The organism is Nostoc sp. DedSLP04 (assembly GCF_034530775.1).
Classification (GTDB): Bacteria; Cyanobacteriota; Cyanobacteriia; order Cyanobacteriales; family Nostocaceae; genus Nostoc.
The window spans coordinates 1-57671 of record NZ_JAVRCL010000043.1; the positions used below are offsets into that span (position 1 = coordinate 1).

The 57671-nt window shown below is 42.5% G+C and carries 47 protein-coding genes and 1 pseudogene (1 of these 48 running past the window's edge); 25 read left to right on the top strand and 23 right to left on the bottom strand.

The features are described 5' to 3' along the window. Positions 1 to 261 precede the first annotated feature (261 nt). The 6 genes from RMX89_RS22630 to RMX89_RS22655 form a co-directional block, all read right to left on the bottom strand. A complete protein-coding gene (locus RMX89_RS22630; protein ID WP_322671154.1) occupies positions 262 to 1164 on the bottom strand; it encodes an MBL fold metallo-hydrolase in 903 nt (300 codons plus the stop codon). An 11-nt stretch (positions 1165 to 1175) separates the two neighbouring features. Then, positions 1176 to 1559 (bottom strand): aspartate 1-decarboxylase, encoded by a 384-nt coding sequence (gene panD / locus RMX89_RS22635; protein WP_094349223.1) that lies wholly within the window; start codon positions 1557 to 1559, stop codon positions 1176 to 1178. A 146-nt stretch (positions 1560 to 1705) separates the two neighbouring features. After that, entirely contained in the window at positions 1706 to 2218 is a 513-nt protein-coding gene (locus tag RMX89_RS22640) for an inorganic diphosphatase (RefSeq protein WP_322690521.1), read from the bottom strand. 419 nt (positions 2219 to 2637) lie between these two features. Next, entirely contained in the window at positions 2638 to 2823 is a 186-nt protein-coding gene (locus RMX89_RS22645) for a hypothetical protein (protein WP_104905165.1), read from the bottom strand. Between the two features lie 1342 nt (positions 2824 to 4165). Continuing rightward, the gene (locus tag RMX89_RS22650; RefSeq protein WP_322690522.1) at positions 4166 to 5137 is read right to left on the bottom strand and encodes a DUF362 domain-containing protein; all 972 of its coding nucleotides are present in this window, start codon (positions 5135 to 5137) and stop codon (positions 4166 to 4168) included. A gap of 170 nt (positions 5138 to 5307) precedes the next feature. Further along, the gene (locus RMX89_RS22655; RefSeq protein WP_322690523.1) at positions 5308 to 6729 is read right to left on the bottom strand and encodes an aspartate ammonia-lyase; all 1422 of its coding nucleotides are present in this window, start codon (positions 6727 to 6729) and stop codon (positions 5308 to 5310) included. A gap of 137 nt (positions 6730 to 6866) precedes the next feature. On the opposite strand from RMX89_RS22655, the gene pgsA reads away from it, so the two are divergent. Next, positions 6867 to 7403, top strand: a complete 537-nt coding sequence (gene pgsA / locus RMX89_RS22660; protein ID WP_322671158.1) for a CDP-diacylglycerol--glycerol-3-phosphate 3-phosphatidyltransferase — start codon at positions 6867 to 6869, stop codon at positions 7401 to 7403. A 395-nt stretch (positions 7404 to 7798) separates the two neighbouring features. Here pgsA and RMX89_RS22665 read toward each other — a convergent pair whose 3' ends face one another. Continuing rightward, positions 7799 to 8683 (bottom strand): SMP-30/gluconolactonase/LRE family protein, encoded by an 885-nt coding sequence (locus RMX89_RS22665; protein ID WP_322690524.1) that lies wholly within the window; start codon positions 8681 to 8683, stop codon positions 7799 to 7801. A 223-nt stretch (positions 8684 to 8906) separates the two neighbouring features. Between RMX89_RS22665 and RMX89_RS22670 the strand changes: the two genes are divergently transcribed. After that, positions 8907 to 9641, top strand: a complete 735-nt coding sequence (locus RMX89_RS22670) for a Uma2 family endonuclease (protein WP_322690525.1) — start codon at positions 8907 to 8909, stop codon at positions 9639 to 9641. A 43-nt stretch (positions 9642 to 9684) separates the two neighbouring features. Here the strand turns inward: RMX89_RS22670 and RMX89_RS22675 are convergent, their stop codons facing one another. Next, entirely contained in the window at positions 9685 to 10623 is a 939-nt protein-coding gene (locus RMX89_RS22675) for an NAD-dependent epimerase/dehydratase family protein (protein WP_322690526.1), read from the bottom strand. 278 nt (positions 10624 to 10901) lie between these two features. Here RMX89_RS22675 and RMX89_RS22680 point away from each other — a divergent pair, with 278 nt between their 5' ends. The 10 genes from RMX89_RS22680 (at position 10902) to RMX89_RS22725 (ending at position 19451) form a co-directional block, all read left to right on the top strand. Further along, entirely contained in the window at positions 10902 to 12044 is a 1143-nt protein-coding gene (locus RMX89_RS22680; protein ID WP_322690527.1) for a glycosyltransferase, read from the top strand. A gap of 111 nt (positions 12045 to 12155) precedes the next feature. Beyond that, on the top strand, positions 12156 to 12911 hold the full coding sequence (locus tag RMX89_RS22685) for a sugar transferase (protein WP_322671249.1): 756 nt from the start codon (positions 12156 to 12158) through the stop codon (positions 12909 to 12911). A gap of 462 nt (positions 12912 to 13373) precedes the next feature. After that, positions 13374 to 14453: a GDP-mannose 4,6-dehydratase gene (gmd, locus tag RMX89_RS22690; protein ID WP_322683489.1), complete on the top strand. Its 1080-nt coding sequence runs from the start codon at positions 13374 to 13376 to the stop codon at positions 14451 to 14453. A gap of 23 nt (positions 14454 to 14476) precedes the next feature. Continuing rightward, on the top strand, positions 14477 to 15421 hold the full coding sequence (locus tag RMX89_RS22695; RefSeq protein ID WP_322690528.1) for a GDP-L-fucose synthase: 945 nt from the start codon (positions 14477 to 14479) through the stop codon (positions 15419 to 15421). Positions 15422 to 15494: 73 nt separating this feature from the next. Next, complete coding sequence (locus RMX89_RS22700) at positions 15495 to 16112, top strand: 5-formyltetrahydrofolate cyclo-ligase (RefSeq protein WP_322671165.1); 618 nt, start codon at positions 15495 to 15497, stop codon at positions 16110 to 16112. Next, on the top strand, positions 16109 to 17119 hold the full coding sequence (locus RMX89_RS22705) for a catalase family protein (RefSeq protein ID WP_322690529.1): 1011 nt from the start codon (positions 16109 to 16111) through the stop codon (positions 17117 to 17119). The genes RMX89_RS22700 and RMX89_RS22705 overlap by 4 nt, the downstream gene beginning before the upstream one ends. A 260-nt stretch (positions 17120 to 17379) precedes the next feature. Next, positions 17380 to 17658 carry a hypothetical protein gene (locus RMX89_RS22710; RefSeq protein ID WP_322690530.1) on the top strand — a complete coding sequence of 93 codons (279 nt, stop codon included), beginning with the start codon at positions 17380 to 17382 and terminating at the stop codon, positions 17656 to 17658. Between the two features lie 106 nt (positions 17659 to 17764). Then, entirely contained in the window at positions 17765 to 18106 is a 342-nt protein-coding gene (locus RMX89_RS22715; protein ID WP_322690531.1) for a hypothetical protein, read from the top strand. Then, positions 18103 to 18528 carry an HNH endonuclease signature motif containing protein gene (locus tag RMX89_RS22720; protein WP_322690532.1) on the top strand — a complete coding sequence of 142 codons (426 nt, stop codon included), beginning with the start codon at positions 18103 to 18105 and terminating at the stop codon, positions 18526 to 18528. The genes RMX89_RS22715 and RMX89_RS22720 overlap by 4 nt, the downstream gene beginning before the upstream one ends. An 86-nt stretch (positions 18529 to 18614) precedes the next feature. After that, positions 18615 to 19451, top strand: coding sequence for a carbohydrate ABC transporter permease (locus RMX89_RS22725; protein WP_322690533.1), 837 nt, complete (start codon positions 18615 to 18617; stop codon positions 19449 to 19451). 176 nt (positions 19452 to 19627) lie between these two features. Here the strand turns inward: RMX89_RS22725 and RMX89_RS22730 are convergent, their stop codons facing one another. After that, complete coding sequence (locus tag RMX89_RS22730) at positions 19628 to 20281, bottom strand: sugar transferase (protein WP_322690534.1); 654 nt, start codon at positions 20279 to 20281, stop codon at positions 19628 to 19630. A gap of 367 nt (positions 20282 to 20648) precedes the next feature. Beyond that, entirely contained in the window at positions 20649 to 24731 is a 4083-nt protein-coding gene (locus RMX89_RS22735; RefSeq protein WP_322690535.1) for a hypothetical protein, read from the bottom strand. 643 nt (positions 24732 to 25374) lie between these two features. Between RMX89_RS22735 and RMX89_RS22740 the strand changes: the two genes are divergently transcribed. The 3 genes from RMX89_RS22740 to RMX89_RS22750 all read left to right on the top strand — a co-directional run bounded on the left by RMX89_RS22740 (position 25375) and on the right by RMX89_RS22750 (position 28159). Next, the gene (locus RMX89_RS22740; protein ID WP_094349203.1) at positions 25375 to 26076 is read left to right on the top strand and encodes a Crp/Fnr family transcriptional regulator; all 702 of its coding nucleotides are present in this window, start codon (positions 25375 to 25377) and stop codon (positions 26074 to 26076) included. A gap of 13 nt (positions 26077 to 26089) precedes the next feature. Beyond that, positions 26090 to 26830, top strand: coding sequence for a DUF2232 domain-containing protein (locus RMX89_RS22745; RefSeq protein WP_322690536.1), 741 nt, complete (start codon positions 26090 to 26092; stop codon positions 26828 to 26830). 84 nt (positions 26831 to 26914) lie between these two features. After that, on the top strand, positions 26915 to 28159 hold the full coding sequence (locus tag RMX89_RS22750; RefSeq protein WP_322690556.1) for a nicotinate-nucleotide--dimethylbenzimidazole phosphoribosyltransferase: 1245 nt from the start codon (positions 26915 to 26917) through the stop codon (positions 28157 to 28159). A 203-nt stretch (positions 28160 to 28362) separates the two neighbouring features. On the opposite strand, the gene RMX89_RS22755 is transcribed toward RMX89_RS22750, so the two are convergent. Continuing rightward, on the bottom strand, positions 28363 to 28734 hold the full coding sequence (locus RMX89_RS22755; protein ID WP_322690537.1) for a hypothetical protein: 372 nt from the start codon (positions 28732 to 28734) through the stop codon (positions 28363 to 28365). Between the two features lie 356 nt (positions 28735 to 29090). Here RMX89_RS22755 and RMX89_RS22760 point away from each other — a divergent pair, with 356 nt between their 5' ends. Further along, positions 29091 to 30248: an extracellular solute-binding protein gene (locus tag RMX89_RS22760; RefSeq protein WP_322671174.1), complete on the top strand. Its 1158-nt coding sequence runs from the start codon at positions 29091 to 29093 to the stop codon at positions 30246 to 30248. Between the two features lie 124 nt (positions 30249 to 30372). Here the strand turns inward: RMX89_RS22760 and RMX89_RS22765 are convergent, their stop codons facing one another. The 3 genes from RMX89_RS22765 to RMX89_RS22775 are packed head-to-tail and all read right to left on the bottom strand — an operon-like array spanning position 30373 to position 32075. After that, entirely contained in the window at positions 30373 to 30936 is a 564-nt protein-coding gene (locus tag RMX89_RS22765) for a hypothetical protein (protein WP_322690538.1), read from the bottom strand. Positions 30937 to 30988: 52 nt separating this feature from the next. Next, positions 30989 to 31765, bottom strand: a complete 777-nt coding sequence (locus RMX89_RS22770; RefSeq protein ID WP_322690539.1) for a class I SAM-dependent methyltransferase — start codon at positions 31763 to 31765, stop codon at positions 30989 to 30991. Further along, a complete protein-coding gene (locus tag RMX89_RS22775) occupies positions 31758 to 32075 on the bottom strand; it encodes a trypsin-like serine peptidase (RefSeq protein ID WP_322690540.1) in 318 nt (105 codons plus the stop codon). Before RMX89_RS22775 ends, RMX89_RS22770 begins: the two co-directional genes overlap by 8 nt. An 89-nt stretch (positions 32076 to 32164) precedes the next feature. Here RMX89_RS22775 and RMX89_RS22780 point away from each other — a divergent pair, with 89 nt between their 5' ends. After that, positions 32165 to 32296 (top strand): hypothetical protein, encoded by a 132-nt coding sequence (locus RMX89_RS22780; protein ID WP_322683478.1) that lies wholly within the window; start codon positions 32165 to 32167, stop codon positions 32294 to 32296. An 82-nt stretch (positions 32297 to 32378) separates the two neighbouring features. On the opposite strand, the gene RMX89_RS22785 is transcribed toward RMX89_RS22780, so the two are convergent. Continuing rightward, entirely contained in the window at positions 32379 to 32675 is a 297-nt protein-coding gene (locus RMX89_RS22785; protein ID WP_322671179.1) for a hypothetical protein, read from the bottom strand. A gap of 165 nt (positions 32676 to 32840) precedes the next feature. After that, positions 32841 to 34478: a hypothetical protein gene (locus RMX89_RS22790; RefSeq protein WP_322690541.1), complete on the bottom strand. Its 1638-nt coding sequence runs from the start codon at positions 34476 to 34478 to the stop codon at positions 32841 to 32843. An 87-nt stretch (positions 34479 to 34565) separates the two neighbouring features. Between RMX89_RS22790 and RMX89_RS22795 the strand changes: the two genes are divergently transcribed. After that, on the top strand, positions 34566 to 37841 hold the full coding sequence (locus RMX89_RS22795) for an alpha-mannosidase (protein ID WP_322690542.1): 3276 nt from the start codon (positions 34566 to 34568) through the stop codon (positions 37839 to 37841). A 336-nt stretch (positions 37842 to 38177) separates the two neighbouring features. On the opposite strand, the gene RMX89_RS22800 is transcribed toward RMX89_RS22795, so the two are convergent. The 3 genes from RMX89_RS22800 to RMX89_RS22810 form a co-directional block, all read right to left on the bottom strand. Continuing rightward, complete coding sequence (locus RMX89_RS22800; RefSeq protein ID WP_322690543.1) at positions 38178 to 38591, bottom strand: hypothetical protein; 414 nt, start codon at positions 38589 to 38591, stop codon at positions 38178 to 38180. A gap of 562 nt (positions 38592 to 39153) precedes the next feature. Further along, the gene (locus RMX89_RS22805) at positions 39154 to 39705 is read right to left on the bottom strand and encodes a DUF2231 domain-containing protein (protein ID WP_322671183.1); all 552 of its coding nucleotides are present in this window, start codon (positions 39703 to 39705) and stop codon (positions 39154 to 39156) included. A 38-nt stretch (positions 39706 to 39743) separates the two neighbouring features. After that, the gene (locus tag RMX89_RS22810; protein ID WP_322690544.1) at positions 39744 to 40484 is read right to left on the bottom strand and encodes a DUF2993 domain-containing protein; all 741 of its coding nucleotides are present in this window, start codon (positions 40482 to 40484) and stop codon (positions 39744 to 39746) included. Between the two features lie 248 nt (positions 40485 to 40732). Here RMX89_RS22810 and RMX89_RS22815 point away from each other — a divergent pair, with 248 nt between their 5' ends. The 4 genes from RMX89_RS22815 to RMX89_RS22830 all read left to right on the top strand — a co-directional run bounded on the left by RMX89_RS22815 (position 40733) and on the right by RMX89_RS22830 (position 43859). Then, positions 40733 to 41299 carry an HD domain-containing protein gene (locus RMX89_RS22815; RefSeq protein WP_322690545.1) on the top strand — a complete coding sequence of 189 codons (567 nt, stop codon included), beginning with the start codon at positions 40733 to 40735 and terminating at the stop codon, positions 41297 to 41299. A gap of 184 nt (positions 41300 to 41483) precedes the next feature. Next, positions 41484 to 42020, top strand: a complete 537-nt coding sequence (locus RMX89_RS22820) for a hypothetical protein (RefSeq protein WP_322671186.1) — start codon at positions 41484 to 41486, stop codon at positions 42018 to 42020. Between the two features lie 21 nt (positions 42021 to 42041). Beyond that, on the top strand, positions 42042 to 42878 hold the full coding sequence (locus RMX89_RS22825) for a protein-glutamate O-methyltransferase CheR (protein ID WP_322684009.1): 837 nt from the start codon (positions 42042 to 42044) through the stop codon (positions 42876 to 42878). A 201-nt stretch (positions 42879 to 43079) separates the two neighbouring features. Further along, entirely contained in the window at positions 43080 to 43859 is a 780-nt protein-coding gene (locus RMX89_RS22830) for a hypothetical protein (RefSeq protein WP_322690546.1), read from the top strand. 231 nt (positions 43860 to 44090) lie between these two features. On the opposite strand, the gene truB is transcribed toward RMX89_RS22830, so the two are convergent. Next, the gene (truB, locus tag RMX89_RS22835) at positions 44091 to 44975 is read right to left on the bottom strand and encodes a tRNA pseudouridine(55) synthase TruB (RefSeq protein WP_322690557.1); all 885 of its coding nucleotides are present in this window, start codon (positions 44973 to 44975) and stop codon (positions 44091 to 44093) included. Between the two features lie 178 nt (positions 44976 to 45153). Here truB and RMX89_RS34575 point away from each other — a divergent pair. The 3 genes and pseudogenes from RMX89_RS34575 to RMX89_RS22855 form a co-directional block, all read left to right on the top strand. Further along, a pseudogene (locus tag RMX89_RS34575) lies at positions 45154 to 46410 on the top strand (GAF domain-containing protein); the annotation flags it as partial. A gap of 6 nt (positions 46411 to 46416) precedes the next feature. Further along, entirely contained in the window at positions 46417 to 50139 is a 3723-nt protein-coding gene (locus RMX89_RS22850; RefSeq protein WP_322690558.1) for an ATP-binding protein, read from the top strand. Between the two features lie 162 nt (positions 50140 to 50301). Beyond that, positions 50302 to 53100 carry a response regulator gene (locus RMX89_RS22855; RefSeq protein WP_322690547.1) on the top strand — a complete coding sequence of 933 codons (2799 nt, stop codon included), beginning with the start codon at positions 50302 to 50304 and terminating at the stop codon, positions 53098 to 53100. A gap of 284 nt (positions 53101 to 53384) precedes the next feature. Here the strand turns inward: RMX89_RS22855 and RMX89_RS22860 are convergent, their stop codons facing one another. The 3 genes from RMX89_RS22860 to RMX89_RS22870 all read right to left on the bottom strand — a co-directional run. After that, entirely contained in the window at positions 53385 to 55127 is a 1743-nt protein-coding gene (locus RMX89_RS22860; protein WP_322690548.1) for an ATP-binding protein, read from the bottom strand. A 281-nt stretch (positions 55128 to 55408) separates the two neighbouring features. Further along, a complete protein-coding gene (locus RMX89_RS22865) occupies positions 55409 to 55882 on the bottom strand; it encodes a response regulator (RefSeq protein ID WP_322671192.1) in 474 nt (157 codons plus the stop codon). 52 nt (positions 55883 to 55934) lie between these two features. Further along, positions 55935 to 57671, bottom strand: partial view of an ATP-binding protein gene (locus RMX89_RS22870; protein ID WP_322690549.1) — the 3' portion only. The gene runs 594 nt beyond the window's last position; 1737 of the gene's 2331 nt are visible here — the last part of the coding sequence; the start codon falls outside the window, past its right edge; its stop codon occupies positions 55935 to 55937.

A 57671-nucleotide genomic window follows, 5' to 3' on the forward strand; every position in this document is an offset into this window, starting at 1 on the left:
TAATCGCTGAAATTCCTTTGCCGTATACATTTACCATTTTCGGATAAGTCTAATTTGGGTTTAGTTTGTACAGAGTAGAGCATATACTCTGAAAAAAAGCCTTCCTGCCCGATCTCAGAAAAACAGGTAAAACGGCTCTTTTATAAAAGCTGCCAATCACTTTTAGTAAAAGTTTAGGGCTACCAATGCTGCGAAACTTCCTTCCCCAGTCAGGGCTATGACCCTAAACATAACTTAGGAAATCGCTACAACGACTCTAAATCACTTACCAACAACTAATACCAGACCTTCATGGGCTAATAGGGCTTGAGGAAAAGCAGATTTAATATCGACTTGCACCCGATCGAGAAAATCATCATGGTCATCTGGGTGATGATGAGAAATGGCTAGCCGTTTGACGCCAGCATTCAGAGCTGCATTCACCGCAGCTTGCCAGAGTAAATCAGCAGAATCATGGTTGTGAGATGTCGGCGGAGTATAAGTGGCATTGGCAATCAGCAAGTCAACGCCTTTAATAAACTCTAAAATCCGCTCTCGCTCCACTTGATCGGCATTTTGGTGCAAATCCGTGATATAAGCAACACTATACTCCTGCCAACTAACTCGGTAGCCAACTGACCGCTGAGTTTGATTAATTAATGCAATTGTAATGGTGACATCATCTAACTTTACGTCACTTTCTGGGGTCAGATTGTAAAATTGCAATTCTGACTGCATTACCTGTAAAGGGTAAGGAAAGTGTGGCTGGAGCATCTGATCGTACAGACATTGTTTGATTGAGGCTCCATTTGAGGCCGCTGTGCCGTAAATATGGAAGCAATTTTCTCCAATAAATGCAGGAGCAAAAAAGGGAAATCCTTGAATTCGGTTTGATTGGCAGTTGGTAAAAAATAAATGGGCTTCTAGTGGCTGTTCCAGTTCTTGCCAAGTTTTACCCAATATGCGTAAGCCTGTACCGCCATCAAAAATCAAGCGTTTCCCAGCTACATGTATTTCTACACAAGCGGTATTACCACCATAACGACTGGTATTGCTACTAGGAGTAGGAATTAAACCTCTTACACCCCAGAATTGCACGATAAACTCACCTGCTGGGCTACTTGGCAGGGTAGATGACTTTTCTCTTATGTAGCTCTGGGAATCCGACAACTCAAAATTTGACATTTTCCTTGAAATTAGACCTTAGTGAGCAGGTCATCGTAGCGCCGCACTTCTAACAGCCTGTTTTTTTCGTCCACAATGACTACCGTAGGAGAGTAACTTTTTAACTCTTCTGGAGTGAACTGCCCGTAAGTCATTATAATCAAGCGATCGCCAATAATGCCTAGACGTGCCGCACCCCCATTTAGCTCAATGATTCCTGAATGAGCTAGAGCCGGGATCGCATAAGTAATAAAGCGCTGACCGTTGGCACTATTAACTACTTGCACCTGCTCATAAGGTAAGATACCAGCTTTTTCCAAAAGGATTTCATCAATACTGATACTACCTACGTAGTTGATATTTGCCCCTGTAAGGGTGCAGTTATGAATTTTTGCCAAAAGGAGAGTACGCTGCATTCTGGTTTAGGGTTGGTGGCAGATTTTAAAATCCGTAACAAGGGAAAGTTAGCAAAGTGAAGTGAGGAGTTAGGAGTGAGGAGTTAGGAATAAAAATTCATAACTCTTAACTCTTAACTCCTAACTCTTAACTCTTAACTCCTCTATTATCCTCTATAAGCTTTGACGGATTTTTCAACTAAAGCTGCAACCTTGTCTACATCTTGCCAACCGAGAATTTCAGTCACCTTTTTTTCCAAATTTTTATAACTACGGAAAAATTCAGCAATTTCATCTAAGCGGTGTGGTGATACGTCTTTCAGAGATTTTACCTGAGTGTAGCGCGGATCTTTGTCAGGAACACAAAGGATTTTTTCATCGCGATCGCCACCGTCAATCATCTCCAAAAAGCCAATTGGTCGCGCAGCAATAATACAGCCGGGAAAGGTCGGCTCATCAATTATGACCATACCATCTAGGGGATCGCCATCATCAGCCAAAGTATTGGGTACAAAGCCGTAGTCATAAGGATATTGTACTGAGGAATAAAGTACTCGGTCTAGAGCAAAAGCTTGTAGTTCCTTGTCGTATTCGTATTTATTTTTACTTTTGCCAGTAATTTCAATCAGAACGTTGATTAGACCAGGTTTCGGTTGGGCAGGAATACGAGATAAGTCCACAAAAAACTCCTCTGATAACTGTGAATCATGGGGGCACTCTGTCAGCTTCGCTCCCCGTGTAGAATTTTAGGGCAATATGGATCTCTTCCCAAGGTATTTGTTCTATGGCATAGCGCACTGGGGAAGAAACTTTCAGATGTAACCTATTCCCTTGAATTAGCCAAAAAATAGAAAAAGCGTTACGAGCAAACTTCGCAACGCTTTTTCCAAGAGGGTATGATGGATATCTTCCGTCCTTAATTACTGTTAGAGGGATTTCTGTCCTAACAATGTTTAAGACAACTGAAATCTATAGTCACACAATCCAGATTTAGCTTATTTTTGACTAACTACACCCATATTTTCAGAGATTGTCTACAAAATCAGTGTTTTGCTTTTTTGTAGATATCCTCATGAGGAAATGCAACTGGGAAGCTCGATCAATCTTGATTTCTTTGTATATTTTGAATCAGAGGTTGCTGGTTATTTTGAACATTAGTTGAAGAATAGTGGGCGATGACAAATACGGGTAGGGTAAGAGTCAACAGAGCGATCGCAGTTCCCACAATGTCTGCCAAACGTTGGGAATATGTATCGGCATTGGCAGACTGGCTATTTGAATTCATACAAAATTGAAGTTCTTCGCAACACTGTGTAGGTTTACTCTCTGAGTGAGAGTATTAATGCTATTTTAGCTATTTTTAAACTGTAAAATGTGTAGCATTCTACAATTTAAATCAGTTATACAACTGTCATAGTAGCCTTTTTATACATGGAATTTTTAATACAAAGTTACAAGTAAACAAATCATGTTTTATTTTGTAATTAATATTTTCAGGTGTTTCCTTGTATGGTGTAACGGGTTGCATACGCAAAGCAAACTTTGACAGCATCATAAGTTACATTTTTTCGCTGATTAAAGATTAATTAGCAAAACATATTTATCCGATACTTCATGATTATAACATTCTATAAAGCTTTTGATAAGGTCATTTTACTGGAATTGCTAATTTGTGATACAGGACACAAAACCGCAATTGCACTGATAGATATTCAGTGCTTTTGATTGTTATATGGTAGTTATACACAAAAATATTTGACACCAGAGAAAAAATAGGTAGTAATGATTTTTATAACCAATGATAACTACCGAATAAATACAGATACATCAACTGTATAAGACAGAATGGATTCAGTGATATCACTAAACAAATATTTAAGAATTTAAAGTTTGCAATCTATGTAATATTACAGCCGTTTTGTCAATCTACATAAAGATAGAGTAAACAAGTTTTAGAAGGTGGCCTAGAGGTGTAGTAAGTTATTACCAAATCTCCATATCTGAACAAAATACCCAATCCCAATTTCCAGATCCTAAATCCGTATAACTTTTTGAATAAATCAAAATCTCAGACGAAAAATTGTATAACAAATTAATCAGCTAAAAAAACCGCCACTAAATATAATAGGGCGGTTTAGTTAAGCAATCGGAGGGTAATTACAGATTACTCTGCTAATAAATGAAATTGCTGTAACGACGTTTGCACTAAATTGAGGATTGGGGATTGGACATTGGGCATGGGGCATGGGGCATGGGGCATTGGGCATTGGGCATTGGGCATGGGGCATGGGTTATTCTCCCCTTGTCTTTTTCTTCTCTACGTTCGCGCAGCGTGTCGCAGACAGACGCTGCGCGTAGCTTGCTTCCCTGTAAGGGTACAATTTTGAATTTTGAGTCGCACCTTTGGTGCGCTAGAAGCGCAAGTTGAATTTTGAATTGATTAGGACTTACGCATCGTACATAAGTACTAAACACAATTTGGGTATTTTAGCCATGTTTTGCATCCAGTGATCGCAAATGTCGGAATAAATCAGGGTTATCTGAAGCCTCTGAAAAGACTAAATACCGTAGTACACGTTTTGGTTGATTTGTATAGTGCGTAAGTCCTATTGATTTCTCCCCACCCCCTACTGCCTTCCATAAACACTGATTGGTTCCTTGATAAATCGGGTGTAAAGATGCTTAAAGGTAGACTTAATGACGCGGGGCATACCAAAATCAATAGGGATTAACTTGTCTGGTAGCCGCCAATCTTCTATTTTTAATAAGTCAGGATTTAAATGTGGAAACTCTATGGCAGCAAGTTCTGGACAAACTCCTAGCCTTTGAGAAGCTGCAACTGTGGGCACTTGTTCAGGAGAAACATTGAGGATTTCTACCATTGCCCGATCTAAGGCAAATATATCTGATGCAGCTGCTAAAATACCCAGTTGGCGAGGTTCCCCATTGCTGGGGCCATTTCCTTCGTGACCGATGATGCCATCTAATATGGTTAAGTTAGGGTTAATTGCCCTGGCAGTTTCTACTAACATTTCACCAAATCTATTCGCGTCTTTTCCCGCTTCCATGTGCCACCAAGCTTTCATTTTGCCGGGAACGCAACCAAACAAGTTTTTTACGCCTAGTGTTAATGTTAACTGGGCATGTGATTTAACTTTCGGTAGGTTAATCACTACGTCTGCTTCCATTGCTTCTTTAGACAGTCGCAGATGGTTAAAATTGTCACTAACGGTTTGGTAACGCTGACCGTGAAAATCGATGATGGGAAGATTGAGTTCTTCTAAAATAGGCAGATAGCCATTTGCTATTGCTACACCCTTGGCACTACCAAAAGCAGGACTATCGCCCAAAAATGGCTTACCGCCAACTTCAATTACCATTTGGGCAACTTCATAAACTAGTTCGGCACGGGTGATACACTCTTTACCAGGACGCGATCCGGTAAGTAGATTCGGTTTGAGTAAAACGCGATCGCCTTTTTTTACAAACGCTGCCATTCCTCCAAAAGGTTCCAGCAGCGTGACTAAGGATTCTCTTAAAGCCTCTTGTTCGTAAGATGTAGCCCGAATAAGACTAACAGCTGGTTTTTGAGTCTGCATGGTATAGGTAGGGGATAGAGGGAGCAGGGGGAGCAGGGGAAGCAGGGGAAGCAGGGGAAGTAGGGGAAGCAGGGGAAGTAGGGGAAGCAGGGGAAGCAGGGGAAGAAGAACTATTAATTATTGCCCAATGCCCAATGCCCCATGCCCAATGCCCAATGCCCCATAATCTATTATTCTGTTTTGAGTGGTACGATACCACTCATTTGTTCTAGATTTAACACTGTGGCTAAATCTGTTTCATTCATTAATCCGCGTTCTAAAACAATTTGCCGTAAAGATTTACCAGTTTCTAAAGATTCTTTGGCGACAGCTGCGGCATTTAAATAACCGATGTGGGTATTTAGGGCGGTTACTAAAGCTAAACTGCCTTCAGCATAAGCTAAACAACGTTCCTGATTGGCAGTAATTCCCTCAATGCAGCGTTCGGTGAGTGCAGCGATGGTATTGCCGAGAATTTCGATACTGTGAATCAAGTTATAGGCAATTAGCGGCATCATCACATTTAATTCTAATTGTCCGGCTTGGGCGGCTAAAGCGATCGCACTATCGTAACCCATCACCTGAAAACACACCATTGATGTCATCTCTGCCATCACTGGGTTATATTTCCCTGGCATAATCGAGGAACCGGGTTGCACTGGAGGCAGTTGAATTTCTTTGAAACCAGTTTTCGGCCCCGAATCCATCAACCGTAAATCATGAGATATTTTGGCTAAATCCTGGGCTAGGTTCCGCAAAGCACCGGAAACATTTACAAATGGCGCCATACTCTGCATAGCTGCCATGAGATGGGGTGCAGGTTCTAAAGGAGTTTCAATCAATTCTGAAAGAACTTCTACCACGCGGGCGCGATACAAAGGATGAGTATTTAATCCCGTTCCGGCTGCGCTACCTCCCAAACCCAGCACCATCAAATCTCCAGAGGCGGTATAAATCCGGTTTTGGTGTTCTGTAAGAATTTGCGCCCAAGCCCGAAAATTCTCACCCAAGCGCACTGGTACTGCGTCTTGTAAGTGGGTTCTGCCAGATTTGACGATATCTTGAAATTCTACAGCTTTATTTTCTAAAGATGCGATCGCACCATCTATTGCTGGGTGTAATGTTTTAGATAATGCCAATAATCCACCAATCCGAATTGCAGTCGGAATCACATCATTGGTAGACTGCCCATAATTAACGTGGTCATTAGGACTAACACGTTTGTAATTGCCCTTTTCTTCACCAAGTATTTCTAAGGCGCGATTTGCGAGAACTTCATTGACATTCATGTGATGGGATGTTCCAGCACCCGCTTGATAAACATCCACAACAAATTGATCTCGGAACTTCCCAGCTAAGATTTCATCAGTTGCTTGGACAATCGCCTGACTAATATCTTGGGGAATGCAATTTAGTTCTCCATTGACAATTGCTGTAGCTTTTTTAATGATTAATCCTGCATCTACGTAGGTAGCTAAAGGCTTAATGCCGCTAATGGGGAAGTTTTCTATGGCTCGTAGCGTTTGTATACCGTAATAAACGCTACTAGCAATTTGGCGATCGCCCATCGAATCGCGTTCGATGCGGAATTGAGAGTCTGTGTGTTCAGTCATAGTATTGTTTTAAGAGAGCTTCAGAAAACAGATTTTCCCACGCAGGCACACTCAGATACACTAATCTGCATATATTTTGCATATTTGCTTGCCAGGTTGTTGCTTTACACTTGTTAATTTTGAATTTTGAATTTTCAATGACGCTACCCAACTGGATTACCTTCTCTCGCCTTCTAGGTGTACCATTTCTGCTTTATGGCTTGTACAATCCCACACCACAAGCTAGGTGGATATGTTTGGCGATTTTTATCGTTGCGGCGTTAACTGATTGGTTAGATGGCTATTTGGCGCGGAAACTCAACCAAATTAGTGAGTTGGGTAAATTTCTCGACCCCTTAGTGGATAAATTTCTAGTACTTGCGCCATTGATGGTTTTGATTGAACTAGAAAAAATACCGGCTTGGGGAGTGTTTTTGATTTTAGCGCGGGAATTAGCGATCGCTGGTTGGCGGGTGAATCAAACGACGATTACCGGGGCGAATATTTGGGGTAAACTCAAAACTGTTAGTCAAATAGTTGCGATCGCACTTTTAATTGCACCCTTACCTGAAGTGTGGCAAACTCCCTCTCTGATTGCCTTTTGGGTTTCTGTTGCCCTAACTTTAATTTCTGGTGGTATTTATCTTTTGCCGCAAAATCCAATTAAGGAAAATACCATATTAGATGTAAAGTGAACCACGAATAAGCTACACAGGAATATTGGCAACAACCTCAAAACTCAGAATTTCAAGAGCAAAACTCGGAGTTTTGAGATCAAAACTCAAAACTTCGAGATCAAAACTGGAAACTTCGAGATCAGAACTCGAAACTTCAGGATCAGAACTCGAAACTTCAGGATCAGAACTCGAAACTTCGAGATCAAAACTCGGAATTTCGAGATCAGAACTCAGAATTTCGAGATCAGAACTCGAAACTTGAGATTCAAAACTCGAAACTTCAGGATCAGAACTGGAAACTTCGAGATCAAAACTCGGAACTCGGAATTTTTAGAATTCGCAAACAAGTAAAGAGTTGAGTTGAACGAATACGAGAGGCAAATTTAGCGCTTCACTTTTACACAGCTAATACTTTATTTATCAAAATTATAGCTAGGTAATCCAGTAACATCAGTTTGGAGAGCAAACAAATCACCTGAGTAGAAACTTTTTTCTATCTCCGCTTGGCTGAGTCCAACTGAAGCGGTAGTAATGTAGAGTGTTTGCAAATCTTTGCCACCAAAGGTACAACTCGTTACGAGTGGAACGGGTAGATTAATCCGCAATATTTCTTCACCCTTGGGATTGAAACGAATCACACACCACCCATCCCACATCGCTGACCAAATATTTCCTTGACTATCTATTGTTAACCCATCTGGATGGAAAGATTCATGAGTTAAATCAACAAAAGTTCTGCGGTTGATAATATTACCTGTTACTGAATCAAAGTCATAAGCATATATTTTTTGGTGAGGAGAATCAGCTAAGTAAAATGTCTTCTGATCTGGACTCCAACCCAACCCATTAGAGATAGTCAATCCTGTTTCCATCACATGTAATGAGCCATCAGCATCATAGCGATAGAGGTTAGCATGGGGTTTTTCTGAAGAAGACATTGAACCGATCCAAAAGCGGCCTTGAGGGTCACATTTGCCATCATTGAGGCGGTTCTCTGGCAGATTTGCTTCAATCTCCAAAATGGGAGTAACTTCGCCTGTCTGGGTGTTGAGGAATGCTAGGTGATGACGTAGTGCCATAATTAATCTATCTGCACCTGCTGTTGCGATCGCACCTACCACATCTCCCACATCAAAAAAGCAATTTTTTCCTGTTGCAGGGTCGAATTGATGCACTCGATGGTTGTAAATATCAACCCAGTAAATTAGGTTTTGGGTAGAATCCCAGATAGGCCCTTCACCTAAACGCGCACGGGCTTCTAGTACATTGTGGAGTGGATATTGCACAATCTGGCTCATTTTATCAACCAACAATGGTATTTACAAAAACTAGTTTCAGTAGCATTCAGGCAATTTTCAAAAAGATTTGCCTGACTAATAGAGAAAATTTTCATTCCTATTTCAGTAAAGACTAAAAACGCAATTTATCGCGTCTTTCTCAGGTAGAAGAAAATATTTTTGATTTTGACTCAATCTTTACCGCGATCCGTTAACTTAAAATTAGTCGGTCAGGATTCCCTTTATGTACCAAACAGACCCGCCTCTATCTCCTAAAGAAGTCTTACCAACCATGTACGATCTTCCCAGTGAATACCCGGAGGACTCTGGTTTGCCTGACGAATTTCACCTTTTTCAGCCCCAACTTCTGCGCGAAACCTTCCGTCCACCTAACTATCCAACAGAGGAGGTATTTGTTGCCAGTGACTTAAATCTTTATTATGACCTCCGGCATACACTATGGTACAAACGCCCAGACTGGTTTGCAGCTGTGGGAGTTTCACGTCTCTACGAACAGCAAAACTTGCGTCTAAGTTACGTCATCTGGCAAGAAGGGGTTGCTCCTTTTGTAGTGGTAGAATTGCTTTCTCCTGGCACTGAAAAAGAAGATTTAGGACAAACTCTGCGGGAGATTAACCAACCACCGACCAAATGGGAAGTTTATGAGCGGATTTTGCGAGTTCCTTACTACATTGTGTTTGACCGCTACACTGACAAACTCCAAGCATTCCAATTAGTTGCAGACTGTTACAGCGAATTGGACTTGAGTACCCCACGGGTGTGGATGCCGGGTTTGGAACTGGGCTTAGGACTTTGGCAAGGTTCTTACCAACAAATTGAGCGATTGTGGCTACGTTGGTATGATGCAAGTGGGAATTGGCTGCCCACACCGCTAGAAAAACTAGAACGAGAAAGTCAACGTGCTAACAGATTAGCAGCACAACTGCGAGAGTTAGGCGTTAATCCTGATGAGTTATGAAGATGTGAGGGGCAGACAGCGATATGCCCCTAAACATCTTTACTCACAACGCTTTTAAAATTTCCTCATCTACAGAAAAATCTACTTCAGCTTTATCTTTTGCATTAGCCAAATAATCATTTTCCAGAGAATCTTGTAACCCAGAAATCAAATCATATTCAGGATGCCAATTTAATTCTGTTTGCGCTTTATTTACCGAAGCAAAGAAATGCTGCACCCGCATCGGAAAAGCTTTGCGCTTGCCGAAATCAAACTTTTTCGGGTCGTAGTGGACGATTTTGACAGCATCGGGTGATTTGCCAGCAGCAACAGCGCTAGCACGGGCTAAACCATCAAAAGTGACAAAGCGATCGCCAGAGATATTATAAATCTGTCCTATGGCTTTTTCATTGCCCAAAACCTGAGTCATTGCCAGCGCCAAGTCTTTTACATGACCTAGCTGGGTGATATGCAAACCATTTCCGGGAATAGGAACGGGGCGATCGCGCACAATTCTATCAAAAAACCAGCCTTCCAACTCATTATAATTACGAGGCCCGTAAATATAAGTAGGACGAATGGAAGTAAAAGGTAATCCCAATTGAGTCAGGTAAGCTTCTGTTTCATGTTTACCCTTATGACGACTTTTGGGATCTACAGCATCGCCTTCTACATGTGGCAATTGATCGGATTTGAGATACACTCCCGCAGAACTCATATACACAAAATGTTGCACTCGGTCTTGAAAAATTTCTGCTAATGGTTGAGTATCAGTAAGTTCTCGCCCGTTATTGTCAAAAATGACATCAAAGTTTTCTTGTGATAATTTTGCTTTTAATTGAGTAGCATCTGTGCGATCGCCTATAATTTGTCCTACTCCCTTTAAAGAAGGTGCTGGCCGATTTCCACGATTGAACAGCACCACCTCGTGTCCTTGTTCCACCAGTAATTGAGTCAAATAAACACCAATGAACCGAGTACCACCCATAATCAGAATTCGCATAAATTCACCCTTTCATATCAGTTTTCATCGAGGGAGTAGGGACTGGGGACTAGGAATTAGGGAGACAAAAAGAAATAACTAATGCCCAATGCCCCATGCCCAATGCCCCATGCCCAATCTGAGATTATCAGGTTGTAGTATCCATCTGGAACCTCTAAGGGAAAGATTCCGTCTTATGTGCTAATCTGGGGCGCTTCCCGTTAATTAATCACAAGAGGAAACTTTTAAGTTAACGTCATCAAGTTGGCCTTTGTATTTTCCATTTATTCAAGTTAGCTGTGCCCTTGAAATATGCTCTGGTTCATGAGTGGCTAACACCCAAAGCCACCGGTGGTTCAGAACTCGTTGTCCGAGAAATTTTGAATCACATTGATGCTGATTTGTATGCTCTCATCGATTTTGAATCCAGCAATCCTGAAAGTTATTTATATAAGCGTCAAATTGGTAAGACGTTTCTCCAGAACTTTCCTTATGCCCGCAACGGTATACAAAAATACTTGCCTTTGTGGCCCTTGGCAATTGAACAAATGGATTTGCGGCATTATGATGTCATTCTGTCTTCATCCCATGCTGTTGCCAAAGGAATCCTTACCACTCCCGAACAGATGCATATTTGCTACTGTCACAGCCCTATGCGCTATGCCTGGGACTTGACCTTTGATTATCTGCACCACAGCAAACTGGGTAGTGGCTTACCTGGATGGGTGACGCGATATTTATTACATCGTTTGCGCCAGTGGGATGTATTGAGTGCCAATCGCGTTGATTATTTCATTGCCAACTCGCAACATACAGCTCGGCGGATTTGGCGTTGCTATCGACGAGAAGCAACAGTCATTTACCCACCAGTGAATATTGCTCAATTTCCGTTTCTGTCTGAGAAAGAAGACTTCTACCTGACAGTTTCCCGGTTAGTGAGTTACAAGCAAATATCGTTGATTGTCAAGGCTTTTAATCAACTAAAACGACCGTTAGTAGTCATTGGTACAGGAGATGAAATGAACAAGATTCGCGAGATGGCAAACTCTAATATCCAAATACTGGGATGGCAACCCGATAATGTGGTAAAAAAATATATGTCTAGGGCTAAGGCGTTTGTATATGCAGCTTGTGAAGATTTTGGTATTGCCTTAATAGAAGCACAAGCTTGCGGCACGCCAGTGATTGCTTATGGTGCAGGGGGTGCTTTAGAAACAGTGCGAGATATTCGCTCTGATGCGGATACAGGGACAGGTATATTTTTCAAGACGCAAACAGAGGCGGCTTTGGTGGAGGCAGTAGAAAAGTTTGAAATGTATGAGGGTTCGTTCAATTCTGAGTATATGCGATCGCACGCTGCGCAGTTTTCACCGCAAATCTTTGCAGATCGTTATCTAGATTTTGTAAACAAGTGCAACGAAAAAAGACCATTTTTGCAATGATGGTCTTGATTAAGGTCTTATTTTTTTAGGCTTTTGGCAATTTCCCCCAGAAGCATCTCATTTTGGCTTTAATATTGGGACTATGTGTGGTGTGGATTATTAAGGAGTATGATGACTGCCCAGAGCTCACTCCTCTCCGGCAAGCGAGGCGTAAGGCAAGACACTAGAGCGTCTGTGCGTTTCTTAAAACGCGGTCAAAAAACGAAGACGCCAAAAGTTAAGCCCAAAGGTTTATCTTTTCAGGGTTTAAACGGAGAGTTTGCCAAGCGACTGTTCGATATAGTGTTTTCGCTGTCGGTATTGATTTTGTTCTTCCCCGTCTACTTAATTTTGGCCTTGCTGATTGCCTTCAGCTCAGAAGGGCCAATATTTTATGTCCAGGAACGGGTAGGGAAAAATTACAAAGCGTTTAATTGTATTAAATTCCGAACAATGGTAAGCAATGCGGATGAAATCCTCATGCAAATGATGGAAACATCGCCCGAATTGCGACAAGAATTTGAGAGCAGTTTTAAGCTAAAACAAGACCCCCGGATTACCAAAATTGGTCGATTTTTGCGAATTACTAGCTTAGACGAATTTCCCCAGTTCTGGAACGTTTTAAAAGGGGATATGAGTGTAGTCGGGCCCCGACCCTTGGTAAGAGAAGAACTTCCAAAATACGGTTATCACATTGATGAGATTTTAACAATCCGTCCAGGAATTACTGGTTTGTGGCAGGTATCTGGGCGTAATGACATTCCCTATCCTCGGAGAGTCCAAATAGACCTGCATTATGTCAAATTTAGGAATTTCTGGCTTGATTTATGGATCATCTTGAAAACTGTTGATGTAGTAATTCTACCCAAAAATAACGGCGCATACTAAGTAAATACTTAGGGTGGATTCTGTGGGGCAGTTAATGCCCCTAAGTACCAATTCTCCCCTCACAGGATTGCTCATGTTTATTTCTATCATTTGTGCTTTTCTACTTAATTCAGACTTCTGTGAGTGTGGATATTTGGTACTTTTGCCAGAAGTCTAATTTCAAATGGCTATTTTATTAAGTCTTCACATAACTAGAGATATATGAAGTTTTGACAAAAAATATATATAAAAATAATCTCGATCGTCTGGTAAAAGAAAATATACATAATTAAATAATTTTGAGTTATCTAAATGTTGGACTTACGTGCTAAATTGCTTTTTCTTCAGTATATTTATTTACGGAAAAAGTCTCATAAAAACAAGAACTCGTAGGTTTCCCATTAGGCAATTCAGCAATTAGTTGCTAGGTTGTATCAGATTGGCTGTAACTTTTTAATCAAAGACAATAAGGGATAATTGAGCATGACGCAACAGAAGCGAGCGTTGATTACTGGTATTACTGGACAAGATGGTTCATATCTAAGTGAGTTTTTGTTGGAACAAGGTTATGAGGTTCATGGGGTAATTCGCCGGACTTCTACCTTCAACACAGACCGCATCGATCACATTTACGAAGACCCCCACAAAGAGGGAGTGCGCTTGTTTCTTCACTACGGTGACTTGACAGACGGTACAACGTTACGGCGTATTTTAGAAGAAGTAAAGCCAGTAGAAATTTACAACCTCGGCGCTCAATCCCACGTCAGAGTCAGCTTTGATTCACCAGAATATACAGTAGATGCAGTAGGAATGGGGACATTGCGTCTGTTGGAAGCAATTCGAGACTACCAGCATCGTACCGGAATTCAGGTGCGATTTTACCAGGCGGGTTCTTCAGAAATGTACGGTTTAGTACAAGCAATACCTCAAACTGAGACAACGCCCTTTTATCCCCGCAGTCCCTATGCCTGTGCGAAAGTTTACGCTCACTGGCAAACTGTAAATTATCGTGAATCTTATAATTTGTTTGCTTGTAATGGCATACTTTTTAACCACGAGTCACCACGGCGGGGTGAAACCTTTGTAACCCGCAAAATTACTAGAGCGGTAGCTGGTATCGTTGCTGGGAAGCAGAAAAAGATTTATATGGGTAATCTAGATGCCAAGCGAGATTGGGGCTATGCGAAGGATTACGTCAAAGCAATGTGGTTGATGTTGCAGAAAGACCAGCCAGACGATTACGTAATTGCTACTGGTGAAACCCACTCGGTACGAGAGTTTTTGGAACTGGCATTTAGTTATGTGAATCTTAATTGGCAAGATTATGTAGAGTTTGATGAGCGTTACCTGCGTCCATCTGAAGTAGAGTTGTTGATTGGCGATTCTACCAAAGCACGGCAGAACTTGGGCTGGGCACCATCAGTAACCTTTGAAGAACTAGTTTCCCTAATGGTAGAAGCAGACTTACAAGCATTGGGTCATACTTCACCCAATGGAAAAGGTTCGCAATTTCCAGATGACATTGCGACTATTCGTCAAACACTGGGCGCTTTGCACTTCTGATTTGGCATCACAGAGGATAAAATATGACCGCCTTAGAACTAAAAAATAAACGGATTCTAGTCACTGGTGGATCGGGGTTTCTAGGCCGTCAGGTGATAGATCAACTGTGTAAAGCAGGAGCCGATCGCGAGAAAATTACAATACCGCGATCGCGCGATTTCGATTTGCGTGTCTGGGAAAATAGTCAGCGTGCAGTTGACCAGCAAGACATAATCATCCATCTAGCAGCTCATGTCGGTGGTATCGGTTTAAACCGCGAAAAACCCGCAGAGTTGTTTTACGATAACTTGATCATGGGAACCCAGCTAATTCACGCTGCGTATCAAGCTGGAGTAGAAAAATTTGTTTGTGTTGGCACAATCTGCGCCTATCCTAAATTCACTCCAGTACCATTCAAAGAAGACGATCTGTGGAATGGTTACCCAGAGGAAACTAACGCCCCTTACGGAATTGCAAAAAAAGCGCTTTTAGTTCAATTGCAATCTTACCGTCAGCAGTACGGTTTTAATGGGATTTACCTACTGCCAGTAAATTTATATGGCCCAGAAGATAACTTTGACCCCGGAAGTTCTCATGTCATTCCAGCATTAGTTCGCAAAGTTCACGAAGCCCAAATTAATGCAGAAAAACAACTTGCAGTTTGGGGTGATGGCAGTCCTACCCGTGAGTTTCTCTATTCAGAAGATGCAGCGCGGGGGATTGTGATGGGGACTCAATTCTATAATGAATCGGAACCAGTTAATTTGGGAACAGGTTATGAAATCTCCATTCTTGATTTAGTAACTCTAATTTGCGACTTGATGGAGTTTAAGGGGGAAATTGTGTGGCAAACTGATAAGCCTAATGGTCAACCCCGCCGCTGTTTAGATACTGAACGAGCAAATCTTGCCTTTAATTTCACGGCTCAGGTGAGCTTTGAGCAAGGGCTAAAGAATACCATTGAGTGGTATCGTCAACACGCTGCATAACAATGTACTGCTGAATGTAGAGTGATACAAGCTGGGCGATGCCCAGCTTATTTTTTTGAATATTTTTATTTATATGGACAAAGTCAATCATCAACTAAATAAAGCACAACTGCGCCGCACTCTACTTAAAAGACGTAAATCAATGTCCGTTGGAGAATGGAGAGAAAAAAGCGATCGCTTATGCTTTCATTTACAAAACTCTACTTTGTTTACCCAAGCAAAAACAATACTCGCTTATTTCAGCTTTCGCCAAGAACCCGATCTCACTCCACTATTTGCAAACACAAAATACCGTTGGGGATTTCCTCGCTGCGTTGATAAATCCCTATGTTGGCATATTTGGACACCGAGTGTTCCTATCCAAAGTGGCGCTTATGGGATTAGTGAACCACACCCCGACGCTCCAATCTTAGATGCTGCCGAAGTAGATTTGATTCTCGTCCCTAGTGTCGCTTGTGACTATCAAGGATATCGCTTAGGCTATGGCGGCGGATATTACGATCGCTTGCTCAGTTTACCGCAATGGCAGACAAAGCCGACTATCGGAATTGTCTTTGATTTTGCCTATTTGTCTCATATACCTATTGAACCTTGGGATAAACCACTACAAGTTATTTGTACGGAAACCGGATTGACTCAAAAAGGTTCCAGGATTCAGGATAATGAGGACACATTATCAAATGTTTTATGACTAATCCAACGTCATCTACCACTGAGCAGGAAGCAATAATTGACGAAATTATAGCAAGTAGTCTCCAAGCTCAACAAAAAACAGGCCCAGACCTCCGCCAAATTCATAGCAAAAGTCATGGACTCGTTTGGGGAGAGTTTATTATTGAACCCAATCTTCCTGAAGACCTAAAAGTAGGTTTGTTCAAAACGCCTCAAACCTATCCTGCGTGGATTCGTTTCTCTAGTGGTGGTTCGCCTGAAAAACGTGGTAAATTTCACTCTGATAGCCAGCCTGATGTTCGCGGTATCGCCATCAAGGTGATGAATGTGGACGGGCAAAAAGTCTTGGATGATGAAGAAAAAACTCAAGATTTTATACTCAACAATTATCCTATTTTCTTGACTAAAGATGTTCGTGATTACGCCGATCTTTCCCAAGCAGGTAGTGGAAAACTTTCCCCAGAACGGCTGGAAGAACTTGGTTACGCCTTTGCTATCTTGCAAAAAATTGGTAGCAAAAAGTTAGGAAATCCACTTTTGATTCAATATTGGAGTATGGCTCCGTTTAAATTTGGTGAGCGGATTGTAAAATTATCTGTCAAATCTCAACAGCCTGAAAAACCACCAGAAACACTTCCAGAATCAGAAAATTACCTTCGAGAAACGCTGGTCAAATATTTGACTGAAGAAGGTCGAGAAGCGTCTTTTGACTTCCTAATTCAGTTTTATGTAGATGACGACAAAACACCGATTGAAGACCACGTTCAGGAATGGCAAGAAGCAGATTCACCGTTTATTAAAGTTGCAACTGTCCGTATTCCCAGTCAGAAATTTGACTTTGAAGAACGCAAACGCTTAGATGAGGGTATATTGTTTTCCCCTTGGCATACGCTGCTAGAGCATGAGCCTGTTGGAAGTGTAAATCTCTCTCGTAAGAGGCTTTACAGCGAACTTGCAAAGTATCGAAGAGAACAAATTGCCCAACGATCGCGGGAACCACAACCTTATGTAGCGATTGAAGATTAACGACTATAAATTGGTTTCAAACTGTAAAATAAATCTTTGAAAGCGGTGTGCACAGTATCTCAGTTTATTGCAATAATATCTGACTAGTAAAACTTGATAAACCCAGATTCCCGAATTTTATAACAAGTCAGGAATCTGGTTTTTAACGAATAATTTTAGGACTGTTGTAGATGATTCTTCTGTGGATAATAGCTTAAAAAATCTGATAAATATTTATTTAATTTGTACAACAGAATGCCTTTTCTCTATTAGAGACCAAGATGAATAAAGATAGTGAACTAACTCAAAAACTGAATAATATATTGATTGAATTCGCAGATCGAGAATCCGTTATTAATTTATTGAGATTGAGTAATTATTCAAAAACCGAATCAATTGAAATTTTAAAAAATGCTTTGAGCATTTCTTATTATAAGGCACAAGATATCATTCACAATAGTCAAACATGGAGTGATGTAAAAGAAGTTGATGAAAAAATAATGAACGACTTCTTTGATGTACTGGAAGAATTAGGGAGTTCAAAAAGTGAAGAGACTTAATTATATTAATATGTGAATAAATTCCATAACATAAATAGGTGAATTTGTTTAAGCAGATTTTTAATGATAGGTTAGAATAAAATTAAGCAAATTCTTAAGTAAAGCTATGTCTGACTCAGTTCAGTATGTCACTAACGCAGAGGGAAAAAAAGTTGGGGTGCTGTTAGATTTAGAAACTTATCAACAGTTAACTAACTTATCTGTAGATTCGGAATTATTGATTGGTTTAAATGTAGATGAGTTGCAAGCTTTGGCAGAAAGTTATTTATCTCCCAAAGCTCAGATACAGTTACAGGAATTATTAGTTAAAAATACTGACAATGATTTGTCAGATGAAGAAACTGAAACTTTAGACAGATTATTGGCACAGGTTGACCAATTAAATATTATTAAAACTAGAGCTAGATATACCTTAAATATTTTTCAAAATAAACAGCAACTAGCGTGAGTGTTTACATTCCTGTTGAATTAAAAAAGGGAATTCGTAATTATTTTGCTGATTGTTGTGCTTACTGTCGCACTGCTGAAGCTTTAACAGTCACTACCTTTGAATTTGAGCATATCATTCCTTTGTCTGCTGGAGGGAAAACTGCATTTGAAAATCTATGCTTGGCTTGTCCATCTTGTAATCGTTATAAAGCAACTCGCCAAACAGCAATTGACCCTAATACTCAGAATGAGGTTAAATTATTTAATCCACAACAGCAACTGTGGGCAAACCATTTTACTTGGAGTGAAGATGTTACAGAAATTATAGGACTTACAACCATTGGTAGAGCAATAATTTATACTTTAAAAATGAATCGTCCGCAATTAACTCGTGTGCGGAAAATGTGGGTGAAAATGGGTGAGCATCCACAAAATATTTGAGCAAGTGCAAAATATTGAAAGCAAGTTATAACGTTATCAAGAAAGTTGTAATAAATATTTAGAGAACTGGGAAAGTTATTAATCAAATGCTGAACTGGAAAAAATCACGATCGCAGATTCTGCTAATGTATGCGCTATTGGGAGCGATCGCACTGTTGATGCTCTTTCCTTTACTATGGCTAATTAGTACAGCCCTGAAATCGCCAACGGAAAATATTTTTCAGTCGCCGCCACAGTTGCTACCCAGTCAACCGACACTAAATAACTTCTCTAGTGTGTGGAACTCCCTACCTTTTGGACAATACCTGTATAACAGTATTTTGGTGTCAGTGCTGACTGTGGGCTTAAATCTGCTGTTTTGCGCTTTAGCTGCCTATCCCTTGGCAAGATTATCGTTTGTCGGGCGAGACTGGATTTTTGTAGCGATCGTCTCTACGATTATGATTCCCTTCCAAATCGTAATGATTCCCCTTTATATTTTGACAGTCCAGATGGGTTTGAGAAATACTTATTTAGGGATGATTTTTCCGAGTTTAGCTTCTGCCTTTGGCATTTTTCTGTTGCGCCAAGCTTTCATGAGTGTCCCCAAAGAAATAGAAGAAGCCGCCCGGATGGATGGCAGCTCAGAGTTAGGATTATGGTGGCATATTATGTTACCAGCAGTTCGCCCAGCACTGGTAACTTTAGCTATTTTCGTATTCATTGGTGCTTGGAGTGACTTTTTGTGGCCTTTAATTGTCATCCAAGACGAAAATTTATATACTCTTCCCTTGGGAGTCGCCAAGCTAGCAGGTACATTTTCCCTTGACTGGCGGTTAGTAGCGGCTGGCTCAGTGATTGCGATCGCTCCAGTATTATTACTATTTTTGTTTTTACAACGTTACATTGTACCCACAGAAACAGGTAGCGGCGTCAAGGGATGAAAAAAGAATTCAGAATTCAGAATTCAGAATTTAGAATAAGAAAGTGGTAGATGAGGGAGACAAGGGAGACAAGGGGACAAGGAGATAAACAAAACTCCTAACTCTTAACTCTTAACTCAGCACGGGCTAAACGCCCCGCTGACGCTAACAGTACTCCTAATGCCCAATGCTCTAATTTAATAAGCCCCAGTCTTTTTCAAGACTACCCAGATAGTTTTAATAATCAGACTCAGATCGTAAGTTACAGACCACTTGCGTTGATAATCCATATCCATTTTCACAATGGTTTCAAAGTCTGTAATGCTGGAACGCCCATTAGCTTGCCATTCGCCGGTAATGCCTGGTTTGACTCGCAATCTATCCCAGTGGTGTGGATCGTAATTGCTGACTTCATCAGAAGTAGGTGGACGAGTACCAACTAAACTCATGTCCCCTAACAAAACATTCCAAAATTGAGGGAATTCATCCAAGCTAGTACGCCGCAAAAATTTCCCAACAGGAGTAATGCGAGGATCGTCAACGGATTTAAAAATATGACCTTTGGCTTGGTTCTCAACCAAATGCTTGAATTTATCAGCATCGACTATCATTGAGCGGAATTTCCAGATGCGGAAAGTTTTTCCGTTTAAACCACAGCGAATTTGAGAATAAAATATTGGACTTGGCTCATCAATAAAAGTAGCAATTGCTACAGGAATTGCTATTATAAATGTAATAATTAGCCCGACAATGGCTCCAACAATGTCAATTAATCGTTTTCTCACGCTTAACGTTGACGGGTGTGAAGGCTGTTGCAAACAATTAACTGAATAAAGATAAAGATTATTCACAAGAACTAACTTAGTTTTATAACAGGAATTTTTACATTAGTAGTGTAGACATAGACATGATTGTTAGGCGATTTTTTCTACTATTGTCGATACTACCGAGTGTTAATATACACAAATTTCAGCCGAGATAAAAACCAAAAACCAAAAATTTACAGAATCTTTCAATTCAAGTGATAGATTGTAAAATTACGGTATTTTATCCATCTAATAAAAACTAATAAAAAGATAATACTATCGTACATATCCCACATATCCCAAAAATTACTGCGCTGAAGTACTAGTAGTAATTCACAAAATTCCAAATGCTCGTAACATAAGCATTTGGAATTTTGAGTAGTATTCTTATTTCTAGCGCGATCTGCTAGTCTCAACGATCGACCTCTAAGGCAAAATTCACCGTATATGGTTCCTCCAGTGATTGCTGATTACTAGCCTTAATTGCATCTAGATAGCGACGTAAAAACAACAGTTGTTGAGAATTGGGACGATAAGTGAGACTTCCTTGTTTTTCAAAAAGTGGTGCTGTGGCGATCGCCTGATAGTCAGGATTTTCTTGCGAACTCTGGGTAAGCCAGGTTGATTCTGTGACTGAAGGTATCAAACCGGAAGGCAGTTCACCTTCCAAAAAAGCCAGCAGCCGTTGCTGACAAATGCGAGTATTAATCCCACGACCCTCAAATAACTGAATAACTTCACCGAAAGATAAGGGACGGTCTGGTAGCAATCGCAACAATTCTGTAAACAAGAAATAATCAGTGTATTGTTGCCTGGGTATATCTAAAATCTGCGGATGCAAAGGCAGCATCGCCAAACCATAAGCAACCCGGCTGCAATTGGGAGCGCCATTTTCGCCAAGATATAAATCTTGAATAATCTTAGTGCTGGGAAGTTTTTGGCGTAACCAGCGGTTCACCGTCCCAACACAAGCCACTCCACCAGTCAGGATCGCTTGATTAATAGCTTCTGTGGGGATACCACGAGCTACCAATAACTTGTTAAGTTCTCGGTTCAGGCGGCGCACAAAGGGAATAAATACCTGGCTTTCTAAGTCTCGTCGCTGCAAAACCCACCGCTGATCGGCTAATTCTAGGGTAAAAGAGTCTTGGTGTTGCAAAATCAGCTTTAGGGCTAATGCCGCATCTAATACCGCCTGTCCCAGTAAAGAACTTTCTAGACGTTGCTGGAGACGAATTCGAGCGGTGATATCTGGTTCTCCAACTCTAGGTAGTTCTAATTCTTCCAACCCTAAAGTCTGCCAATGCATTTGGTCTAAACCGGGAATTGACGGTTGCCATTGCCAAGAATTACTCGTGGTAGTTTTGCCATCGCTTGGTGTTTCTCTGCGTGATTGCCGAGATTTCGGTGGCAATAGCAGTTGGCAAATTATATCTTGTTCAATACCCTTGCCAGCATAAGCAAAACTATGGAGCATGAAATCATTGTATGTCAATTGCTGCAAGGTTTCTGGTAGATTCACCAGCAACATTTCTGTGGCAGTTGTCCCAATGTTAATCACCAGGGTGTTGCCAACAATCGGATGTTCGCTAGTTTTTGCTGGATGAGTACCTTGAGCATCGCTTAGTTTTACTTGCTCACCATTAGCAGCATCAAGTTCCGAAAGTAGGCTAGCGATCGCTTCTTCGACAAAAAAGACTTGCTGGGGATGTTGAATAAGTTTGCTAGTGAGTAAAGCTTCCCGCACGTTAAAGCGGTATTGTTCCGACCAGCTAGATGGACAGGTACAAATTACACCAGCAATATTATTGATAATCTGGGGAAAATCTTGTTCGCCGATCCCAACAGCGGCAGCCATTAAACTAGGGGTGGTACTTGTTTTTTCGGATTTGAGAGTTAATAGTAACTTAGAGAGCGATCGCACAACCCAAATCAAAGGCCCTGCCGAAAATTCGTTTAATTGCAAAACAGGTTCCCATTTCTGTCGTTCGCTCTTGTAGGGAATGGCTACTTGTAAGTAAGGCTTCAACTGCGCTGAGTAGAGGTTATTTTTCGTCGGATCTGCTGTCGATTTTGGTGTTGCAGGAGTAGTAGCCGAGCGATCGGGTGCTTTATCTTGGGCAACAGCCGCAGGTGCTGTCTGCTCATGTGCTTCGATAGTTTCGTTTTCACCGTGGGGTACAGAAGCTGTAGGCAGATAAACCTCTGTTGGTAAACGAAACGATTGCTGAAAGGAACTTGTTCCTGGCGGATTTTCTGCTGACCAGTAGATAGGATGTACAACAAAAGTCGAGCGATTTAATAATGTAGCAGAAATTCCTGTTGTACCTAAATCAATTCCTAAATACCAGACTGATTCTAAAGTATTTAACGAAACTTCTGGATTATTTATGGAGTTGGCAATTGGAGGTAAAGAACTTTCTGGTACGGGAGTTGTGACTTCCTTTTTTTTTTCAGTTTCTACCTGGGTAACTGCCAAACTTGAGAAATCATTTGTTGATGTATTCTCTGCTATTTGGGTATTTTCAGGGGAAGTTGTGGGGATTGTGTCTTGAGTATTATCAAATAGTTCCGAGAAAACATCCAAGTTATTAGCTGGCTGCGACTCAGAATTTAGCTGCCGATCGAAATTAGCCAAATCCCGATCTAATTGCTGCAACTGTTCTTCATCTAAAGAAATATCTGGTACGACTGGAGATTGGTTTGACTCAATAGAAAGTAAGTTTTCTTGGGGTGAAGCAGCAATATAGTTATCTGAAAACAGTTCGGAGCGATCGCTGTTAATTAATACTTGCGATGTGGCGATATTTTCGCTAGGCTCTGCCAAGGCAATTTCTGGTACTTCTGGAGTCACTGGTGCTGTGGTTGTGGCATCATCCATAAAAGATGACACTTCCAGCAGTTGCAGTTCACTATCTCTATCAGGCAATAGGTCAGTTCCTGTAGCTGTGGCATTATCCACAGAAGAAGATGAGACTTCCAGCAATTGCAGTTCACTATCGGTATCAGGTAATAACTCAGTTAGGGTATTAATTGTATCAACACTAGCTGGCTGAGTGCCGATTTGTACTGACAAACTGTCTATTTGTGGAGTAGAGAAGCTAAGAGGCGAATCTAGATCAGTTTCCTCTTCAAAAAATAGTTCTTCCTGTGGCTCTGATGAATCTGTGCTTTCTTCTCCTAAAGTCTCTGGGGTTGAAAGATCCGTATCTGGAGTAATAACCGCAGAATCCACGGTTGGAGAGACAGGCGGGGTCTGGGCGATGTTCAACTGTGATGCAGAGGCTGTGGAAGCAGATAAGTCATTTGTGGGAATATCGAGGCTGGGATTATTAACATCACCAGCATCAAACAAACTGGCGTAAAGTTGGTCTACTTCATCACCAATTGCCGCAGAAATATCTTCCGGTAATTCGGTCGGGGTTTGAGAATATTCAGATGATACACCAAGCTGCAACAGCACTGCATCTAGATCCTCTGTGAGGGTAGTTTCCTGTTGCTCAATTGCGGGTGGAGATGAAGTTTCTGGCTGTATAAGCTCCAATGGTTGGGGCGCAACTTCAGCAGTAATCTCGCCTGGTTCAGTCAATGATGGTAGTGTCTCAGATTCTCCTCCCAGCAAAGATGACTGCGAACTAGGAGATTCTTGTTGCAAATGCTGGGTCAAATTGTTGACAAAGCTGGCCATCAACTGTTCGCCTTGCATCCCTTTGCTATGCATTCTTGCCAGTGCTTGGGACAAGGATTCGTAATAAGTATTAATGTTGCGCTGTAGTGCTTCAAAGACTACATTCACCGTCCCATCTAGTGATAATAGGCGTCGATCTAACTCCCTAGCTAGCTGGGTTAAGCGCTCCACATCGTCAGAGGATTCTAATAAAGATTGAGTTGTAGAGTTTGTGTAATTAGTTCGTCCTGAAGAACTGGCGGAATTTTCCCTCGTCTGTCCAATCAGCGGTGTTAAAGTTGGCACAAGGCGACTCATGAGTACCTGTAAAAACTCGGTAATCATTTGCTCCTGGTTTGTCAACTGCTGCGCTAAGGAGTAGTTTTGCAATCGCTTTTGTTCTAGTTGCCGAATTTCTTGTATGAGAGTGGCTCGCTCTTGCAAAAGCAATTCTAATTCCGATCGCAACGGCTGAATCAATCTCGAAAATTCATTTTTTAATTGTTCTGCGCCAACAGTATTCTCTTCCTGAGTGAGTTCGGGCGGTGGTAGTGGATACTGATTATTACCGCGATCGATAAATTTTGTTAACAAAGGCGATGGCTCCCCCAAGGGCGATCGCGGTTCTTCAGAAGACTGATTTGGGATGCTGCTCTCTAATGCTTCTTTTTCTTGTAACCTCACCAAGAAGTCGCGAATTCGCTCTAAAACTTCTTTCGGCTCTTGCGCCTGACCAGACAAAAATCTAGACAGGCGCTTGCCACCGCTGGCAAGTAAGTTGTCAATGTCTGCGATCAGCTTTTGAATTTCATCTGTACTAAAAGTCACTTTATCTACCTTACTTAAAAATGTATGTCAACTAATATGACAATTAATTTACAATCACTGTATCCCTATGGGGATCTTGCTACGCGCAGGGTCTGACCATAGAAGAAATTTTGAGTGGCAAAAGCCGCTACTTGGAATTGTGACTAGTCATTATGTTATGGATTACTGTGAGTCGTGGCAATCTTCAATCATCGAAGAAAACAAGGAAAAAAGTTTCTCTTTGTCCCCCCATCCCCCCATCTCCTTGTCTCCCCCTCTCCTTGTCCTCTTCAGGCAGCCTTTGCTCGAAAAGCCTAATTTTGCAGGTCATTGGTTCCCTATTTTTGAAAATCCCTAAAATACCTGAGCAATAATTTACTCCCTTTAGTATCATTAATGTTGTTTGCCTATATTCATAACTAATCAAGTTTGCAGTGCAGCTAGCCCCTAAGCAATCCAACCGCAGGCTATAAACTACTTTTTGCAAAACTTTTACCCCGTTTAAACTTATAGGTAAAGATTATTTAGAAAAACTTATTGTCGCTTTCTTGTGTAGCATAGTTTAGTTTTTTCTTTGAAAGGGAGCTGTGCAATGATAGCTTAGGCTACAAATGGCGCTCCTGTTTTTTGTGTGTACATAGCAGCTTGAATTAAAGATGTCGTAATGGAAGATCGATATAGCTTGCAAGCACAGGCTAATTCCTGGATGATCGCCTCCGCTCCCTTTTTTCAAGGGTTGCCAGAAACTGCTGTAGAATCAGCCCTCACCCATCTAGTTACCCGCACTCACCCAGCCAATCAGGTGATTCTACTGGAAAATGACTGGGGTGGTTCTGTGTATTTTATTATGGATGGATGGGTAAAAATTCGCACCTACAATCTGGAAGGAAAAGAGGTAACGCTGAATATTATTGGCAAAGGTGAATTGTTTGGTGAAATGGCGGCGCTAGATGAAGCACCTCGATCCACGGATGTGATTACCTTGGCCCCAACGGTAATTGGTAGTATGCCTGCTCAGGATTTTGTCAAATTACTTCAGATAGAACCTTTGGCGGGAGTTCGATTGGCGCAACTAATGGCACGACGTTTACGGCAAGTAAATCGCCGATTGCGGTTGCGGGAATCTGATAGCCAGTCAAGGGTAGCAGATACGTTGTTATTTTTGGCAGAAGGACAGGGAAAAAAAGGGCAAACTGGAACCGAAATTCCCAATTTACCTCATCGGGAATTGAGTAGTTTGAGCGGACTGGCGCGGGAAACGGTAACACGAGTATTGACAAGGCTAGAAAAAAAAGGCTTGATTAAACGGGATCAAGACACTATTTGTATTCCCGATTTGTCAGCCTTAGAAAGAATGATCGTTTAAAAACTTGTCAGATATGAGTATTTTAGATTCTCTCCCAGATGAACCGGAGGAAGATCCATCCTCTGAATCTCCAACTCCTCAGAATCATTGGTTAGATAAAGAACAGCAGTTAATGCCTCCTCAAATCAAAGCTGATGCGCCCTTGAGGATGGTGGAAACGGCATTTTTAGCCAGTACCGCTAGCTTAATTTGGTTTATAAATTTTTACTTTCCTTTGGGCCCAGTTTTGCGGATATTTTTTCCAGTGCCGATCGCTCTAGTTTATCTGCGTTGGGGCAAACGTGCGGCATGGATGGCAGCACTCACCTCTGGGTTACTGCTGACGGTACTGATGGGGCCAGCCCGCAGTTTGCTGTATGTCATGCCCTACGGGTTCATGGGCGTCCTTTTAGGCGCTACATGGTGTCGTCGTCGTCTTCCCTGGATTGTTTCTATCACTTTGGGTACGCTATTGGGTACTTTAGGAGTCTTTTTTAGGCTGTGGTTGTTGTCTGTTTTGTCGGGTGAAGACCTATGGATTTATGTAATTACCCAAGTGACTGAGTTCATTGAGTGGGTATTTTTTAACTTGAGTTTATTGGCGAGTCCCAGTGTATTTTTGATTCAAGTGGGAGCGATCGCTTTAATTATACTCAACAACTTTATCTACCTTTTTGTGGTACACCTGGCAGCATGGTTGCTTTTTGACCGCTTGGGCAACCCTATTCCCCGCCCACCACACTGGGTACAAGTTCTCATGGATTATGAAGGATAATTATTAGTCATTTGTCATTTGTCATTTGTCATTGGTTAAACGATCGGTTCTAACTAATAACCAATGTTCCTTGCCCAATTCCCAATGCCCAATTCCCAAATTAGTATCTATACTCAAAAAGAACTAGGTGAACAATGGCTGCGAAGGTATCGTGGTTGTCTACCCGTATTTGCTTGTATTTTAGGATTTACTGAAACTGGTTTAATTCCAGGGATTTCAGCAGCTGGTCGCACTCCAGACGATCGAAAATATACAGCTTGTGCCGATGCAGAGTTTTTGTATTACGGCCCAGAACATAAAGCCCAATATCCCCTACCACCATTGACCGCTGGCGCTTCACCTGTGCTGATTTCTCGCGCTGTATTTGAGTCATTAAAGATACCAATTTATTTATTTAATGCTGGTTTACCCCAAGCTCCTGCTGTGCCAGTAATTGATTTGGGTGGCGCTCCTGCTAAGTGTTTAAGTCAAGGGGCTGCTATGGAAATTACAACAGTACATCACTTGTTTGAACAAGGATTACTTTGGGGAGAACGCCTAGCTGCCAATATCCAACAGGAGTATCTGATTGTCGGTGAGTGCGTTGTCGGAGGTACTACAACTGCCCTGGCAATATTAACTGGTTTAGGTATAGATGCTGCCGGAAAAGTTAACAGTAGCCACCCTGTTTGTAACCACGCGCAAAAGTGGGCACTAGTGCAAGCTGGACTGGAGAAGATGAGGGAGAGCAGGGGGCAGGGGGAGATAAACTTCCAATCTCAAATCCAAAATCCAAAACTTGTACTGAGCGAAGTCGTTGGCGCAGCCTCTCGTAGAGAAGTATCTAAAATCCAAAATTCTGTCGATCCGCTACAACTCGTCGCCGCCGTAGGCGATCCGATGCAAGTGGTGGTAGCTGGGATGGCGATCGCTGCTAGCCGTAGTTGTGGTGTAATGCTGGCTGGAGGGACGCAAATGCTGGCGGTTTATGCGCTAATGAGTGCGATCGCTCAAGCTTACGCTTTATCATGGCAACCAGAAGCAGTAGTTGTAGGCACAACCCGCTGGGTAGCAGAAGATCCAACTGGCGCTACAGTTGACTTAGCCCTTAACTTAGGAAAAAACAGCTTAACTCAGAATGGAGGAACTCCTCCTTTATTAGCAACTTATCTGAGCTTTGCTGATTCTCGTTATCCTCAACTGAGAGCATATGAGCAGGGCTTTGTGAAAGAAGGCATGGGCGCTGGAGCTGCTTGCATAGCCGCTCATCTTAGCCAAGATTGGCAGCAACACCAACTTTTGGCAGCCATTGAAGCCCAACTTGAACGCCTAAGTACTGCCTTGAACTAAAGATTAAAGTTTGTTTTTCCCTCTCCGGCTCGGAGAGGGACGGTTTTACTACGTAAATGTTTAACTTTTTTATCAATTTGATGGCTGGATTACTTACTTATATCTAAGTATATGCTTATCAAACCATCACTCAAAACTGAACCTAAAGGCTTGTCTGACCTACGTCAATCCATTTTTTTAATTCGTTGAACTTCAGGTTAAATTTAATGAATTCTCTCTCTAAGTAATTGTTCTTCTAAAGCAGCAATGCGATTGTACGCTGCTGTTAATTGCGCTGTCAGTCGTTGTATTTGAATTTCTGGTGTTATGTTATCTCCACTTTGACGATGCATGTCTAGATAAATGCCATCTGTCAATACATCCTTGTGTTCCATTTCTGGATTTAAATTGTTACGTCCTTTAAACTGGTAGCCTCCAGCCGTGTCATTTTTTTGGCAATTATCCTTTGCTTGTGTATTGGCTAAAGAACACTCTGAGAAAGTTTGAGTGACTTTACCATCAAGCTGCTCAATTACTTGGCACAGGTCATCCAGCTTTTGGCTTAAAGTCAGGATCTGTTGCTGTAATAGCTCCATTTAATACCTTTATTCGTACATTTTCTCTATGTTATTCAATTTACTCTCAAACTTAACGATACTTATGGATTATTTAAGTATTGATAATTTTTGGTGAAAATGTGACATTTAAATCATTACTTCTAAATACAAGTAAGGTTTCACCATAAGTACCACGAAGTAAATTTATGGATAATAATTAATCTTGAGGTATAAATTTGCTAAAAACTCGCTAATTTGAGTCAAATATTCAAAATTACCCGTATTACCAAGAAAAAATCCCGATAATTCTCCAGATTCACTTTTTCAGCTAGTCAGCCACTGGTGAATCTCTGCTTAATATTAGGTATAATCAAAAATTTCAAAATCCAAAATCAATGGATCGACGGTCTTTTTTGCTGGGTACAAGCACACTGGCGCTTTCACAACTGCTTTTTGGCTGTGGTGGAAACAAGCAAACGCAACTAAAAGTACAGTTATTAAAAGGTTCTATACCTGGTCAGGTGGTGAATCGGTTCCACAAAGGTTTGCAGCAACAGGTGCAGTTAAAGTTTGCTCCAGTTGAGCATATACAGGATTTATTTCACCAATTACAAAATTGGCAGCAGAAGCCAAAGACCAGCGATGAGCAGGGATGGAGACGCTTTATACCTTTTAGGCAAGGTCAAAAAGCCGCTGACGCAGACCTAGTGACATTGGGAGATTACTGGCTACAAGCAGCTATTGAACAGAAATTGATTCAACCACTCCAAGAAATGCAGGGAAACCAATTAAAGCAGTGGTCTACTTTAAATGAAAGGTGGAAACAACTGGTAACGCGCAACGACCAGGGTATTTTGGATACTCAAGGGAAGGTGTGGGGTGCGCCTTACAGGTGGGGTAGTACAGTAATTGTTTATAACCGTGACAAATTGCAAAAATTGGGATGGACACCCAAAGATTGGAGTGATTTGTGGCGAGATGGAATGCAGCAGCGTATTTCTCTACTCAATCAACCACGAGAAGTTATTGGTTTGGTCTTAAAAAAGTTAGGAAAATCTTATAATACAGACAATCTTGACCAAGTACCAGACTTGGAAAAGGAATTACAGATTTTAAACCAACAGGTCAAGTTTTACAGTTCTAATAATTATTTGGAACCTCTAATTATGGAAGACACTTGGCTAGCAGTTGGTTGGTCAAGCGATGTATTGCCTATTTTGGGACGTTATCCGCAGCTTGCCGCAGTTATCCCCCAGTCAGGAACAGCAATTTGGGCGGACTTATGGGTACGTCCCGCAGGGATTACTAAGGATAGTTTATCAGATCAATGGATTGATTTTTGTTGGCAACCAAGCACAGCTAAACAAATTTCGGTGCTGACTAAAACTAATTCGCCAATTTCTACAAATATTGCCGCTTCCGATATCCAAGAACCATTATGGAGTTTGTTAGAGAGCGATCGCAAAGTTTTCGATAAGAGTGAATTTTTACTTCCTTTACCTCCATCAGCAATAAAACAATACGAGTCTTTATTCGCCAAAATGAAAGTTTAATTGGGGATTGGGCATGGGGCATTGGGCATGGGGCATTGGGCATTGGGCATTGGGCATTAATTATTTCTCCCTCATCCTCCTCATCTCCCTCATCTTCCCCAGTCCCCAGTCCCTACAAAGAACGCTATAACCCTATCTTGTTCTTAATAGTGGTTTGGATACTGCATAAAGCTGGACTTATACTAAAGTTGCAAGTGTAGGTTGCCAAGGGTTCTTTTTGATAATTAAATACCCGGACGTTGTAACCAAAATTCCGTGCAGCGCTACCCAAGCGATTTACGAAGTCGTAGCGCTCTATATACTCTAGTAAGCTCCAAATTTGCTGATTTACGATCAAGTCTACTCGTGCAGGTTCTTTGTTAGAAGCTGGATATGCGATCCAATTATCTAATAGCTTTTTTTCAGAGTTTTGTTGTGCCCACCATAAACTGGGAACGGTCAATCGTTCTGGATGAATGGTGGTGGCTGTGATTATATAGTCTTTTGGCTTGGTCAATAAGTCTAATTCTAAAGGCGCACTAGAAGGCGACGGTATTGAGGGGGTTTGCGCTAGTGAGGGTGGGACTAGTAAAGTGGTGAGACTAATAGTTAATAGTAATGAAAATGATGTTTGGCGATGGCACAGCCAACACCTACCGTAGGATGCCCAAAGGGCTGTAGGGCGATCGCACAATTTAGGTATATGCATAACTGATACTAATTCGTAATTCGTAATTCATAATTCGTAATTAGGGCACAATCTAAAGTTTAATGGCAACTATACGAATTCTTCGATAATCTGCTGTCCAAGTTCCTTGTTGATATAGTGTTGGCTTCAGATATTCCTCAACGACGGGAATTATTTGTATTTGTTGCTCAGGTGAAAGTCCGGTTAAGAATGGACTGGCGAACATTTTAATCCAGTTTGCGATGCCAGCTTCTCCTTCTGCTAGAGGAGTTGGGCGAGGAAACAGGATAGCATAAATCACATCAAAGCCTTGATGTTCTAAGAGGCTGGCGTATTCGCCAATGCTGGGATAATACCAAGGATTCTCTACTTGTGCTTGAGGGATACCAATGGACTCTAAAGCACTGTATAAAGCTGTGGCGATCGCCTTTACATTCCCTTTACCACCAAATTCTGCGACAAAACGCCCTCCCGGTTTTAGGGATTGATGGATAGAAGCGATCGCGCTATCTGCTTCTTTTACCCAATGTAGTACAGCGTTGGAAAATACAGCATCTAATGGCTTATCTACTTGAAAGTTTCTAGCATCAGCAACATCAAAGCGAATATGGGGATAGTTTTGTCTTGCCTTCTCAATCATCTCAGATGCATAATCAACTCCCATTACTTCAGCCCCAGCTTGGGCAATTTTTTCTGTGAGTTGTCCAGTACCACAGCCGAGATCCAAAATGGATTCTCCTGGTTGAGGGTTGAGTAATTGCAACAAGTCTTCGCCATATTGCCAAACAAAGGCGTGTTTATCTTCGTAAAGCGAAGTGTCCCAATTATTGCTTGTCGAAATATTATTCATAAACAACTATAGTAGTTTTTAATTGAATATAATAAAGTGTTTTTCTTGTGGTGGTTAGATCCCCGGCTTCTTTAAGAAGTCGGGATCTGTGAATTTCACAAATCAATATGATTGTTATAGCATTAATCACATTGGGTAGAAACCGAAGTTCTTTACTAAGTTGATGAGTCTCAGAATCAATTACACAGTGAGCATTAGTCAAAACAATATCATCAGCAATTAATGTGCCCGTGCAATAATAGCTTTTACCATTAGCTTTGGTGTATTCCACTCGTCCGATCGCTGACCAAGGATAATATCTACTCTTCATAGGTATACGCTTATCTATAGGAATCATATTTGATTTCTGAAAAAATGTACGAGATAATTCGGAGGAATATCTCTGTCTAAGAGCGAACAATGATAGACCAGCATCTACAACCTGCGATACCTTTTCTACGAGACGCTACGCGAACGGTGAGCTTCGCTAAGGCAGAACTACAAGAATTTATAGATAATCGCCCAGATGCCCGTGAGGTGAGAAAAGCGTAAGGCAAGTGAAGCTGGTTTATCAAGGCTACAAGTATGAGGAAATTCAAACAATATTTACTCAATCATCTATTGTGGTAAGAGATTATTTTTCTAAAAAGTTTGTAACTTTGAAATTTGATGTTCCCTCCCAACAGTGATTCAGAAATGCACTTACCTGGGCATCTACTGAATCAGCCGATTCCCTAGATGCATTAAATTGCACTGCCGTTACAATGTATTCAAAGATAATTACAAACTGCTTTTGCGGTGAAATTCTTTCGACTACAATTGTTTCACCTATCTTCGGAATTTGAGGCAGATTTACCACAAACGTCTCAATTTTCGGTTTATCTAATGGATTTTTGAAATTGAAGTATTTACAGTAAACAATAATTTTCACTTAGACAACCACCAATAATAATTCAAAATTCAAAATTCAAAATTCAAAATTTAAGAGTAAATGTAGGGTATGTTACGTTTTACTAACGCACCCTACGTTTATTTCAAAAATCTGAATTGGAAAATTGTGAATATTATAGTAAATTTTTAAAAAATATCTCTTAACTTATTTCCCTTGCCATAGCTGCCGCAATGACTGAAAAACCTTTACAAATCTTTCTTCTAGCCAGACCATAATATAATCAAGCCATTCCAAAAGTTGCTCTAAGGGGTGCTTTTCATAGCCAGTTGAAGTTGCTGTGGTTTCTATCCAGTCTGGCTGCGCCTCAACTGGACTGCTTTGGTGAAACTGCTGTTTCAACATTTCCCCTTTACGACTCTCGCTTTTAGTTTGGGAAATACGGGTTTTAATTTGTTTTACAGAGGCGACTTTTCCAGATATTTTTTGACTTGAGGCGAGATTACTACTTGGTTGTTTTCTTTGTATCAAACCCGATCCAAATTTAGGTTGTTTTACACTCAAATTCTTTTGGGGAAAATGCTTTATTGATAAACTTGGGGCTAAAGCAGGATTTTTTTCTTCAGAAAGTGTAACTGGCTTGTCAGCAATGGTTTCGGTGTCACCAAATAAATCATTCCACGTTAGCCAAGGATCGTTTGTGAAATCCTGGTTCTCTCCTAGAGGGCTTTTGGATAAGGCTTTTCTAAGGCGTGACGAAAAGAGTTTACCTGGCATCTCATTACTAATTGTTGTCTCAAGTGTTTTTCTATTACCAACACCAAAAAAGTAATTAAGCGCCGCCTCAATCAAAGCCTGAAAATTCTGTGAATGAGTTTCTAAAGCATCAGCGTTAGGGGCAATCTCTCCTTTGGCAGCTAATTGATCTTTGCCATAAAGAAATATGTTTAACTGGGTTTGGGCAACTTGGATAACTTCCTGGCTACGTTTTTGCGCTGGGACTAAAGCATTCGATTCCAACTTAGCAACGGCTATATCTAGAAATGCTAATAATCTATCTGTATTAAGTAAATTTTTTGGTATACTCTCGGCTAAAACTGGAATTTTAGCTGGATTTACGTCAGTGAGTTTTGCTAATAATCGGTCAATTTGTGGTAATAACTGCGTTTCTTTTTTAGCTATAATCAAACGCCAACATTGCCAGTAATTAGCAACTTCGTTAATAATTCGGTCTTCTAATTTTGCCTGTTGTTCCGGTGTTAAGATATCTAAAATTTCATTGTCGGCAGTAACAAGTACTAAATTTCGATTCATCAAATTTGTGGCAATTCCTTGCACTATTGGAAGACGCTGTTGAAGGGCATTGTCTAATTGTGAAGGGTTGAGACTGAGAGCTTGATTAGCCGTAATATTTGATGATTGAGTAAGATTAGAGTTCTTTTCAACGAATTTCAGCCGAAAAACTCCCAATAAAGCCAAGGGATTGAAATGTTCAGATGCTTTCGTAGGAGTGGAGGCGGGTTCATCTGGTGACAGGTAATTGACTGCCTCTAGTACATTTTGAATGGGACTATCAGCATTGGGTAGAGTTTCAGGCTGGAAATCGGTATCATTTGGTTGTAACTTTAATCTAGTTTGTGGTTCTCTAGTATGTAGCGTTTTCCCAGATGATTCAGATGACTGAAACAGTAGATACACTGGGTAAAGTAGTACCTCGACACCCCACTTAGTGGCGACTTGCAAATGCCGAAAGGTATGTTCCCACTGTTGTGTCACCCGCCGAGATTGCTGGTGGACAAAGTTAAATAGTCTGCTTTGATAACGACCAGAGGAACCAGAAGACATAGTAGTAATTTTTTAGTTCAAGTCTTGTTAAGTTGTGAGACTCGCGCCAAACAATAAAAACGACCAACACCTCATCTTAGCGAATATATGACCCCGACTGTCTCTCAATCCCAGACCAAACTTATCTCACAAACAATTGAGCAACTGCGCTCTTTTTGTCAAGTTAATATCCAGTCTACGTGGCTGTATCAGGAATCTGACTTAGTTATTACTGATGTTGTAGCTGCTGATTTGTCTGATTGGCAACCTGCCCAGTTGAATGCTAAAGAACATATTGCTTGGACGGGCGGGAAAAAAGTGCTATGGCTAGTGCAAAGATTGGTGGTTCCCCAAGATTTACACGGTTATCTCTTAGCTGGGTTATCTTTGCGGCTGGCGCTGGTTTGGTGGGCGGATTCTGCTGAGATTTATGTAAATGGCGAGTTAGTGCTGGAGGGTGATTTATTTGATTGTTCGCCGAGAGTGCTTCTGTGTCAGGGGGTGACGCCAGGGGAAGAATTCACTGTGGCTTTGCGCTTAGTGAGTCCGGGACATTGTGATGGTGCTTTAGTGCGATCGCTCCTAGTTTATGAGTCTTATGTTGATAATAATCCCGATCCGGGTTTTGTGGCTGATGAGTTAGCTGTGGTGCAACTTTATTTGGAAAAATTTGCGCCGGAGAAGTTGGATGTTTTGGCGGCGATGGTGGGGGAAGTTACCAACCGCAGAGGCGCAGAGGACGCCAAGGAAGAGTTAGTAAGATCGTTTTTGTCTCTACGTCAAAACCTAATTCAATCCGACATCTTAGCCCCCCTTTTCAAGGGGGGTTGGGGGGATCAAAAATCTAAAATTTTCCTGTTGGGTCATGCTCACTTAGATTTAGCATGGTTATGGCCTGTAAGTGAAACTTGGAATGCGGCGCAAAATACTTTTGAGTCGGTTTTGAAGTTGCAAGCAGATTTTCCTGAGTTAATTTTCTGTCATTCAAGTCCGGCACTTTATGCTTGGATTGAAGAACATCGCCCGGATTTATTTAGGGCAATTCAAGCACAGGTAGCCGCCGGACGTTGGGAAGTTGTCGGCGGAATGTGGGTGGAACCAGAACTCAACATAATTGCTGGTGAATCAATAGTGCGTCAGTTATTGTATGGTCAGCGCTATATCCAGGAGAAATTTGGCAAGTTCTCAACTGTGGAATGGGTTCCAGATTCTTTTGGTTTTTGTGCAACTTTACCGCAGTTTTTCGCTAATGCTGGAATTGAGTATTTTGTGACGCAGAAGTTGCGGTGGAATGATACTACTAAATTTGATTATGGGGCTTTTTGGTGGCGATCGCCTGATGGCAGCGAAGTCTTTAGTTTGATGTCTGCACCCATCGGTGAAGCTATAGACCCAGTTAAAATGGCAACTTATGCTCTTGAGTGGCAAACCCAAACTAGTTTACCAGAATCCCTCTGGCTTCCCGGTGTCGGCGACCACGGCGGCGGCCCCACCCGTGATATGTTAGAAACCGCCCAACGCTGGCAAAAGTCACCTTTGTTCCCAGACTTAGAATTTACGACGCCTGAAAAGTATTTACAGCAAGTTGTAGAGACGCGATTCATCGCGTCTGTTAATAATTATGATTCTTCCCCTGCTTCCCCATCCCCTTCATTCCCTACTTGGAATGACGAACTATACTTAGAATTTCATCGCGGTTGCTACACTACCCACGGAGATCAAAAACGCTGGAATCGTCGTTGTGAAAATTTATTATATCAAGCTGAACTATTTGCTACCTTGGCAACTGTAAGCTGTGGTGTGACATATCCAAAAGCAGAAATTGAAGCAGCTTGGAAACAAGTGTTATTTCAACAATTTCACGATATTTTACCTGGTTCTTCAATTACCCAAGTTTACACAGATGCGTTGCCTCAATGGCAGCAAGTGGAACAAATGGGAACAAAAATATTACAGGAATCACTTTTAGCGATCGCATCTCACATTACCCTATCAGAACCACCAAAACCCGATAGTCTGCCTATTTTTGTTTTCAATTCTCTCAATTGGCAACGTTCTGAGGTAATCTCTGTAGCCTTGCCCACGCCACCAACAACTAACCAAGAATGGCAGATTTACGATGCTTCTGGAAACCAGCTTGTCTCCCAATTATCTGAACCATCAACTTTACTATTTCTCGCCACGGAAATTCCACCCGTCGGCTACCGGATATTTTGGCTTTCCCCTTCACTCTCCAATCCAGACGAGATGAATCGCGTTTCTCCCTCATCTCCCGCACTCTTCCCAGACTGGATTTTAGAAAATGAATTCTTGCGAGTTGTTATAGATCCCGACACCGGAGATTTATCAAGTGTTTTTGACAAAACTTATCAGCGAGAAGTTTTAAGTGGGGCGGGGAATCAACTGCAAGCTTTTAAAGACAGTGGGCAATATTGGGATGCTTGGAATATAGACCCCAATTATGCTCAACATCCCTTACCCTCAACAAATCTTCAATTTATTCAGTGGTTAGAACAAGGCCCAGTGCAAAGTCGTGTGCGCGTGGTGCGTCAGTTGGGTGAATCGGAATTTTGCCAAGACTATATTCTGCAAGCTGGTTCACCTCTGCTGAACATTGCTACAACTGTCAATTGGCAAGAAAATCATGTCTTAGTGAAAGCTGCTTTTCCTCTAAATATTGAAGCCGACTTTGCTACTTATGAAATTCCCTGTGGCGCGATTCGCCGCCCAACTAAACCGCAAACCCCCGCAGAACAAGCAAAATGGGAAGTTCCTGCTTTGCGTTGGGCTGATTTAACAGCAGAAGAAACACAGACAAATACTGCAATCCCAAATCGTTATGGTGTCAGTTTGCTCAATGATTGTAAATACGGTTATGACAGCAAACCAAATCAACTCCGCCTAACACTGCTACGCAGTTCTAATTGGCCAGACTCAAAAGCTGACCGAGGTTTTCACGAGTTCAAATATACCTTGTATCCTCATGCTAATAGTTGGGAATCAGCCCACACAGTACGGCGTGGCTATGAATTGAATATACCGTTGCAAGTGATATTCAATCGGCCACTGGCTAAACCCTCCGCTATCGGCACTATTGAAGGAGTAAGTTTCCTAGATTTATCAGCTGAAAATTTAATCTTAATGGCCTTGAAGCCATCTGAAGACGATCCACAGCAATTAATTCTGCGATGTTATGAATCTCACGGAGAAACAGCCGAGTTATCTTTGCAAAGTGATTTAGGGTTAAATCTTGGAAATACAGTAGATTTATTAGAGCGCTCCGCCAGTAGTGAATTTTCATCTCAGCAACAAAATTTGATGATACAACCTTGGAAAATCGCCAATTTTAAGGTGATATCAGCGATTAATCCCAGTCTGAAGTGAGCCACCATAGTTAATGTTTAGTGGTTAATAGAACAACTACTAACGTGGCAAGGCTAAATTTGTGCATTAGCAAACTCTTGTGGGATGGGTTTCTAGCCCGTCCTAATTAGCGGGCAAGATGCCCGCCCCACAAGAAAATTTATTGCAACATTTTAGTCTTGTCACGCCATTACTAACCATTAGACATCTGGTGAACTAAATATGTGTTATCCGAAATATTTAGTAGGCAAAATTCATGTAGCTGGAGGCTTCCTATAGCACTTTCTGCAAGCAAGCTACGCGTAGCCTTTCCGTTAGGAGAAGGGTATTATGCCTACGTCATTTTCACTTCTATCTCTAATAGCGTCGGCGGATAATCTGATATCGTCCGTAGGGCTGCCGTCGTTCAATAATCTGGCGTTGTCCAAAGCCCTGCCGTCGTTGGATTATCTGCCGTCTTCCGTAGGGCTGCCATCGTTGGATTCTCTGGTATCGTCCGTAGGGCTGCCGTCCTCGGATTCTCTGGTATCGTCCATAGGGCTGCCGTCCGCGGATTCTCTGCCGTCCTCGGATTCTCTGGTATCGTCTTGACGACCGTTGAGCAATCAAAAGCTCTCCGGTTTTATTTCCAACCAGGTTAGCATCTGGTGCAACGCTCTGTTCATTCAGAGTATTACTTAGAGAAATATCTTTCGCTTCAGCTAATGAGGGCGGAGACACAAAGGCAAATAGCAATACTGCTATTGAAGATAACTTCCTGAAACCTTTCATGTTTTTGCTTCTCTAAACTTTCGGTAATAACTTTATTAAAACACTTTAAAGTCTGGAAGTTACCGATCGCGCACTTTTTTAAAGTTAATTTAGGATGAAATTCAATATTGCAATTTCACTCTTTTGTATAATTGCAATTTTTATAATTTTGTGTATATAAATAGTTAGTATTTAACAGGATGTAATTTTTTTCACCACACAGATAAAGTATACAGTTATTAATTAAACAAACTATATTTTTGATTGTAATTTGAGTTCAAAAGCCTTGCTGGGCAAGGGAAATATATTCCAAAATTTTGATTTATAAAAACTTTAGATCGGATTTATCTCCATTCCACAAGATGTATCAAAACTGTATCAAATACAAACAATAACTGCTAAATATTCTTAGCGGAAGCTGTAAATAACGATCTGTCACTGGGTTTTTAGCTTCAGACAACTATCTTGTTAAGTGCTGCGTTTTTCCTAAAGAGGCTGCCGCAACGACTACGCTCAGTGACCACTTGCTTTCTGCCTCCTGTCTGATTGTTGAGCGTAGTCGAAACACTGCCTTACACGTCCTTTAAGGATATCTTCTGCTACCTCCACCCACTACACCAATTTTGTGGCGATAGGAGAGTTCAGCGCCGAACCAACCAGAAGCACTGGTTAGCGTACCGACAACAAGCGAGATTAACAGTCCCCAAGGTAGTATTCGGGATTCAGCGTCACCTAAACGTAGGAGAAAGTTAACGAGTGATAAAACTAATATAGAAACGTTAAGTATCAAATGCGTCCAACCGGCGGTGCGCTTGCGGACGCGTTCAATTTTCACAAAGTCGCTCAGACCGATCGCAGATGCAAGAACGCCTCCAGCTAGTCCAAGTCCGATTAACCATAGCGAAGCCCTAGCCCAAAAGAAATCGCCAGTTAACCAGTAACCAATGTCACTACCCAAAGCGGCGGCTAAAAAGGCTATGGGAAAGATCACGCTCAAGGGGTGTAGGGGATGTCCGGCGATCGCAACTGTACTGGGTACACCGGTATCACGATACTCACTGTCGTTACTTTCAATAACTGGTGGAATATTTGGAAAAGGTGTTGAACCTGTTTGCGTTGTTTCTGTAGTTTCCATTATTAGTATCCTGAATTTATGAACCTTGCTTTACTATTTTAAGCTGAAGGAATTTTTTCAACATAAGCTTCAGCCTGTAATATTAGTTTACCTACTTCTACTTTTAGTTGGTTGACTTGCAAACTTATGCCGTCTAAATCAAAGTTACTTAGATTCAAAATTTCGCTAGTTTGATCGATCAAAGCTTTGGTCAACTCTGGCGATATTTCCTCACTTTCGCCATACTCGACATTTTCCAAAGCAACACTTTTTCCATTGCTGCTAATCCTGGGGACTGCGGAAAAAGCAACTTGCTGATTTTCCCCAGTTTCTACTAATTTTATGCTGGCATTTAGTGCTACTTTTCCATCACCCGGTAATCGAAAATCTACATTTTGAGGTTCAATTGTTTTTAGTTGTCCGTTAATATGTATTTTCTGACTTTGCAGTTGCGATCGCACATATTCGGAGTTGAAAGCACGATTAATATCAGCTTCGGTTAACACAACCTGTGCATTAGCTTCTGTCGGTTTAGTTAGTTCAATTTTACCAAAAGCCACACTTAGAGGATTAATGGCAACATTAGTCATTTTCATATCCAATTCCTCCATACGGAGGTCTTTCTGCATAACTAAACCTTCACCTGCAATCGTGACTTCATCCACCTCTCCCTGAACCAGTTTCAGCGGGTCTGTTTTGATGTCTACATCTAAATTTTCTACTTCATCTAATTGACTAGATAATCCTATTTCTGCCGCTTTATTGAGAGCTTGCTCTCCTAATCCAGGATTGTCTGGCATTATGTAAATTAACTCCTAGTTAAAAGCACATCCTTGAGTAAATTTAATAAACTAACAGCAGAGTTTTATCTATCTGTCGATGGAATATAGATTTAAATGTTATCTATCTAATTTGAAATTTAAATTTTACTTATATACTACTTTTATCCTTTACTGCCTCTGCACTTGGAGCGATTTGTTATAAAATTGACACAAACCCAATATTTCAGTTGAGTTATTCTGACTGCTAAAACTTTTTTATTTATACAATGCTCTCAGAACGTTTTACCGCAGCCCTTATCTACGCCACCCAACTACACGCTAACCAAGTTCGTAAAGGTTCAGGTGTCCCTTATGTTGCCCATTTATTAGGTGTTACCAGTATTGCTTTAGAATACGGGGCAAATGAAGATGAAGCGATCGCAGCTCTGTTACACGATGCGATCGAAGATCAAGGTGGCGCTGCAACACGAGAAGAAATTCGCCGTCGCTTTGGTGACAATGTAACGGCAATTGTAGATGGTTGTACTGACGCTGATACAACTCCAAAACCCCCTTGGCGACAGCGTAAGGAGGCATACATTGCTCATATTCCTACAGCTTCCCCATCAGTACTGCTGGTGTCATCCGCTGATAAACTTTACAATGCCCAATCTATTCTCAAAGATTATCGCATTTTGGGCGAATCACTTTGGGAACGTTTTCATGGGCGTAAAGAAGGTACTCTTTGGTATTATCGGGCGCTTTTAGAGGCTTTTAAAAAAACTGAAAGCACTGTAATAATTGAGGAGTTAGAACGGGTGATTTCGGAAATTGAAGTCTTAGCATCTACATAAAAAATTTATTTATTCAGAAGTAGATAAAAGATTTATTAGAACTAAACAAACGGATTTTTTACAAACACGATATAGTCATGTTTCTCAGGAATAAATTTTGGCTTTTAGGTTCTCTCTCTAGATAAAAAACCTTTCTCTCGGTAGATAGGTGTACTGATATTATTATGACTGGTATGTTACCAATATGACGATAGTAAGACAAAACACCCTAAATCCAACTGTAAATCCTTCAGTAAATCCTCCAGAAAACTTGCCAGAAAAGTATGCAGAAGCAGAGCGGATGCGTGATGTTCTGCTCTTACTGCAAAACTTGATTAACAGTGAAGAAGCCACTGTAAAATTAATTCTGGATTGTCTTTATGATGTTGGTTCAGTCAATTTGATTAATCAAAAGCTTCGCCTGAAACCCTTAAACAGGGTGATGAAATTAATTGCCCGAATGTCTAAACCAGTTTTTAGAATCATAGCTTTAAATTGGTTTAAAAAGAACTGTCCGCAACTGATTACTAATTGGCTACACACGCAAGTCTCGTTTGAAAATCTCCAAAAGACACCCGAACAAGTAGCTATTGAAGTTGTACAACTAGAACCATATTCCATCCCACAAAGAGAAAGCCTGAGTCAAGAGATAAAAAATCTGCGCTATCAGGTTAGATGGCTAGCTGGAATTTCAATAATTGCGATCGCTGTTTTAGTAATAAAAGCCACTTGGTTAAACTGAAACCGATGAATTATGAATATCATGCCTCTGCCCAAACCGATCTTAGAGGACATAGAAATACACCTACTCTTGGAAGGTGTGTATCAATATTACGGTTATGACTTTCGCAATTATGCTCTTTCATCACTCAAGCGCCGTATTCAGGGCTTCATGCAATTAGAAGGGGTAGCAAATATTTCTGCATTGCAAGAGCGATTACTACATAATCGCGCTTATTTAGAAAGATTTTTGCTGGCTCTGACGGTGAATGTCACATCAATGTTTCGCGATCCCAGCTTTTATAATACCTTCAGAAATCAGGTTATTCCCTTCTTACAAACCTATCCGTTTATTCGGATCTGGCACGCTGGATGTTCAACTGGTGAAGAAGTCTATTCAATGGCAATTTTATTGCAAGAAGAAGGACTTTATCACCGTTGCCGGATATATGCCACTGATACGAATGAGAAGGTATTACAAAATGCCAAAAGTGGGATTTTCTCGCTAAAAATGATGCAGGAATATACTCATCTATATCTAAAAGCAGGCGGCAAGAAATCTTTCTCAGAATATTATACAGCAGCTTATGACAATGCTATTTTTCGAGCGTCCCTAAGAGAAAATGTTGTTTTTGCCCAGCACAATTTAGCCACTGATAGTTCTTTTAATGAGTTTAATGTGATTCTTTGTCGTAATGTCCTCATATATTTTAATCAGGCACTTCAAAAACGCGTACACGAACTGTTTTATAATAGCCTTTGCACCTTTGGCATCTTGGGTTTAGGAAGACAAGAATCTATCAGATTCACCTCTTATGAGCCTTACTATGAAGAGTTAGTCAAGGGAGAGAAAATATATAGGAAAATAGCAGGTAAGTGAAAAGAATGCTTTAAATGGATAATTGAATTATAAATTATGAATTATCCTAAAATAACTAATAACCAATACCCCGAAAATTAGGAATAAAATTGCGCTCGTTGTCAAAAGACAGTCTGTCAAACATTTTTTATTGTGTTCAGAAGATAGATTTAACGCTGTCTTAAGGTAAATTACACATTAAAGTATTTAAGGAGATTGTCGATGCAACTTCTCGAATGTCCTCATGTTGCAGTCATTGCTGGAGAAAATGCGGTTCATGTTTCTCAACTACCTTCTATATGGCAAGACATTGCTAGAGGAACCACGAGTGTCGGACTTTCCCAGCCCCAAAGCTATGTTGAGATGGCACAGCTATTTTTGTATAAATTAGAACGTGGTGATGTTGATTTATTTAGCGATCGCCCCCAACTAGCTCACCTAATACCATCATTTTCTCAGCTATTTGCACAACTAGCATGGGAAACCTTAGAGTTTTTTGGACAAGACTTTCTCAAACACAGCTATCCGAACTTTGCAGAAATTCTCCGTGATGTGGAGTCAAAAGGAATCGATTACGCTGATGAAGTAAAAGTGGCTCGCATCGGCATAGATTTATTTAATGAATTTGGTTATGAACTACCAGCAAGTTTTTATCACGTGCATTTAGCCCCAATTTACCGCGATCATGTTTTTGAAGAACGTGCTTTGCGATTCGATAAACGTGATATTGAGCATAAACGTGCTTGGGATGCCATACTCCATGCAGGTAAGGTATTTGCTATTCAAATGAAGGTGCAAAGTATTGCCTCCAAATACGGTTTTACTTATCAGCATGGCTGCGGTTGCAACTCTCATCTATCTTCTATTGATGTATCTCGTGGCGCGTTTGAATATGAATTGAGTTTCGACAAGCGTCAGCGATGGATTCGCAGTTTCATCTGGACTGCTTGGTATGAGTATGCCTTCTTTGCGATCGTACCTAATACGAGTTATTTGGTTTAATATCATGTCCGCCAAATTACCCATAATAAAAGAACCCCACCCCCAACCCCTCCCCGCAGGCGGGGAGGGGAGACAAAGCATCGCTTTGGCGGGGTGGGGAACTCCTGGTTTAATAAGCAATCAAGCGGACATGACATAACAGAAAGAATTCAGGAGTGAGGAGTCAGAATTCAGAATTGAATTCTGTACGTCTGGTAGAAAGCGTCTCCGGCTCTGCTCCTGAATTCTTCTTCAAGAAATCGCCTCAAAAACCATTTGCGGAATCAACACTTCATCTTGTAATTGTCCAACACCTAAAAAGCGAGTCTCTTCTTCATAAACTCGCACGATTCCATTAACTTCAGAATTTAGAAAAACTCGCTGACCTTGACACCATTTTTGAGCAGATATTGCTGGTAAAGTCACAGACAACAAATGTTGTAACGCTGCATCAGGGGCAAGAGGTTGAAATGTCCCCCCTTGCAATTTAGCTTCTAAGTCGGAAAAAGTGAGACTATTTGTTAAATCGAAACCACTGCTTTGAGTACGGAGCAAAGCCGCAAGTGTGCCACCAGTTTCTAAGATTGCACCTAAGTCACGAGCGATCGCTCTAATATATGTACCAGAACCACAGGCGATCGCCACATCCAATTCGGGAAAATCTCCTTCTCTCCAGTCCAAAATATCTATCTGAAAAATTTCCACTGTTCGCACTGGAACTTCCACCATTTTTCCTTGGCGTGCTAAGTCATAAAGACGTTTCCCATCCACTTGAATTGCACTATAATTCGGTGGGATTTGCTCAATCTTGCCTTCAAATTGTGCCAGTGCAGTTTTCACCTCTGCCAAACTCAATCCAGCACAAGCTTGAGAACTAATGATTTCACCTTCTAAATCATCGGTTGTAGTCCGCACACCCAGACGAATTGTAGCCTTGTAAGCTTTGTTTTCTGGGAGATATTGCAATAATCTTGTGGCTTTACCAAGTGCGATCGGTAAAACTCCTGTAGCAGCTGGATCTAAGGTTCCTGCATGTCCTACACGTTTGAGGCGCAACAACTTTCGCACCCGCGCTACACAATCGTGGGAAGTCCAGTCAAATGGTTTGTTTAAATTGAGAAAACCTTGAAATAACAACACAAAATCATTAGTTACAGCTTCTAAAATTTTGCATTAAATTGGCAAAATATATATAAATTTATTTGCTCTGAAACCATGAAATGTGGAATGAGCGTATCTTTCTCCCCTGCTCCCCTGCCCCCTGCTCAAGAGCCTTTTGGTCACTGGGTACTACCAAAACAGTAAAAGGAAAATAATGTCAGCATTTCAGTTTCTCTTGCTCGAAGCCAATCTAACCGATGCAGAAGTCGTGCAAGCCACGCTGATCGAGGGCGGTATTAACTGTGAACTGTTGCGGGTAGAGACTCGCGCTGCTTTTATTAGGGCACTGGAGAGCAAGGCTATCGACCTGATTTTGGCAGACTATGCCTTGTCTAATTATGAGGAAATTGCGGCACTAACGATCGCCCGTCGCCTACGTCCTGAGATACCGTTTATTTTCATCTCTGGCAGTATGGGCGAAGAATTGGCGATTGAAGCTATCAAGCAAGGCGCGACAGATTATGTACTCAAGCAACGCTTAGGGCGGTTAGTGCCATCTGTACAACGAGCATTGCAGGAAGCCCAAGAACTTGACAAAGATATTACCAAGCGTAAACAAGCTTTATCAGCCATTGAGTCAGACCTGAAAGATACGCAACTACTGCACGAACTGAGCGCGAGGCTTGTAACCGAAGGCGACATTGAGACGCTTTACCAGGAAATTATAGCTGCCGCGATCGCTTTGACGCGGGCGGATGCGGGAACGATCCAAATTCTGGATGAAGCGACGCAGGAGCTAGTCATGCTTGCCAATCAAGGCGTGGGGCAAAAGCTGACTGAGCATTTCTATCGCGTTGATGCCAGTTCCAATACATCCTGTGGTAGAGCATTAGTAACGGGCGATCGCACCTTCGTTGATTTCGATGTGCCAGAGAGCGAAGACCCGGATGGCTCGATGCGAATGCACCGTGAGGCGGGGTATCTCTCGGCACAGTCCACACCGCTAATTACCCGTTCGGGCAAAGCAATCGGCATGGTTTCAACCCATTGGCGCAAACACCATCGACCGAGCGATCGCGAACTGCGCTTTCTCGATTTACTCGTCCGCCAAGCCGCTGATTTGATTGAGCAACGGCAAGGCGAAGCTGCATTGCGTGAATCAGAAGCCCGGATGCAGCTTATCACCAACCTCGTCCCCGACCTGCTCTGGGATAGTGAACCCAACGGATTTACCAACTGGTATAACCAGCAGTGGCTGGAATATACGGGGCAAACCTTTGAGCAGGCGATCGGCTGGGGCTGGGTAGATACGATTCATCTGGACGATCGCGAAGGATCTGCCCAGCGTTACCGAGAAGCGACCGAACAGGGCGTACGGCTACGACAGGAACACCGCATTCGCCGCTACGATGGAGAGTACCGCTGGTTCGTTGTCAATGCGTTTCCGCTCAAGGATGAGAGCGGCAAGGTCATCAAGATGTACGGCGCGGCGACCGATATTCACGAAGCGCGTGTCGCGATGGAAGCCCTGCGTGAGTCGGAAGCAAAATATCGATCGCTCTTTCAATCAATGGATCAGGGCTACGCAGTCGTCGAAGTTCTGGCAGACGACAACGGCGAATGGAACGACTTTCTCTTTTTGGAAGTGAACCCTGCATTTGAGCAACAAACGGCAGTGAGCAATGCAGTTGGACGCAAAGCCACCGAGATTTTGGGAACGCCAAACCCCGCCTGGGCGAAAATTTATGGTCGAGTCGCCCAAACAGGGGAACCTGTGCGCGTTGAGGAGAAGGAAAAAACGCTCGATCGGGTCTTTGATCTCTACGCCTTCCGTTTGGGTGAAGCCGAAAGCCGTTGTGTAGCGGTTCTGTTTACCGACATTACAGAACGCGTGGGCGTCGAAGACGAACGCAAACGGCACGATGCAAATCTCGCCTTTTTAGCCGAAGTCAGCCAAGACCTTGCGCGTCTGACGGACATTGACGAGACGATGAATGCGCTGGGCGAAAAAATCGGCAGACATTTCGGGCTGTCAGCCTGCGCCTTTGCCGAACTTTATGGGTCGGCTGGAATTGCAGTCATCGACTACAACTGGCATCGCAGCGACGTGCCGAGCCTGCGTGGCACGTATCGTATGCAAGAGTTTTTAACACCCGAAGTTATGCAACTTTGTCTCGCAGGAGTTGATATCGTCATCCGCGACGTGTTCGACGACCCCCTGACCGATGGCGAGCAGTTTGCGACTCTGAATATCGGCTCTTTCCTCAGCATCCCGCTTATACGCAATGGCGAGTGGCAATTCCTGCTCGTCATCTATCGTAGCGAACCCCATGACTGGCGCGACGACGAAATCGAACTGACCCGCGAACTCGCCAACCGCATCTGGACGCGGCTTGAACGCGCTCGCGCCGAAGTAGGGTTGCGCCAATCAGAAGAAAAATATCGGCTGCTGTTCAATTCGATCAACGAAGGTTACGCCCTCTGCGAACTGCTGTATGACGACGATGAAAAGGCGATCGACTGGAAAATTTTGCAGGTCAACCCAGCGTTCGAGTCCCTAACCGGACTGCGCGATGTCGCAGGTAAAAACGCCACTCAACTGAATCAACCGTTGAATCAGAACTGGCTGCAAACCTTTGGCACGGTGGCTCAAACAGGCGAATCGACCCGGTTTGAACACTACATCGACAGTGTAGATTGCTGGTTCGATATTTTGGTGTCGCGCATCGACGAAGATAAACACCACATTGTCGTCGTATTCAACAACATTACCGATCGCAAACAGGCACAAGCCGATCAAATTCGCCTGATTCAGGAACAAGCTGCCCTTCAACAAGAACGTCAACGCGCCGAATCTCTGGCAGAACTCGATCGCGCCAAAACCCTCTTCTTTAGCAACGTCAGCCACGAATTTCGCACACCGCTAACGTTGATACTCGCTCCCCTGCAAGATGCCTTGAGCGATTCGGTAAATCCCCTAACTTCTTCACAACGGGAACAGCTAGAACTAGCACATCGCAATAGCTTGCGTTTGCTGAAACTGGTCAATACCCTGCTCGACTTCTCCCGCATCGAAGCCGATCGCCTGAAGGCAAACTACGAACCCACCGACTTATCTACCTACACGGCGGAACTGGCAAGTGTTTTCCGCTCGGCGATTGAGAATGCCAATTTACAGTTAGTCGTCGATTGTCCTCCCCTGCCCGATCCCATTTACGTCGATCGAGAAATGTGGGAAAAAATTGTGCTAAACCTGCTCTCCAATGCCTTGAAATTTACCTTCGAGGGTATGATTTCTGTCTCGCTCAAACCCAAAGCAAACACAGTTGAATTGATAGTCAGCGACACAGGCGTAGGTATTTCCGCTTCCGAACTGCCTCACCTCTTTGAGAGGTTCTATCAAGTCAAAGGCACGAAGGGGCGCAGCTATGAAGGCTCAGGCATTGGCTTATCTCTGGTGCAGGAACTCGTCAAGCGGTACGGCGGCGCGATCGCGGTTACGAGCGCAGTAGACCAAGGCACAACCTTCACCGTCACCATCCCCACCGGAATCGCCCATCTACCCGCCGACCAAATTTGGCTTGCCTCTACACTGGCATCGTCGGCTGTAACTGCAAACGCTTTTGTTGAAGAAGCCTTACGTTGGCTACCTGAAGAAAGCACAGAATTTCAACTTCAAAGCTTGGCTGACTTTTCACGGGATCTGGAAAACCCCTCTCCAAACCTCTCCCCTACAAGGAGAGAGGCTTTGACTTCTCCCCCTTCCCTTGTAGGGAAGGGGGCTGGGGGGTTAGGTTTTCCGTTGGTTTTTCCACATGACGTGAAAACTCAGCAAAGCTCTGAGGTTCAAGCACAAAGCTCTGAGGTTCAAGCACAAAGCTTGGAGGTTCAAGCTCAAAGCTCAGAGGTTCACGCTCAAAGCTCGGAGGTTCAAGCACAAAGCTCGGAGGTTCAAGCACAAAGCTCTGAGGTTCAAGCACAAAGCTCTGAGGTTCAAGCTCAAAGCTTGGAGGTTCAAGCTCAAAGCTCCAAGAGGGCGCGTATTCTCCTAGTGGATGACAACGCCGACATGCGCGGCTATCTCAGGCGGTTGTTAAACCAGTACTACGAGGTAGAAGCTGTAAATGATGGGTTAGCCGCAATGACTGCGATCCGGCGTGGTGGAGATGTCATCTATGACTTGGTGTTAGCAGATGTGATGATGCCTAGAATGGATGGATTTGAGTTACTGCGATCGCTACGGGCTTCACCAAATACCCAGACAATCCCGATTATTTTGCTCTCTGCTCGTGCTGGCGAAAAATCACGGGTGGAGGGTTTAGAAACTGGCGCAGATGACTACTTAATTAAACCTTTCTCGGCACGGGAATTGTTAGCGCGAGTCAATGCCAACCTCCAATTAGCACAACTGCGACGCGAAGCAGTCTACCGCGAACAGGTAATGCAAGCGGTACAAACGCTCAATGAACGCTTGGAGCAACAGGTGAAAGCGCGGACTGCTCAACTAGAAGCCATCAACCAAGAACTGGAGGCGTTCTCTTCCTCAATATCCCACGACTTACGAACGCCGCTACGCTACATCAGCAGCTTTGCCGAACGATTGCAAGGCAAGCTCAATGCAACCCTCGTTGATGCATCCAGTTTGCAAAGTCTCAACATTATCACCAAATCTGCTCTTGAGGCAGAAAAAATGGTAGACGACCTGCTGGAATTTTCTCGCCTGGGGCAGACAGAAATTCATTTGACTACTGTTAATATCAGTCAATTGGTGCAGCAGGTGCGAGAACAATTGCAGCCGGAACTAATCGGGCGATCGCTCCACTGGGAAATCGAGCCATTGGCAACGGTAGAGGCTGACCCAGTACTGCTGCGGTTAGTACTGCAAAACTTGCTGTCGAATGCCGTCAAGTACACGCGCAATAACACCGAAGCCGCCATCAAAATTGGTAGGATTGAACAGGAGCAAGAAGTGATTTTCTTTGTCAGAGATAATGGTGCAGGGTTCGACATGAAATACTGCGATCGACTATTTAGCATATTTCAACGGCTGCATCCCCAGGAAGAGTTTTCTGGCACGGGAGTCGGGCTTGCCACTGTCCGGCGGATCGTTCATCGACATGGCGGACGCATCTGGGCAGAAGGCGCAATCAACCAGGGCGCAACGTTCTACTTTTCGCTCCCGAAACATGAGGCATTATGACCGAATAATTACTAATTCGTAATTCGTAATTCGTAATTAAAGAAGCGTACAAGCCCCTTGATTTATCTAATGGAGAAGTAAAATGCATAGTATCAATATTTCAAGCCCCCGACAAAGCCCGTGGTGTAACAATTACGAATTACGAATTATCAATTACGAATTATGTTGACAGCACTGCGCTTTCTTTTGCTGGAAGACAATCCCCTTGATGCAGAGGTGATACATATCACCCTGACCGATGGCGGTGCTAATTTTGAACTGCTCCGGGTAGAAACTCGCGCTGAATTTGTGAAGGCATTAGAAAGCAATGCGTTTGACTTGATTTTGGCAGACTATGCCTTGCCTGGTTTTGATGGCATTTCCGCCTTGAAAATTGCCCAAAACCTCTGTCCTGACACGCCCTTTATTTTCGTCTCTGGCAGTATGGGGGAAGAATTGGCGATTGAAGCGTTGAAACTGGGAGCTACCGACTATGTGCTAAAGCGCAACTTACGGCGGTTGGTTCCTTGTGTCCAACGAGCGCTGCGAGAAGCCCAAGAAAAGCGCGATCGCCAACTTGCCAAAGCAGCACTGCACCAAAGCGAAGCCCGCCTGCGTCAAGTTGCGGCCAAACTGCCTCATGGCGCTGTGTTCATTGTGGATCGAGATTTGCGCTACCAGCTGGCAGAAGGCGAAGCGCTGGAGTGGGTCGGTATGACTACTGAAAACTTTGTCGGCAAAACACTCTGGGAAGCCCTCGAACCCGCCCTAGCAGCCAGCTACGAACCCTACTACCACCAAGCTCTTAATGGCGAATCATTTACCTTAGAACACAACAGCCACGATCGCTACTATATCTCTCATGGCACACCCTTACGCAACGCTCGCGGTGAAGTTGATGCTGTGCTGGCAATGTCCTACGACATTACCGCTCGCAAACAAATCGAAATTGCCCTCAAACAAAGTGAAGCTCGCTTTCGGTTAATGGTGGCAAGTGCAAAAGAATATGCCATTTTAACCCTTGATTCCAACGCTGCGATCACGAGTTGGAGTGCTGGTGCCGAAAACTTATTGAAGTATTCAGAAGCAGAAATTATTGGCTGTGACAGTCGCTGCCTTTACACCCCCGAAGACAACGCCCAAAACCGCGCTGGAAGGGAATTGCAGACCGCCCAAACTCAAGGACAGGCAGAAAACGAGTGCTGGCATGTCCGAAAAGACGGTAGCCGCTTTTGGGGTAGTGGCTTGGTGATGCCCTTACGCGATGAAGCCGACGACGTGCAAGGATTTATCAAAATCATGCGCGATGTCACCTCACAGCGGCAAGCCGATGAACGCTTGCAGTTGCTCTATGAGATTACCAGCAATTTACTTGCGGTTGAGCAACCGATGACGCTGATGCACAATTTATTTAGCAAACTCTCACCCCCGCTAGGGTTGGACTATTACTACAGCTACATCGTCGAGTCAAAAGACAATCGCCCCAGACTGCATTTGCAAAACTATGAGGGCATTAGTCAAGAGATGGCAGAGACGATCGAGTGGCTTGAGTTCGGTGAAGACCTTTGTGGATGGGTAGCTCAAGAACGACAGCAACTCGTTCTCGATCGCGCCCAAATTGCCACTCATCCTCATGCCCAAACCCACCGCGACCTGGGTGCCACCGCTTATGTCGGTCAACCGTTAATTGTCCAAGAACGGTTATTAGGAACTATCTGCTTTGCTAGCTGCACCCGCACTCGCTTTACCTCAGAAGAAATTGATTTGCTGCAATTAATGTCTGAGCAAATAGCGATCGCCCTCGACCGAGCCAACCTAATTGTTTCGATTCAGCAACAGGCAGAACAGTTGCAACGAGCTAACCAAATTAAAGACGAGTTTTTAGCGGTGCTGTCTCATGAGTTGCGATCGCCCCTCAACCCGATCTTGGGCTGGGCACAACTGCTGCAAAAAGGCAAGCTCAATCCTGCCCGTCAAAGCGAAGCACTACTAACGATTGAGCGCAACGCCAAATTGCAATCACAATTAATTGAAGACTTACTCGACGTTTCGCGGATTATGCAGGGCAAGCTGTCCGTAAAGGTGGCTCCCCTTAATGTAATCCCTGTTATTTCTGCTGCCCTGGAAACGGTGCGTCTAGCAGCAGAAGCAAAAAATATTAACTTACAGATCGATCTCGAACCGACTGCACCTATCTCTGGTGACGCTGCCCGCTTGCAGCAAGTGGTGTGGAACTTGCTTACCAATGCCGTCAAATTTACACCAGATGAGGGAGAAGTAATCATTGAATTAAAACAAATTGCAGGGCAGGCTCAAATCCGGGTGATCGATACAGGCATTGGCATTCAACCGGAATTTCTACCGTATGTCTTTGATTATTTCCGGCAAGAGGATAGCTCAACAACACGCAGATTTGGTGGCTTGGGTTTAGGGCTAGCGATCGTCCGCCAAATTGTAGAACTGCACGGTGGCACAGTCAAAGCAGAAAGCTTGGGTGAGAATCAGGGCGCAACCTTTACAGTTGAAATACCGATCTTGAACCAATCAGCACAAATTGTACTTGACTCAGCCGACGCTGATGCAGAAATCGCAGAGACTCCCTTAAGCAACCTGCAAATTTTGCTCGTGGATGATGATAAGTTTTCATGCAAGTTTGAAGCATTTTTGCTAGAACAAAATGGCGCAAAAGTGACAGTCGCAGCATCTGGGCTAGAAGCATTGCAAGTACTTAATAGTTTCATTCCCGATGTAATTGTGAGTGATATAGGTATGGTTGATATGGATGGCTATATGCTGATTCAGCAGATTCGTTTGCGCCCACCGAATCAGGGAGGAACGATTCCGGCGATCGCACTTACCGGTTATGCCGCAGATATTGACCAACAAAAAGCCTTAACTGCCGGGTTTCAAGCTCATATTAGCAAGCCATTAGAACCAGAGGAGTTAGTGAGGAAGATTGTCAACCTGCTAGAACACAACTAAGATGCTTAAAACGTCAAGTTGATGATGGAGATACTTGACCGAATAATTCGTAATTCGTAATTCGTAATTCGTAATTCGTAATTAATAATTAATTCATTAAGGGTACAAGCCACTTAATTTATACCAATTTAATTAATGATTGCAACACATCCTTCGGTAGAGACGCGATGAATCGCGTTTCTACAAATGGTCTATTTGTCGCATTCTTTTTTCAAATTGGTATCACATTAAATTGGTATTATGTGTGGGATAATAATTACGAATTACGAATTACGAATTACGAATTACGAATTATTTTGACCCATTAGGAATAATTTCGGTAAGCTGACTGTAACTTTAGTTCCTTGTCCCACTTCACTCGACAAGGCAATATTGCCACTATGTAACTCGACACAAGCTTTAGCGATCGCTAGCCCTAAGCCTGTACCAGGAATTGTGTCAACGTTACTTCCACGGCTGAAGGATTGAAACAAATTTTCTCGATCTGCCATCGGGATACCAATTCCACAGTCTTTAATGTAAAAAATGGCTTCTGATTCTTTGCCAATCAGGTGGAATTCTACACTACCTCCATCTGGAGAGTACTTAATTGCATTGGACATTAAGTTAATAAAAATTTGTTGCAAAAGTCCGCGATCGCCCCAAAATCCATGATGATTACCAGTAATTTTAAAAATCAATTCGTGGCGATCGCCTACTGTTTCTCGCTCTTGTTCTAAAAGGTCAGAAAAAAATTGTAGTAAATCGACTGAGATTGGTTGAAACTTGGGTTTTTCCAGTTCAAGTTGGTTAACCAGAAGCATATTATCCACAAGTTTGGACATATACCTTGCTTTCTGTTCAATGATTCCTAAGAACCTGTGTTGTTTAGACTCATCTAGTTGCTGGCTATGTTTTACCAAAGTTGATGCCGCAGCCAGAATTGAAGTTAGCGGCGTTCGATACTCATGGGAAACCGTTGTAATTATTTGGGATTTAAATACATTGAGTTGCTTTTCTTTGGCAAGGGCTGCTTGAGTTTGCGCTAACAATTCCGCCTGTTGAATAGCGATCGCTAACTGTACTGATACTTCATTGAGCATTTCTGCATCATCAGTTTGCCAGTGTCGCTCCCCGGAATTATGGTGAGCAATCAATAAACCCCAAAGCTTGGGTGTTGGGTTCCCATTGTTGCTCAGATTAATCGGAACTACCAGATTTGCCTTAGTATTAAATTGCTCTTTTAGGCTGACACAATTACACAAGCCAAGCTCATAGATATAAGGGATTGGGGATTGGGAATTAGGCACAAAAGGCAGAGGGGCGGAGGGGCAGAGGGGCAGAGGGGAAAGACCTACTGCAACTTCTCCTCTGCTCCCCTGCTCCCCTGCTCCCCTGCTCCCCTGCTCCACAGTCCCAGCCCCAACGCGATCGCACAATGCCACAGTGCGGTATGACTCAACTGATGAGGCGACTATCTTACCATCTGTATCTGGGGCAAACTGATAAACCATGACGCGATCGCACTTCAGAAGTTGCTGAACCTCAGCTACAGCCGTATTCAAAATTTGCTCTAAGTTAAGAGACTGGCGAATTCGTAAAGCAGTTGTGGCAATTAGGCGTTGTCTCTCCTGAGTTTTGAGCAGTTGGGCTTGCAAGCACGACTGCTTAATGGCGTTACGGACTGCTAGTTGCAGCACATCCTGTGTCAGATTTTGCTTGACTAAGTAATCCAAAGCACCCCGTTTCATTACCTGCACAGCGATTTCTTCATCACCGCGCCCTGTCAACATAATCACAGGGACAGAAGTCTTAAATATCTCCTGCTGGATGCGATCGAAAAATTCTAACCCACTCATATCAGGTAGGCAAAAATCCAGCAAAATCACATCACAGCGTACTTTTTGGCACAAAGCAAGTCCTTCTTCTGCACAGTCTGCCTCTAAAATCTGGTAGGACTGGTGCGGATCTTTCAAAAGATATCGACGATAGATTTTCCGATCTGCGGCACAATCATCGATGATAAGTAGCGTCCATGTGTCCAACATAAGGTTATGAGGATCAGGGAGCTATATAGATCCCTTTTATCCAGATTGTGTTTTCTTGCATAATTCTAAAAATAATATAAAATAAGTGTAAATAAAATCTAAATTCTTTAGTAATCCTAAAGAAATACCAAATAGTCAAAAAATAGAAAAATCGGGAAAAGGAATCTAACAGAGACAAACAGACACAGTGACTCAAAGAGGAAAATGTCTCTGTGTTCTCTGAGCCGTCTCCTTTATTATCCTTTTTTCCCCTACCGCTAGATCGACAAAAAATAAATAAATTAATCCAACACAGGCGGCGTATTAGCTTCAAGCCAGTAGTCTACAAATGCCTGGATCGTCTTTTTTAGTTCTTGAGCATCCATCGGTTTTACCAGATATCCATTTGCGCCCTTTTGGTAGCACAATTCAATATCCTTGGGGTTAGATGATGTGGTAAAAACAACGATGGGAATTCCCTTGAAACTCTTATCTTGCTTGAGCCGATCTAAAATGTCACGCCCATCAATACCTGGCAAATTGAGATCGAGCAAGATTACAGAGGGTCGTAATGCTACTTTTGAGTTGGGTAGGTCTTCGTCCTTAGCGTAGGCATCGTTTCCCTGTTGATAAAGGAACTCTAAAACCTCATCCCCATTCGTACAACGGTGTATGGGGTTCTGGACGGACATACGCCGCATCAGACGTTGCAGCATCCGAAAATCTTCATTGCTGTCCTCAACAACGAGCAGCGGTTCATGAAGTTTTTTTGTCATTCGTGGTATTAAAAGAGCTTAACAAAAATATATATTTAGTCATTATCTTAAACTATTCCAGCGTAAAATAAAAAATTGAGCCAACGCCTACGGTAGATTCAACCCAAATGTGACCATTATGAAGCTCAACAATCTTCTTAACAATAGCTAATCCTGCACCTGCTCCTCCACCGTACTTTTGCTGGGAATGGAGCCGCTTAAATAATCTAAAGATAGTTTCTAGGTGATGCTGGGGAATTCCAATGCCGTTATCTCGGATATAAAATATTGGGCATGGGGCATGGGGCATGGGGCATTGGGTATGAGTTATTCCCCTTGTCTCCCCCTGCTCCTCTGCTCCCCTGCCCCTCTGCCCCTCTGCCTCTTCTTGAGAAAAGTAGCCAATCTCAACCCATTGCTCTGTCTTATCGTTATATTTGAACGCATTACCAAGCAGATTACTGAAGACTTCATTAACCAGCACTCGATCGCACAAAACTGTTGGTAAAGGTCGAGGAATGCGGATATCCACAAGCCCAGAGTCTTGGCGACTAGCACGAAAAATGTCGATTACTTGGTTGAGTAATTCGTTGAGGTCAGTTGCTTGCAAGCGCAGTTGTGCTTGTCCTAACTGCGATAACCGCAGCAGAGCATTAATCAGAGTTTCCATGCGTACAGACAAGGATACTACTGTTTGCAAGCACTCCATTCCGTCATCATCTAATACTTGGGCATAGTCTTCTAGCAGCACTGTTGAAAAGTTATAAATGCCCCGCAAAGGTTCCTTGAGGTCATGGGAAGCGGCGTAGGCAAAGGATGCTAGTTCTTGATTGCTGCGCTCTAACTCCAGGTTGATTTTAGCTAATTCATCCGCTTTCGAGAGTACAATACCAACGATCGCATTATTCAAAGCGATCGCACTGTCAAGTTCGCAAGGTTTCCAGGGTAGAGAAGTTAATCTAACCGTTTCTTGCCATTGTTCAAAGGATTTTCGGGGAGACAGGGTATAGCTACCGTCTGCCTGTGCTTGCATGGATTCTTGTGGATTTCCTGCCCAGTGTACCGTTTGAAGAACTTCAGGGCGAAACCAAAGGATATAATAGCGCCGAATTTTAGAAATCCGCAGTAGCAACAAGCCACTAGCAGTATCTTTAAATACTAGTGCCTCTTGGTAAAGCTTCGGCAGAGAATCAGTAGCAAACAGGTTGTCACTAACTTGGGTATTCGCCCATTCAATGAGTGCCCGAACTTCATCAATATTCGGTGTTGTCCCCACAAGGGTAATTTCATTATCCAGACAAACCGCCGCTCCTGAAGCACTAACAAGATCGAGCAAGCGGATTTCCGGTTTGATGAGGGCATCGATAAAATTGTCTGCTTGGGAAATAGATTCTAGAAACTCAGACTGTAGCGATTTGAGTTTTACTTTATAATCCCATTCCGAGTTACTAATTTTGTGTGCTAATTCTGAAGATGCAATCTGTCCCAAAAATTCGCACATCTTGCGGACTTCGTAAGAAATATACTTTGGTGTTTGATGGTGACAGGATATTAATCCCCAAAGTTTCTGCTCTTGAATAATTGAAATCACCAAAAGAGCCTTCACCCCCATATTTTGATGATATTCAGTACAACACCAATCAAAACTCCGCAGCAGACAGTAGCTTAAGTCAAGATGCTGATGTGTTGTCGGATTTTCCGTTGGAACTAGTTTGACAGGTTCGGCAGTCAAATCGGGGAGAAATCTCAGAAAGCAACGCGTGTATAACTCCCTAGCCTGCGCTGGAATATCTGTAGCGGGATAGTGAAG

Coding starts and splice junctions, on each gene's coding strand:
- RMX89_RS22630 (WP_322671154.1), bottom strand. CDS start 1,164: ATGTCAAATTTTGAGTTGTCGGATTCCCAGAGCTACATAAGAGAAAAG.
- panD (WP_094349223.1), bottom strand. CDS start 1,559: ATGCAGCGTACTCTCCTTTTGGCAAAAATTCATAACTGCACCCTTACA.
- RMX89_RS22645 (WP_104905165.1), bottom strand. CDS start 2,823: ATGAATTCAAATAGCCAGTCTGCCAATGCCGATACATATTCCCAACGT.
- RMX89_RS22650 (WP_322690522.1), bottom strand. CDS start 5,137: ATGCAGACTCAAAAACCAGCTGTTAGTCTTATTCGGGCTACATCTTAC.
- RMX89_RS22655 (WP_322690523.1), bottom strand. CDS start 6,729: ATGACTGAACACACAGACTCTCAATTCCGCATCGAACGCGATTCGATG.
- pgsA (WP_322671158.1), top strand. CDS start 6,867: ATGACGCTACCCAACTGGATTACCTTCTCTCGCCTTCTAGGTGTACCA.
- RMX89_RS22665 (WP_322690524.1), bottom strand. CDS start 8,683: ATGAGCCAGATTGTGCAATATCCACTCCACAATGTACTAGAAGCCCGT.
- RMX89_RS22670 (WP_322690525.1), top strand. CDS start 8,907: ATGTACCAAACAGACCCGCCTCTATCTCCTAAAGAAGTCTTACCAACC.
- RMX89_RS22675 (WP_322690526.1), bottom strand. CDS start 10,623: ATGCGAATTCTGATTATGGGTGGTACTCGGTTCATTGGTGTTTATTTG.
- RMX89_RS22685 (WP_322671249.1), top strand. CDS start 12,156: ATGACTGCCCAGAGCTCACTCCTCTCCGGCAAGCGAGGCGTAAGGCAA.
- gmd (WP_322683489.1), top strand. CDS start 13,374: ATGACGCAACAGAAGCGAGCGTTGATTACTGGTATTACTGGACAAGAT.
- RMX89_RS22695 (WP_322690528.1), top strand. CDS start 14,477: ATGACCGCCTTAGAACTAAAAAATAAACGGATTCTAGTCACTGGTGGA.
- RMX89_RS22700 (WP_322671165.1), top strand. CDS start 15,495: ATGGACAAAGTCAATCATCAACTAAATAAAGCACAACTGCGCCGCACT.
- RMX89_RS22705 (WP_322690529.1), top strand. CDS start 16,109: ATGACTAATCCAACGTCATCTACCACTGAGCAGGAAGCAATAATTGAC.
- RMX89_RS22710 (WP_322690530.1), top strand. CDS start 17,380: ATGAATAAAGATAGTGAACTAACTCAAAAACTGAATAATATATTGATT.
- RMX89_RS22715 (WP_322690531.1), top strand. CDS start 17,765: ATGTCTGACTCAGTTCAGTATGTCACTAACGCAGAGGGAAAAAAAGTT.
- RMX89_RS22725 (WP_322690533.1), top strand. CDS start 18,615: ATGCTGAACTGGAAAAAATCACGATCGCAGATTCTGCTAATGTATGCG.
- RMX89_RS22740 (WP_094349203.1), top strand. CDS start 25,375: ATGGAAGATCGATATAGCTTGCAAGCACAGGCTAATTCCTGGATGATC.
- RMX89_RS22745 (WP_322690536.1), top strand. CDS start 26,090: ATGAGTATTTTAGATTCTCTCCCAGATGAACCGGAGGAAGATCCATCC.
- RMX89_RS22750 (WP_322690556.1), top strand. CDS start 26,915: ATGCCCAATTCCCAAATTAGTATCTATACTCAAAAAGAACTAGGTGAA.
- RMX89_RS22755 (WP_322690537.1), bottom strand. CDS start 28,734: ATGGAGCTATTACAGCAACAGATCCTGACTTTAAGCCAAAAGCTGGAT.
- RMX89_RS22760 (WP_322671174.1), top strand. CDS start 29,091: ATGGATCGACGGTCTTTTTTGCTGGGTACAAGCACACTGGCGCTTTCA.
- RMX89_RS22765 (WP_322690538.1), bottom strand. CDS start 30,936: ATGCATATACCTAAATTGTGCGATCGCCCTACAGCCCTTTGGGCATCC.
- RMX89_RS22770 (WP_322690539.1), bottom strand. CDS start 31,765: ATGAATAATATTTCGACAAGCAATAATTGGGACACTTCGCTTTACGAA.
- RMX89_RS22775 (WP_322690540.1), bottom strand. CDS start 32,075: ATGAAGAGTAGATATTATCCTTGGTCAGCGATCGGACGAGTGGAATAC.
- RMX89_RS22780 (WP_322683478.1), top strand. CDS start 32,165: ATGATAGACCAGCATCTACAACCTGCGATACCTTTTCTACGAGACGCT.
- RMX89_RS22790 (WP_322690541.1), bottom strand. CDS start 34,478: ATGTCTTCTGGTTCCTCTGGTCGTTATCAAAGCAGACTATTTAACTTT.
- RMX89_RS22795 (WP_322690542.1), top strand. CDS start 34,566: ATGACCCCGACTGTCTCTCAATCCCAGACCAAACTTATCTCACAAACA.
- RMX89_RS22800 (WP_322690543.1), bottom strand. CDS start 38,591: ATGAAAGGTTTCAGGAAGTTATCTTCAATAGCAGTATTGCTATTTGCC.
- RMX89_RS22805 (WP_322671183.1), bottom strand. CDS start 39,705: ATGGAAACTACAGAAACAACGCAAACAGGTTCAACACCTTTTCCAAAT.
- RMX89_RS22810 (WP_322690544.1), bottom strand. CDS start 40,484: ATGCCAGACAATCCTGGATTAGGAGAGCAAGCTCTCAATAAAGCGGCA.
- RMX89_RS22815 (WP_322690545.1), top strand. CDS start 40,733: ATGCTCTCAGAACGTTTTACCGCAGCCCTTATCTACGCCACCCAACTA.
- RMX89_RS22820 (WP_322671186.1), top strand. CDS start 41,484: ATGACGATAGTAAGACAAAACACCCTAAATCCAACTGTAAATCCTTCA.
- RMX89_RS22825 (WP_322684009.1), top strand. CDS start 42,042: ATGCCTCTGCCCAAACCGATCTTAGAGGACATAGAAATACACCTACTC.
- RMX89_RS22830 (WP_322690546.1), top strand. CDS start 43,080: ATGCAACTTCTCGAATGTCCTCATGTTGCAGTCATTGCTGGAGAAAAT.
- RMX89_RS22850 (WP_322690558.1), top strand. CDS start 46,417: ATGTACGGCGCGGCGACCGATATTCACGAAGCGCGTGTCGCGATGGAA.
- RMX89_RS22855 (WP_322690547.1), top strand. CDS start 50,302: ATGTTGACAGCACTGCGCTTTCTTTTGCTGGAAGACAATCCCCTTGAT.
- RMX89_RS22860 (WP_322690548.1), bottom strand. CDS start 55,127: ATGTTGGACACATGGACGCTACTTATCATCGATGATTGTGCCGCAGAT.
- RMX89_RS22865 (WP_322671192.1), bottom strand. CDS start 55,882: ATGACAAAAAAACTTCATGAACCGCTGCTCGTTGTTGAGGACAGCAAT.